31 protein-coding genes, 1 tRNA gene and 1 other RNA gene (1 of these 33 running past the window's edge) are annotated in these 57671 nt (G+C 33.9%); 16 read left to right on the top strand and 17 right to left on the bottom strand.

What is annotated here, in order from left to right; all coding sequences use genetic code 11:
• The 7 genes from gatB to IJ258_RS08070 all read left to right on the top strand — a co-directional run.
• Positions 1-275, top strand: partial view of an Asp-tRNA(Asn)/Glu-tRNA(Gln) amidotransferase subunit GatB gene (gatB, locus tag IJ258_RS08100; RefSeq protein WP_292805584.1) — the end only. The gene continues 1078 nt to the left of window position 1, outside the view; only the last 275 of its 1353 coding nucleotides appear in the window; its start codon lies beyond the left edge, outside the window; its stop codon occupies positions 273-275.
• 11 nt (positions 276-286) lie between these two features.
• Positions 287-1093, top strand: a complete 807-nt coding sequence (locus tag IJ258_RS08095; protein ID WP_292805581.1) for a CBS domain-containing protein — start codon at positions 287-289, stop codon at positions 1091-1093.
• Positions 1093-1383 (top strand): phosphoribosyl-ATP diphosphatase, encoded by a 291-nt coding sequence (gene hisE, locus IJ258_RS08090; protein WP_292805578.1) that lies wholly within the window; start codon positions 1093-1095, stop codon positions 1381-1383. The genes IJ258_RS08095 and hisE overlap by 1 nt, the downstream gene beginning before the upstream one ends.
• Before the next feature lie 62 nt (positions 1384-1445).
• The gene (locus IJ258_RS08085; protein WP_292805575.1) at positions 1446-2213 is read left to right on the top strand and encodes an ABC transporter permease; all 768 of its coding nucleotides are present in this window, start codon (positions 1446-1448) and stop codon (positions 2211-2213) included.
• 12 nt (positions 2214-2225) lie between these two features.
• The gene (locus IJ258_RS08080) at positions 2226-3041 is read left to right on the top strand and encodes an ABC transporter ATP-binding protein (RefSeq protein ID WP_292805572.1); all 816 of its coding nucleotides are present in this window, start codon (positions 2226-2228) and stop codon (positions 3039-3041) included.
• A 9-nt stretch (positions 3042-3050) separates the two neighbouring features.
• Positions 3051-3632, top strand: coding sequence for a hypothetical protein (locus tag IJ258_RS08075; RefSeq protein ID WP_292805569.1), 582 nt, complete (start codon positions 3051-3053; stop codon positions 3630-3632).
• A gap of 8 nt (positions 3633-3640) precedes the next feature.
• Positions 3641-6190 (top strand): CDP-glycerol glycerophosphotransferase family protein, encoded by a 2550-nt coding sequence (locus IJ258_RS08070; protein WP_292805566.1) that lies wholly within the window; start codon positions 3641-3643, stop codon positions 6188-6190.
• Here IJ258_RS08070 and IJ258_RS08065 read toward each other — a convergent pair.
• Positions 6179-6739 (bottom strand): GNAT family N-acetyltransferase, encoded by a 561-nt coding sequence (locus IJ258_RS08065; RefSeq protein ID WP_292805563.1) that lies wholly within the window; start codon positions 6737-6739, stop codon positions 6179-6181. The genes IJ258_RS08070 and IJ258_RS08065 overlap by 12 nt on opposite strands.
• Positions 6740-7501, bottom strand: a complete 762-nt coding sequence (larB, locus tag IJ258_RS08060) for a nickel pincer cofactor biosynthesis protein LarB (protein WP_292805560.1) — start codon at positions 7499-7501, stop codon at positions 6740-6742.
• A 56-nt stretch (positions 7502-7557) separates the two neighbouring features.
• Here larB and hypF point away from each other — a divergent pair, with 56 nt between their 5' ends.
• On the top strand, positions 7558-9810 hold the full coding sequence (gene hypF, locus IJ258_RS08055) for a carbamoyltransferase HypF (RefSeq protein WP_292805557.1): 2253 nt from the start codon (positions 7558-7560) through the stop codon (positions 9808-9810).
• Positions 9811-9828: 18 nt separating this feature from the next.
• Here hypF and IJ258_RS08050 read toward each other — a convergent pair whose 3' ends face one another.
• Complete coding sequence (locus IJ258_RS08050) at positions 9829-10404, bottom strand: ArsR family transcriptional regulator (RefSeq protein ID WP_292805554.1); 576 nt, start codon at positions 10402-10404, stop codon at positions 9829-9831.
• A 246-nt stretch (positions 10405-10650) separates the two neighbouring features.
• Between IJ258_RS08050 and IJ258_RS08045 the strand changes: the two genes are divergently transcribed.
• The 3 genes from IJ258_RS08045 (at position 10651) to dnaJ (ending at position 14388) form a co-directional block, all read left to right on the top strand.
• A complete protein-coding gene (locus IJ258_RS08045) occupies positions 10651-11193 on the top strand; it encodes a nucleotide exchange factor GrpE (RefSeq protein WP_292805551.1) in 543 nt (180 codons plus the stop codon).
• A gap of 43 nt (positions 11194-11236) precedes the next feature.
• A complete protein-coding gene (gene dnaK / locus IJ258_RS08040; RefSeq protein WP_292805548.1) occupies positions 11237-13111 on the top strand; it encodes a molecular chaperone DnaK in 1875 nt (624 codons plus the stop codon).
• A gap of 137 nt (positions 13112-13248) precedes the next feature.
• Positions 13249-14388 (top strand): molecular chaperone DnaJ, encoded by a 1140-nt coding sequence (gene dnaJ, locus IJ258_RS08035; protein WP_292805545.1) that lies wholly within the window; start codon positions 13249-13251, stop codon positions 14386-14388.
• A 387-nt stretch (positions 14389-14775) separates the two neighbouring features.
• On the opposite strand, the gene IJ258_RS08030 is transcribed toward dnaJ, so the two are convergent.
• The 6 genes from IJ258_RS08030 to IJ258_RS08005 all read right to left on the bottom strand — a co-directional run bounded on the left by IJ258_RS08030 (position 14776) and on the right by IJ258_RS08005 (position 50228).
• Positions 14776-24450: an Ig-like domain-containing protein gene (locus IJ258_RS08030; protein WP_292805542.1), complete on the bottom strand. Its 9675-nt coding sequence runs from the start codon at positions 24448-24450 to the stop codon at positions 14776-14778.
• Between the two features lie 196 nt (positions 24451-24646).
• Complete coding sequence (locus IJ258_RS08025) at positions 24647-31249, bottom strand: Ig-like domain repeat protein (RefSeq protein WP_292805539.1); 6603 nt, start codon at positions 31247-31249, stop codon at positions 24647-24649.
• A 133-nt stretch (positions 31250-31382) separates the two neighbouring features.
• Positions 31383-37172, bottom strand: coding sequence for an adhesin (locus tag IJ258_RS08020; protein ID WP_292805536.1), 5790 nt, complete (start codon positions 37170-37172; stop codon positions 31383-31385).
• Positions 37173-37377: 205 nt separating this feature from the next.
• Entirely contained in the window at positions 37378-40749 is a 3372-nt protein-coding gene (locus IJ258_RS08015; RefSeq protein WP_292805533.1) for a hypothetical protein, read from the bottom strand.
• Positions 40750-40952: 203 nt separating this feature from the next.
• Positions 40953-45263: an Ig-like domain-containing protein gene (locus tag IJ258_RS08010; RefSeq protein WP_292805530.1), complete on the bottom strand. Its 4311-nt coding sequence runs from the start codon at positions 45261-45263 to the stop codon at positions 40953-40955.
• A gap of 141 nt (positions 45264-45404) precedes the next feature.
• The gene (locus IJ258_RS08005) at positions 45405-50228 is read right to left on the bottom strand and encodes a cobaltochelatase subunit CobN (RefSeq protein ID WP_394355656.1); all 4824 of its coding nucleotides are present in this window, start codon (positions 50226-50228) and stop codon (positions 45405-45407) included.
• Positions 50229-50471: 243 nt separating this feature from the next.
• On the opposite strand from IJ258_RS08005, the gene IJ258_RS08000 reads away from it, so the two are divergent.
• The 4 genes from IJ258_RS08000 to IJ258_RS07985 all read left to right on the top strand — a co-directional run bounded on the left by IJ258_RS08000 (position 50472) and on the right by IJ258_RS07985 (position 52640).
• Positions 50472-51308 carry a DUF1002 domain-containing protein gene (locus tag IJ258_RS08000; RefSeq protein WP_292805525.1) on the top strand — a complete coding sequence of 279 codons (837 nt, stop codon included), beginning with the start codon at positions 50472-50474 and terminating at the stop codon, positions 51306-51308.
• 77 nt (positions 51309-51385) lie between these two features.
• Positions 51386-51835, top strand: a complete 450-nt coding sequence (locus IJ258_RS07995; protein WP_292805522.1) for a flavodoxin — start codon at positions 51386-51388, stop codon at positions 51833-51835.
• Entirely contained in the window at positions 51822-52028 is a 207-nt protein-coding gene (locus IJ258_RS07990) for a hypothetical protein (protein WP_292805519.1), read from the top strand. Before IJ258_RS07995 ends, IJ258_RS07990 begins: the two co-directional genes overlap by 14 nt.
• On the top strand, positions 52029-52640 hold the full coding sequence (locus IJ258_RS07985; RefSeq protein ID WP_292805516.1) for a hypothetical protein: 612 nt from the start codon (positions 52029-52031) through the stop codon (positions 52638-52640). It begins immediately after the preceding gene.
• Here the strand turns inward: IJ258_RS07985 and IJ258_RS07980 are convergent.
• From IJ258_RS07980 to IJ258_RS07955, 6 genes are all read right to left on the bottom strand, one after another.
• Positions 52600-52926: a hypothetical protein gene (locus IJ258_RS07980; RefSeq protein ID WP_292805513.1), complete on the bottom strand. Its 327-nt coding sequence runs from the start codon at positions 52924-52926 to the stop codon at positions 52600-52602. The two genes, IJ258_RS07985 and IJ258_RS07980, sit on opposite strands and share 41 nt — an antisense overlap.
• Before the next feature lie 15 nt (positions 52927-52941).
• Entirely contained in the window at positions 52942-53505 is a 564-nt protein-coding gene (locus IJ258_RS07975; RefSeq protein ID WP_292805510.1) for a sugar O-acetyltransferase, read from the bottom strand.
• 86 nt (positions 53506-53591) lie between these two features.
• Positions 53592-53871, bottom strand: an RNA gene (gene rnpB, locus IJ258_RS07970) — RNase P RNA component.
• A gap of 21 nt (positions 53872-53892) precedes the next feature.
• A tRNA-Met gene (locus IJ258_RS07965) sits at positions 53893-53967 on the bottom strand.
• Positions 53968-54055: 88 nt separating this feature from the next.
• Positions 54056-54571: a hypothetical protein gene (locus IJ258_RS07960; protein ID WP_292805508.1), complete on the bottom strand. Its 516-nt coding sequence runs from the start codon at positions 54569-54571 to the stop codon at positions 54056-54058.
• Positions 54572-54579: 8 nt separating this feature from the next.
• Positions 54580-54987 (bottom strand): hypothetical protein, encoded by a 408-nt coding sequence (locus tag IJ258_RS07955; protein WP_292805505.1) that lies wholly within the window; start codon positions 54985-54987, stop codon positions 54580-54582.
• Positions 54988-55087: 100 nt separating this feature from the next.
• Between IJ258_RS07955 and map the strand changes: the two genes are divergently transcribed.
• Positions 55088-56005, top strand: a complete 918-nt coding sequence (gene map, locus IJ258_RS07950) for a type II methionyl aminopeptidase (protein ID WP_292805502.1) — start codon at positions 55088-55090, stop codon at positions 56003-56005.
• A 30-nt stretch (positions 56006-56035) separates the two neighbouring features.
• Here the strand turns inward: map and IJ258_RS07945 are convergent, their stop codons facing one another.
• Together IJ258_RS07945 and IJ258_RS07940 are read right to left on the bottom strand one after the other, a co-directional pair.
• Positions 56036-57037: a hypothetical protein gene (locus IJ258_RS07945; RefSeq protein WP_292805499.1), complete on the bottom strand. Its 1002-nt coding sequence runs from the start codon at positions 57035-57037 to the stop codon at positions 56036-56038.
• Positions 57038-57135: 98 nt separating this feature from the next.
• The coding region (locus tag IJ258_RS07940; RefSeq protein WP_292805496.1) for a Coenzyme F420 hydrogenase/dehydrogenase, beta subunit C-terminal domain at positions 57136-57671 on the bottom strand (536 nt) is incomplete at its 5' end.

Below are 57671 nucleotides of genomic sequence, written 5' to 3'. Positions count from 1 at the left end.
CTAAAGCAGCACACAAGATTATTGAACAAATGCCAAATAATGATAAATCTCCTAAAGCTATTGCTGAAGAAATGGGATTATTAGGTGTCGTAAAAGATGATGAAGTATTAGCTGCTGTAAAACAAGCTATTGATGAAAATCCAAAAGCTGTTGATGATTATTTAGCTGGCCAAAAAGCTTCCTTAAACTTCCTTGTTGGACAAGTCATGAGATTAACTCGTGGAAAAGCTGACCCTGCAGAAACTGTTAAACTTTTAAAAGAAAATATTGAATAAGGAGAAACAATATGGCGGCAAAAAAATCTTTTGTAAAAGACTATATGACCAAAGATGTAATTAGTGTTTCTCCAGATACCGCAACAGATAAAATTATAGATTTAATGAAAGAAAGTCACCACAACAGTTATCCAGTTGTTGAAAATGGTAAATTAGTTGGAATGGTTACTGCATTCGATATTGTTGCAAAAGAATGGGCAGATACAGTTTCAGGAATAATGAGTACCAAATTAGTTGTCGCTAATCAAGATTTATCAATTAATGATGCTTCAAGAGTAATGTTTCGAAGAGGTATATCAAGAATGCCAGTTGTAGACACTGCTGGTGCATTAGTGGGCATTATTACCAATACAGATATGGTAAGGTCACATATTGAAAGATCCACTCCAAACAAAGTTGAATACTTTAAAAAGACAATGGAACAATTATATGACATCAAAACCACTTTAAAACACATGCCTGTTGAAACCAACAAGCTAAGGCCTACACAAGACAGAGTATATGCTGATGAACTTGAAGGAAGAGCATATGAATTAGAAAAGGGATTGGCCGAACCAGCTATTGTTGTTAAAACAGGAAATCGATGGATTTTAGTTGATGGACATCACAGAGCAGTAGTTTCAATGCAAAGAGGATATGAAACTGTGGATTCCTATGTTGTAGATTTAGGTGCAGACATCAAATTAGGAATGGAAAAAACTGCAGATAAAGCAGGGATCAATAATCTTAACGATATTGAAATTATTGATGACGACAAACATCCATTAATTGCACTTACTGAAAGTATGCAAGACCAAGAAGGAAAAGGTGACCATTAATGGTTAATGAAAAAATCATTAGAGAGGTTTATGAAGTATTGGAATCTAGAAGAGACAATCCAATCGATTCATACACATCCAATATAATGCAAGACAGCGACAAAAAAGCTGAAGACAAGATACTTGAGAAAGTTGCTGAAGAAGCAGGAGAGGTATTAATTGCTTCTAAAAATGATGAAAATCTTGTTTATGAATCTGTAGATTTAATTTTTCATACATTGTTATTACTAGTCTATAAAGGCATTGAACTAGATGAAATCTTAAACGAATTTGAAAGAAGACGAAAATAAGTAAAAATATATTAATTGAATTAAACAAAAGTTTAGATAATTGAAAAAATATTGGTAATTTTATGTTTGATACATTCTCTGAAAAAAAATTTTTATTAAAACAACTCGTTAAAAGAGACTTAACTTCAAAATATAAAGATTCAGTATTAGGTATACTTTGGAGTTTTTTCAACCCACTTTTAATAATGTTAGTTTTTACAGCTATTTTTTCAATGTTATTCGGCCAAGATATTGAAAATTATCCTGTTTACTTTTTATCAGGTAGAATAATCTATGATTTTTATAATTCTGCCACAAAAGGTGCGATGAATTCTATTAGAAGAAATTCAGTATTATTAAAAAAGATTTATGTTCCAAAATACATGTTTTCTGTTAGTGCAATTTGCTATGAATTCATAAATTTTTTAATTACATTCGTAATTTTATTCGGAGTAATGTTAATCACAGGCGCCCATTTCCACCTAACATCATTATTCGCTATAATACCAATAATATTATTAATCTTATTAATATTTGGAGTCGGATTAATCTTAGCTGTGTGCAACACATACTTTTCAGATATCGGTTATTTATATAATGTATTTATGTTGTTATTGATGTATGCATCCGCATTATTCTATCCGATGGAAATAGTTCCTGCAAAAGTTCAAATCATTTTCTCTTTAAACCCAGTTTATGCAGCAATATCCTGCTTTAGGGAATGTGTTGTATATGGAGTTATTCCAAACATAGGAACATTAGCTTATCTTGCAACATTTGCAGTTTCAACTTTATTGATTGGAATACTCTTATTTGACATTTACGGAAAGAAATTAGCATTAGAATTATAATCAGGTTTTATCATGAGTTTAATAGAAAAAATTAGAAATATTTTCAGAAAAAATGAAAATAAATTGCTTTCTAATGATAGTGAGATTGCTATAAGTGTCGAGCACTTAACAATGGAGTTTAAAGTTAGTAAAGATAAAATTGATACTCTTAAAGAATATGTTATTAGAACTATTAAACAAAATAAAAAAGAAAAAGAAAAAGTAAGAGTTTTAAACGACATCACATTTAATGTTTATAAAGGAGACCGTATTGGAATTCTTGGTTTCAATGGAGCTGGAAAAAGTACACTTTTAAAAATTTTAGCCGGAATCTATGAACCTACATACGGCAATATTCGTATTAACGGTAAAGTTGCACCATTATTGGAATTGGGTGCAGGTTTTGATAAAAATTATACTGGTAAGAATAATATCTATTTGAATGGTGCTTTTTTAAGCATGGATGAAGAATTTATTAACAATAAATATGATGAAATTCTTGAATTCTCAGAACTTGGAGAATACATCAATTATCCAGTTAAGAATTATTCATCAGGTATGAGAGCCAAACTCGGTTTCTCAATAGCTACATTAGTTGAACCAGATATCCTAATTATTGATGAAATTCTATCTGTTGGAGATATTAAATTTAGAAAAAAAAGTTCTGAAAAAATAAGATCCATGATGAAAGACGGTGTTACTGTATTACTTGTTTCACATTCCATAAGTCAGATTAGAGACATTTGTGATAAATGTATATGGATTGAAAATGGACATTTGGTTATGGAAGGAGAAGCTAACGAAGTTTGCGATGCTTATGTAAAAAGTGCGGAATCTGGAAAAAAATAGGGTGGTACTATGGATAAAAGATGGATAGCAATATTAGTTATTATAGTTTTGGCGATTATTTGTGGGTATTATGTTGCCCAAAATTCACCTACTGTTGGTAATGCAATTGCAGATGTTGATAAAAGTAGCATAACATTACCTTATGGTTTTTCAGTTGGATCTTCTGAAGCAACCAGTTTAGAATTGGTTGATAAAAATACTAATGAAAAAATTTATATTGAGGATTTAGGTAAAGGAGATTCTGCAGAATCTAGTTTTAAAAGTGATTTAAAACAAGTAAAAAAAGAAAAGGAATTTATTGATGAGGTCACTCATACAACCAACAATGGAATCACTATTTACATTGCCCATTATATTGATTTAAACAATGAAGATTTAAAAAATCAATCCATTGCTTATTATTTCACAAATGGCAACACATACCATTTAAAATTAAGTGGATTTGAAAATACAGACAGCATTGACGAAAAAATTACTTTCATTGCAGAAAACACACATCCAGATTATAAAAAATCACAAGACAATGAAGAACCACAAGAACAATCTGATCTTGCAGTAAAATATAAAAGAACTGTTAAATCCCAAGATTAGTGATTACATTGATTTTTTCAGTAATAATTCCTGCATACAATTCTGAAAAATGGATTGGTAAAAGTATTGAATCATTAATTAATCAGACATTAGATTTTGATAAAAATATCGAAGTGATAATAGTTAATGATGCTAGTTCAGACAATACTGACAAAATATGTCGGGAATACCTTTCAAAATATCCAAATAATCTAAAGTATATTGAAAATGATGTCAATAAAGGACCTGGGGCTTCAAGAAACATTGGTTTAAAATATGCCACAGGAGAATATATTAATTTTTTAGATAGTGATGACACCCTTTCAAAGAATACATTAAAAGATGTTTTGACTTTTTTTAATAATAACAAATCAACTGACTTGGTGGCCATACCCATTTTTTATTTTGAAAACAACAAAGGACCACATTACTTAAATTATAAATTTAATAAAACTAAAACTGTAAATTTACTTGAATTTCCAGAATATTATCAGTTATCCGGTCCAAGCAGTTTTATTCGAAAGAGTGCAATTAATAATATCAAATTTCCGGATATTGTCACTTCTGAAGATGTTGTTTTTATCAATGAAATACTGATTAATAATCCGAATATCGGATTATGCAAATCTGGAAAATATAACTATAGAAAACGTGAAGACAAATCATCCATCATTGATAATTCACAGTATAAAAAGGAATATTACACAGACAGGTGCAAAAATTATTTTAAATATCTAATTGATAAAAGTTTAGAGAAATTCGGTTTTGTTAGCGAATTTATTCAGAATGTCATATTATATGATATAAGATGGATGCTTGATGTTGATAATATCTCTGACATTTTAGATAAGGATGAAATAATCAATTTTAAGAATTCTCTTAAAAATGTCCTGAAATATATTGATGATGAGAATATCTTTAAACATAATATGATGAATAATGATTCCAAACTAAAAAGTTTTTTAATTAAATATGGGTCATTATCCTCTGAAATTATTGGTAAATTGAATTTTGATACAGTTTTCATTGATGTTTATGAAATTATCAATGACGAATTATATGTTTTGGCAAATATTCCAAATATCCGTGATAGAGACATTGAGGTTTATATCAATAATGAAAAAATTGAAACAAGACATGTCAGATTTCCTCAAAGGGATAAATACTGTATTGATGAATTATATGCCAAAGACTATTCATTTGAGTTTAAAGTGGATTTAGATAAGAATAAAACATATTCAATTGAATTTAAAAATAGCACAGATATTTTTAAAATCGATTTTTCAAGACCATGCAACTTTTCAAAGGTTGTAGGATATGCTAAAACTAAAAGTTATTTAAGTATTTTAAATGACAACAAAATCAATATTGAAAATAAAACTACATTTAAATGGCTAAAACAAGAAATCAAAACATTAACCCGCATGATTAAACAAAAAGACGTTGGATTTCATATTGGAGTCCCATTTAGAATTGCCTATATGTTACTTTATCCTTTCTTAAGAAATAAACACATATGGTTTTATATGGACCGTCCGGAAATATCTGATGACAATGGAATGCATTTATTCAAATATTCAGTTAATAAAGATCCAAATATCAAAAAGTATTTTATATTAAATAAAGATAGTCCTGATTTCAATGAGATGAAACAATATGGAGATGTTCTGGCATACAAATCCATTAAACATCGTATTTTAGGAATGTTTGTTGAAAATATAGTTACTTCCCATCCAGATAATGAAATTATTTATCCATTTTGGGGAAGATACCCATTTTTTGCAGGCCTTTTAAAATCAAATAATATTTTCCTGCAACATGGAATAATCAAAGACGATATTTCATCATGGTTAAATAAAACAAACATGAATTTATCTTTCTTTTTAACTAGTGCACGACTAGAATATGAATCAATTTTCAAATATCCTTACAATTATGATGAAAATGTTGTTAAGTTGTTGGGTCTACCTAGATATGACAACCTTGAAAATAACGAAGATAAAAAACAAATTATTATAATGCCTTCATGGAGGCGTTATTTAACTCGAAAATCAGAAGAGTTTATTAAAGAAAGTGAATATTTCAAAAAGTTCAACTCATTAATTAATAATGAAAAGCTGATAAAAAAAGCACAAGAATACGAATATGAAATAATTTTCAGACCACACCCTAAAGTTTATGATTTTATTGAATTGTTTGACAAAAATGAGTATGTGAAAATTGATTATGATAGAGTTAAATATCAAACCTTATTCAATAACGGATCCATTTTGATTACTGATTATTCATCCGTTGCTTTTGACTTTGCATACCTCTACAAACCTGTATTATATTACCAATACAGTGACGATTATCACTTTGATGTTGAAGAAAGTTTTTTTGACTATGAAAGCATGGGACTTGGAGAAGTCACCAGAAAAGAAGACAAGCTAGTTGATTTAATCATTGAATACATGGAAAATGATTGTAAAATTAAAAAAGAGTATGAAAATAGAATTAGGGAATTCTACTTGTATACTGATAAAAATAATTGTAAAAGAGTATATGATGCAATTAAAGAAATCCCATTAAAGGATTAATTCCATATTGCTCATTCCCCTTAAAAAACTTCCAATCTTAACCTGTTTTTTCTTAAATACCTGAAAACCCATTCGCTCATAAAGGGCTTTGGCACCGGAATTTCTAAAATCAGCATCCAATGTAACGCGATTGTAATCTTTTTTTCTGGCATAATCAATTGCATCAAGTAAAACGCTTTTGCCCAATCCCTGACCTCTAAGCGATTCGTCAATCGCAATTTCTGCAATATAAAAATCATTATCTTCAATATCACATAATACAAAATAATCCAGAACATCCACAATCCATAATCTTAAAGATTTCAAATAGAATTTGTGTGATGTTTTTGAGGTATATATTATCAGAATACCTATGATTTCATTATTTTCATTTAATATTACTTTAAAATAATCATCGATTTGTCTTTTATGGAGATCTTTTTCGATTGTCTTAACTGCTTTATCTGTATTTTTAAAAAGCATGTCAAATGTTCTAAAATCAACGTCATACACTAAACGAGCTACCTTTAATGTATCATGAACATCAGGATTAAAAGTTTCATATTTCATTCAATCACTATTCACTATTGTAAGGGCAAATACTCCTGCACCGAAACCATTGTCAATATTTACAACTGCTATTCCCGGAGCGCATGACTGAAGCATCGCATCAAGAGCAACTCTTCCACCTTCTCCAACACCGTATCCGATAGATGTAGGAACTGCTATAACAGGCACATCAACAAGACCTGCAACAACTGAAGGAAGTGCCCCTTCCATTCCTGCACAGACTATCAGGGCCCTTACACCTTCACTAATCATATGTGCGATTTGAGGAAATAGTCTATGAATTCCGGCCACACCAATGTCATATGAAGTGATTGCTTCACAACCCCCTTCTTCAACTATGACTCTTGCTTCTTCTGCAATGTTGATATCTGAAGTTCCTGCAGTTATAATACCAATTTTAGCAATCGGTTCTTTTTGAATAATTTCTTTTCTGATAACAAGAATTTGAGCTCGTTTGTTATAATCAAAAATCAATTCATCATCGTTTAAATCGTTGGTGATTTTTTCAAATCTTTCTTGTGACAATTTTGTTACTATTAAATCCTTATCGCTGTTTTTCAAGTAATTTTTTATTATTGCAATCAAATCTTCATAATCCTTACTTGGAGAGAATATTGCTTCTGGAAAACCTGTTCTATCTTCACGTTTAATATCAAATTTAGCAATATCATCAAACTCCAGAATATTATCTGCTTTTAGCAGTTTTTCTGCTTCATCAATATTAAGTTCCCCATCAACCAATCTTTCAAGAATATCTTTCATAATAATAATATTTAGGATAAAATTATATAAAATTTAACTTACAATATTATAATTTAATGAATGCTTTAATGATTTTAACCCAAGGTATTGTTCAAGGAGTGGGATTCAGACCATATGTATATAGACTAGCAAGTGATTTAAACTTGAAAGGACATGTTAGAAACCTTGGAAATGTAGTTGAGATAATTATTGAAGGAGAAAATACTGAAGATTTCGTCAAAAGACTTCCTGAAGAGTTACCTCCAATAGCAAAAATTGATTCAATGGAAGTTCGTGAAATCAAAGCAGAAAACCATACTGATTTTAAAATCATTGAAAGTGGAGATACATATTCAGGAGTTAGTGTAATCCCGCCAGACATTGCAATTTGCGAAAAATGCTTAGCTGAAATCAGAAATCCTAATGACAGACGTTATAAATATCCTTTCAATGCATGCACAGATTGCGGACCAAGATTTACAGTGATTGAAAGCGTGCCCTATGACCGTGTCCGCACATCAATGGATGAGTTCCCTTTATGCGATGACTGTTTAATAGAATACCAACAACCATTAGACAGACGTTATCATGGTGAGGCAATATGTTGCAGTGATTGCGGACCTCAAATGAGTTTTTATGATGGAAAAACCCGCGTTGAATGTGAAAATCCCATCAGAAAAGGTGCTGAAGTTTTAAGTAAAGGAAAGATATTGGCAATCAAAGGAATTGGTGGAACACACCTTGTAGTTGATGCATATAATGATGATGCAATAAAAGAGCTGAGAAAAAAATTAAACAGACCTAATCAGGCATTTGCGGTAATGTGCAGAGATCTTGAAAGTCTGGAAAAATATGCTGAGTTAAGCGAAAAAGAAATTAAAACCATTACTTCCAATAAAAGGCCAATTGTCATTTTAAAGAAAAAAACTGGTTACAGATTCCCAGAAAGTTTATCTCCGGGACTGCATAATATTGGAGTAATGCTTCCATACTCACCAATGCATTACTTATTATTCGATGAAAGCGAAATAGACACATTTGTCATGACTTCCGCCAACATTCCCGGCGAACCGATGATGATTGAAAACTCACAAATAATTAATGGAGTTAATGACTATTCACTTGTTCACAATCGTAAAATATTAAACAGATGCGATGATTCAGTTATCCGTTTTAGAAATGATGAGTTATCCTTTATCAGGCGTTCCAGAGGATACACTCCTGAACCTTATACCATCAATTATGATGTTAATGACTTAGATGTTCTTGCGTTAGGTCCTGAATTGGATGTGACATTTTCAATTGCCCGTGGAAATAAAGTTTATCCTTCACAACATATTGGAAACACCAATAAACCTAAAACATTGAAATTTTTACGTGAAGCCATTGAAAACATGCAGAGAATCACAAAAATCAATGAATTTGACGTGATTGCATGTGATATGCATCCTCATTTCTTTACAACCCGTTTAGCATATGAACTTGGTGAAAAATATGATGCGGAAGTCTTACCTGTACAACATCATCATGCACATACTGTAGCACTTGCAAATGACCACGGAATTGAAGAGATGATTTGCATTGCTGCCGATGGAGTGGGTTTCGGAAGCGACGGCACCAGCTGGGGAGGTGAAATTCTTTATACAGACATCAGCAGTTTTGAAAGATTAAGTCACCTGCAACCTCAATTAATGCCCGGAGGAGATGTTGCAACCAAATATCCTGTAAGAATGCTTGCAAGCATCCTAAATGACGATGATCTAATTAGACATTATGCAAATTACTTTAAATACGGAGAAATTGAAATAAAAAATATCAAAAAACAAATTAATTCAGGAATAAATGTCGGAATTACCACAAGTACAGGCAGGGTTCTTGATTCAATGGCTGCGGCATTAGAAATATGTCATGAGAGAACATACGAAGGAGAATGTTCCATGAAACTTGAATCTGCAGCATATTATTCAACAAATGAATTAGAAATTCCGGTAATCATTGAAAATAATCAGCTTAACACCACTGAGATATTGCGGGAAGTGGTAAGATTATATCAAAATGGTGCAAAAAAATCTGATGTTGCAGCTGCAGGCCAGATTGCTATTGCAAGCGGTTTGAGTGAACTGGCAATACAGGCGGCAGACAATAAGAATATCTCAGATATTGGCGCTACAGGCGGCGTATTTTACAACGAAGCCATAACAGACTGTGTTAAAAATTACATTGAAAACAACGGTTATAACTTCATACAACACCTAAATACCTGTGCCGGAGACGGATCTGTATCTTTAGGTCAGAGTATTGTTTGTAAAAAAAGTGAAAAAAATGTTTGAAAAAAGTTTCAAACAATATCATCTATTTTTCATGGTTCTTTCAAGAATATATTCGGCCCTTTCTTTCAAGTTACCATATAATCTAATTTGATTTTTCAACTCATCGATTGCTTCAAGTTGGCCATCATCAATTCTTTTTTCTATGTCCAATAATTTAGACCATTCATCACCTGATGGAAGTTGCAATGTATTGAGCATGTCGTCAGTGAATTGTACATCGAAGTTGTTTCTATTAATAGTAATATGGATGTTAACTTCATTCTGCAAATCATAATATTTACGCGGACGACCTCTTAAAATCTTTTTATAAGAAGAATTCAGTATACCTATGTCTTCCATAGCACGCAAATGAGCAATGATTGCTTTTTGACCTATATCCAACTCATTTGAAATTTCACTTACAAACATAGGTTCTTCTCTTAAAAGATTTATAATGTCTCTTCTAGTTTTACAACCCATTACATCAAGGATGTCTTCCACATCAATGTCATCTGCACAGTCATTGTAGTTGGTTCTTAATTCTATATGACCTTTTGACAAATTAACATTTTTACGTGGTTTTTCATTTTTCTCAATGTTGTTTGTATTAGTCATGTTTATACATTTTGTATCGAAACCTTTATATAACTTTTTGTTACTATAATAATGTAAGAGAAAGATAACTTTTGGTTACTTTAATATTTGGTTCAGAAAAACTTGAAGTAATAACTCTTAAATGATGAACCATTTTCCTATATGTCCATAAATTCCCAAAAAACCAATATTAAAAACTAAAAGTTTAACTTCTCGGTTAAGAGCTATTACTGAGGTTTTTCTAAAAACCTAAGGAAAGGTGTAACTATGACTGATGAAAATAAAAGCGAAACTGAAGTTAAAACAGAGGATATTCAAGAAAATTTTGAGGAAATTCTTGAAGAGAAAAATCAGGAAATAGAACAGCTCAAAAAAGACCTTGAAAAATCCCAAGGTGAAACTCAAGAATATATCTCACTATCACAAAGACTTCAAGCAGATTTTGAAAACTTCAAAAAAATAACTGACAAAAGAAACAAAGATCTCGTAAAATTCGCAAATGAAAATCTTATAAAAGAATTCCTAGACTGCTACGAGGACTTCGGTAGAGCTTTAGAAACAGAGAATGATGAAGATTTAAGAAATGGTATAGAACTCATATACAATAAATTTACAGATGTACTTAAAAAAGAAGGTATTGAAGAAATCCCAGCAAAAGGAGAAAAATTCGACTTAAACAAACATGAAGCATTAATGGTTCAAGAGTCCGATGATGTTGAAAACGGATATATCATTGAAGAATTAATGAAAGGATACATGTACAAAGATAAAGTTCTTAAATATTCAAAAGTTATAGTTTGTAAAAAATAATGTTTATTAAATAATATATTAAAAAAAATTAAGGTGATTAATTATGTCTGATACTAAAAAAGAAAAAATTATTGGAATCGATTTAGGTACTAGTAACTCCGCAGCATCCGTACTTGTAGGGGGAAAACCAACTACAATCCCATCCGCTGAAGGAGCAAGTCAATACGGTAAATCATTCCCAAGTTATGTTGCATTTACAGAAGACGGTCAAATGTTAGTCGGTGAACCAGCAAGAAGACAAGCAGTAACCAACCCTGAAAATACCATCAGTGCAATCAAAAGAAGCATGGGTACTGATCACAAAGTTACTGTAAACGGAAAACAATACTCCCCACAGGAAATTTCCGCATTCATCCTACAAAAAATCAAAAAAGACGCAGAAACCTTCCTCGGCGAACCAATTGAAAAAGCTGTAATTACCGTACCTGCATACTTTGACGACAACCAAAGAACCGCAACAAAAGATGCAGGAACCATTGCTGGTCTTGACGTTGTAAGACTCGTAAACGAACCAACCGCAGCAAGCCTCGCATACGGTCTTGACAAAGCAGAAGAAGATGACATGAACATCATGGTTTACGACCTCGGTGGAGGTACCTTAGACGTAACCATTATGGAGTTCGGTGGAGGAGTATTTGAAGTAAGATCCACCAGCGGAGACACCCAACTCGGTGGTACCGATATGGATAATGTATTAATCAAATACTTAGCTGATGAATTCAAAGCTCAAGAAGGTATTGACTTAATGGATAACGATCAAGCAGTACAAAGATTAAGAGAAGCTGCTGAAAAAGCTAAAATTGAATTATCCACCACTACCACAACTGAAGTTAACTTACCTTTCATTGCTATGGGAACTGATGGAACTCCTAAAAACTTAATCATTACACTTACAAGAGCTAAATTAGAAGAGCTCGTTGATTCAATTGTTGAAAAATCAGGTAAACCAATGCAACAAGCATTAGATGACGCTAAAATGAGCAAATCCGAAATCGATAAAATCATCTTAGTCGGTGGACCTACCAGAATGCCAATCGTACAAAAATATGTTGAAAAATTCATAGGAAAACCAGTTGAACGTGGAATTGACCCAATGGAATGTGTATCCATGGGTGCTGCTATTCAAGGAGGAGTATTGGCTGGTGAAATTAAAGACATCGTTCTTTTAGACGTAACCCCATTATCCTTAGGTATTGAAACCTTAGGTGGAGTATCAACCACTTTAATTGAAAGAAACACTACAATTCCAACTAAGAAAAGCCAAGTATTCTCCACTGCTGCAGATAACCAACCTTCAGTAGACATTAATGTTTTACAAGGGGAAAGAAAAATGGCAGCAGACAATACCTCTTTAGGTCGTTTCCAATTAGTAGGAATCCCACCTGCACCAAGAGGAGTTCCACAAATCGAAGTAACATTCGATATTGACGCAAACGGTATTATCAATGTAACTGCTAAAGACAAAGGAACCGGTAAAGAACAAGCAATTACCATTACTTCCTCAACCAAATTGTCCGATGAAGAAATCGAACAAAAAATCAAAGAAGCAGAAATGAATGCTGAAGCAGATGCAAAAAGACAAGAAGAAATTGAAATCAGAAACAATGCAGACTCATTAATTTACACTTCAGAAAAAACCTTAGATGAACTCAAAGATCAAGTATCTGAAGATGAAAAAACTAAAGTCGAAGGACTTGTAGCTGAATTAAGAGAACTCATAGCTGGCGATGACGTTGATGCCATTAAAGCAAAATCCGATGAATTATCAAATGTAGTTCAAGAGATTGGAGCTAAAATCTACCAACAGGCACAAGCTGAAGCACAAGCTCAACAACAAGCAGGAGCTGACCCTAACGCAGGTGCTAATGATGGTGATGATGACACAATTGATGCAGACTATGAAGTAAAAGACGATTAGAATTAAATAATACAGTTTTATTAAATTGTTTAGGTTAATAAATAAAAATCAGAATCAGAATCAAAAAACAGTTAAACTAACAATTAAAATAAAACTATTATTTTTTTCTATTATTTATTATTTTTTAAGGTGAATAAATGGCAGACAAGCGTGACTATTATGATGTTCTAGGCGTGGATAAAAACGCTGATGAAAAAACAATTAAAAAAGCTTATCGTAAATTAGCTAGAAAATACCATCCAGATGTTTGCGATGAACCTGATGCAGAAGATAAGTTCAAAGAAGTGAGTGAAGCTTATGCTGTCTTGTCTGATGATGAAAAACGTCAAAGATATGATCAATTTGGTCATGCAGGAATGGATGGATTTACTGCAGAAGACTTCTATCAAAATGTGAACTTCGAAGACATATTCCAAGGATTTGATATTGGAAATATTTTCGACATGTTCGGTTTCGGCGGAGGATCACGCTCCAGACAAAGAGCCGGACCACAAAGAGGCTCAGACATATATACAGAAGTACCTATTTCTCTTGAAGAGGCATTCAACGGTTGCGAAAAAGAAATCAAAATCACAAGAAGCGAACTGTGCCCAACATGCCACGGTTCAAAATCAAAACCTGGATCAGACCCTGAAACATGTAAAACATGTGGCGGAACAGGCCAAATCAAGGAAGTCAGCAACACATTCCTCGGTCAAATGGTCAATGTCAGACCATGCAGAGAATGTGGCGGAACCGGTAAAATAATTACCGACCCTTGTGATGACTGTCACGGAAAAGGAAGCAAAAGAAAAACAAAAACAATCAAAATTGAAATTCCCGAAGGAGTCGATGAAGGCAACCACTTAAGAGTTTCAGGCGAAGGAAACTGCGGTGAACAAGCTGGCCTTGAAGGAGATTTAATAGTAACAGTTCATGTAAAAGGACACAGGCAATTCACACGTGAAGGCGACCACATATACATGGAACAGCAAGTAAGTTTCCCACAGGCAGCGTTAGGTGATGTCTTAAGCATTCCTACAATTGAAGGAAAAGAGGTTGAATTTAAAATCACACCGGGAACACAAAGCGGAACAGTATTCAAATTAAGAGGTCAAGGAATGAACTCCGTAAGACACTCAGGTAGAGGAAACATGTACGTTACCGTGAACGTTGTAGTTCCTAAGAAATTAAATTCAAAACAGAAAAAACTGCTTAAGGAATTCGCTGAAATCAGCGGAGACGAAATTAAGCATGTTAAAAAAGGACTCTTCGACAGGGTCAAGGATGCAATGTAAATTAGTTTCCTACTAATTTACTTCCACTATTTTTCTTATTTTCAGACTCGATTAAACGAGTGTTTTAATATTTTACTTTTACATTATTGATGATAACATCCATAATTCAATATGCTCATTGTTAAAAAATATATTACATCCACTGTGATATAGATGAAGTCTCTCCAATATACGGATTATTATTTTTTAATGAATACAAGTAATTACTGGATTGGAAATTACTAGTACAATACATCAATAGAGAGTTAATTAAACATTAAGTAATTGTAAAAACCATATTTAAAATCAACATCAAATGCGATATAAGCAATTAGTTTTTTAAAAAGCAGAATTATGAATTGAGTAATCTATATGAAAAATAAAAAAAGTAATAGAGATTAAAAATCCCTATTTTTTAACAGTCACTTTTTTAGTAATTTTAGTTTTCAAGTAGGAAACATTGAATTTATATTTTTTACCTTTCTTGAGTTTTTTAATTACTTTTTTCTTAATGGTTACTTTAGCTACACCTTTCTTGTTTGTTTTGGCAACGTATTTTTTACCTTTGAACTTAAAGGTGATTTTTTTGCCTTTTACAGCCTTACCATTGATTTTTAAAGTTGCTTTAAGTACAAGTTTTTTAGCGGATTTTTTAACTTTCATGTTTTTAGATTTTAAAACAATCTTATCCACTTTTGGTTTAGGGACAACTTGATTAACAACTTTCAAATTAGCAGCTCCGTTAAATGCATTATATTTAGCATCACCAAGATATTGGTAAGTCAATTGTTTGTCACCTGCAGCCAAACCCGCAACATTAACATTAGCAACACCATTTTCAATGGATGCATAATATTTGTTTCCGTCAACATCAACTAAAACAATACCTGTTGCATCTTTAGGTAAATCAATAGCAATATTAGTTGCTTTACCCGCAACAATGCTGCTTGGAGCATTCACATTTGCAGAAGGAGTTACTTTAGCAACATTACCATTAATATTTTTCTGGAATGAATCGTATTTACCATCTCCTGAATATTCAACAGAGATATCATGATCTCCTGCAGACAAGTTGGAAATAGGTACACTTGCAGTACCATTTATAACAGGAACAGTGATTTCATTACCATCAATATTAACGGTCAAATTACCTTCAGCATCACTAGGCAACGCAATGGATATTTCATTGTCTCCAGTAGTCAATTCATCCGGAACATTGATATTTGGATTAACAGTAACATCACGTGAAACGCTTGATTTTTTATAATCATCATCACCAGAGTATGTTGCAGTAATCTTGTGATCTCCCATTGACAGGTTATCTAATGGGATTCTTGCAGTACCGTTTACAACAGGAACGGTGACATTAGTCTCATCATCTATTGTTACAGTTACATTACCAGTTGCATCGCTTGGCAAGCTAATAGTTATTTCACCATCATTATATGGTACTTCATCAGGAATGTTGATATTAGCATCGACAGTAATTTCACCAGTCACTGTTTTTGCAGGATACTTCTCATCACCGGAATATTTTACAGTGACTTCATGAGTACCATAATCCAATGCTGATGCGTTGACATATGCCACACCATCTTCAACTGTTGCATTGAATGTTTTATCACCGATGATTACAGTCACGTTTCCTTCAGCGCCGTCAGGTAAATTGATTTCAATAATTGAATCCTCACCATATAAAGAGTCCCCATCAATAGTGATGTCATAGATTACGTTAAAGCTTTCTGTTGACTCAGCACCATGATAATTGTCATCACCTGAGTAAACAACTTTAACTGTGTGTGTTCCATTAGTCAAGTCTGAAACTGTAATGTATGCGGAGGAATCTATTAAATCGTAAGTTTCACCTTCATTGTCATCAATATAAACTGTCACAGATCCGGTAGCTCCGTCAGGCAATGTCACTTCAATATAGGCGTCTTCACCTAATTGAATAGATTCAACATTTATTTGAGGAACTGTTTGTAACTTATTGACTATTACAGTGACAGTGGTTTCAGCTTCATTGAATACTTCATCACCGGAATATTTTACAGTGAATGTGTGAGTACCGTTAGCCAAACCGGAAATGGATATGATGGCCTGGCCTTCATTGATTTCGCCATAATATTTACCATCAACAACCACTGAACCTTTAGCGGTTTCATTAAGTGTAACAATGATTTCAACAACATCGCCCACATCTATAGGATCAGCACTAGCTGTTATATCTACATCCAATTTTTCAATTGTGAATTGGGTTACATGACTAACCACTCCATTATAGATTACCACTAGGTTATGGTCCCCATATGATGTGTTTTCAAGAGAGTAGATTGCATTACCGTCAACGAGAGGCAGTGTTTTTACTTCATCATCAACAATGACTATTATCTCTCCTGTTGCTCCAGGAGCTGAAATGGTTATTGTGGAATCCTTGGTGATTTCGCTTCCTACATCCAATTTTACATCCACATTAAGTGGAGTTACATTAAAGTCTGCGGTTGTGCGTGCAGGAGCATATTTATCATCACCGCTGAAAGTGATTGTTGCAGTGTTTTCTCCAACTTTGAGTGCTGGAATTTCTGCCACATATTTTCCATCGGCTAATCTTGCACCATAATTAATTCCGTCGACTGTTACAGTCACAACACCTTTTGCATCATTTGGAATGCCTGAAATGATAATGGATATGTTGTTTCCTGCTGTTGCATTAATGGCATATGCAGTGATGTCCAGTTCATTTTTAGTTACCTCGAATGATTTTGAAACTGATTCCGCAATATAATTCATTCCCTCATAAGTGATTGTGAATGTGTAATTGCCTTCTTTTAAATCAACCAGTTCAAATACGGCTTTGTTGCCAGATATTGTTTGTAGTTTAATGTTTCCATTTAATTCTAATTTTACAGTAGCATTTTCATCACATTCTGTGAATTCAACTTCGACTGTTTGATTATTGCCCACTTTAACAGTTTCATCATATTTAACTATTGGAACTGTTTGTTTTTTAGTCACATTGAATGCAGTTTCATTACGAGCAACATTATAGTTTTCATCACCATTATAAGTAACTATGATAGTGTATTCTCCAGCATTCAAAATACCTAAGTCAAGTTTAGGATCATTGACATATACAGTGTACGGTTTATTATTAACCAATACAGTGAAATTACCAGTTGCCTTATCTGAAGTTAAAGCAAATGTGATTGTTTGTGGTTTGCCGTATTCGACAGATTCTGCAACGGTTGTGATGTTTGTGAATGTCTTATCCACTGTGAAAATAAATTCAGCGATATCGCTTGAATAATAGTTTTCATCACCATTATATTGGAATTTGGAAATGTAGCTTCCAACAGCCAAGTCATCACCGACTCTTAATGTTGCATTACCCTCCACCAAATCAACAGTGTATGGAACATTATTAATCCAGATTGTAATGTTACCTGTAGGAGTTACATCCTCCTTACCTTCAACAGTAATGTTTACTGTACCGTTTTGCCATCTAATAGCATTGGTTACTTCAGAAGACATTCCTTCAATGTCATGTTGGAATACCAATGAGAGGGTTAAGCTTCCAACTGTAGCTGTTACTTTTTCACCAACTCTTAATGTTTTCTCCAAGATTGCCTCTGCAACACCATTGTCGAGTCTGACTGTGGATGGGTTGAGGTTGTCTGAGAAAATAACATCAGCATTCAAATCAGTGTAACTGCTGCCGTCATTCAAAGTGTTCAATGTTGCTTTAAACACGCTGCTTTCATTATCGAAGGTCATCACTATCCAATTGTTCGGTGTAATTTGAATATGACTGAAGTCCGGATTGTTTGAAGACCAGAAGTTGTAATCCAGATTACCCTCTTTAATTTTAATCCAATCCCACCTGATGTTGAAATCCATATTGGATATCACACAATTGTTCATGTTTAATGATTTTGCTTCAATGAAAGTGGAGTATGTGTCCTGAGTTCCTATGATGTTTGTGAAAACGGAATTTGTAATTATGACGTCGGCACCTGCACCAAATGCACTGGAACTGTCAACAAGAAGATCACTGTATGCTTTAATATTGTTGAATGTTGAATTGTCAATGTAAATTTTATTCTTAGCATTGCTTAATCCCTGGTTTACACCATCAGTCGCTATTACTCCTCCACTATGATGAGATACAACATTATCGAAATGGGAGTTAGTAATGTTCAATGAGACGTCCCAATCCTTCAAGTAGATTGCTGCACTTTTACCGTTTTGCTCATAAATATTTGTAAATGTGGAATTGATAATATCCAAACTGTCGGCATCAACAACATTTATAAGAGAACCGTAAGTTGAAGAGGATGCTGCTGAATTGTTGAAAGTTAAGTTGATGAAACGAACATTGACCTTATTAATTGTGAACATTGATGTTCTAGTCATTTCAGCATCAATTACTGCATCATTACCAATTATGTCAACATCAATCATTTTTGATGAGGAATATGTAAGGCCAATATTATCTGATCCTTTGAATATGCCATTAAGAACAATTGTTCCATTTCCTTTCATGAGTGAAAATGCTTTTTTAATAGATTTGAATGGATTTTCACTAGATCCATTTCCATTTTCATCATCACCTTCAGAGGCATTGACATAAATAACATTAATAACAGTGTACATTGATTTAATAGTTGTGTTAACTTTATTGAAGTTTACATCACCAGTATATTCAACATAAACATCATGCACGCCACTCGGCAAATCAGCACCAATATTGTAAGTTGCTTCACCATTATCATCTAATTTTACTCTTTTATTTACATTTTTAGAGATAATTGTTACGTTTCCAATCGGAATTACTCCATTTACCGGATTAACTTTGATTGAGATAATGTCATCATTACCAACGAGAATTGTTGCTCCGCCTGTCACATCTAATGTTGTATTAACAGTTTTAATGATAAATGAAGAGTTTTTAGATGCGAACAAGTAATTTGCATCACCGTCATAGTAAACATTGATAGTGTAGTTTCCTGCAGTTAAATTATATCCTATGTCAAATGTCAATTTACCGTTTTCAGCATAGGCAGTGTAAACGATATCTCCAATTGTTACATTGAATTTACCGGTGATTTGTTCTTCATCCAAGCCGGTTACATTAACGTTAACGGTAATGTTTTTACCTAATTCACAGGTTTCAGGATTTTCAATTTCAATTGTTGGCATTTCCATTCTTTTAACTGTCAGTTGAGAAGATGTAGTAGATGCATTTAAGTAATTGTCATCACCTTCATATTTGATTTCAGCAGTGTAAGTTCCTTTTGTAAGAGTGTCTCCAATATCGAAACTTGCCTTGCCAGCATTCAATTGAACAGTTTTTTCTATATTACCTATTTTAACTGTTATGTTTCCACTTGGAGCAAATGTAGGAGTGTATGTACCTTCAACAGGTTCTTGACCTAATTTGCTAATAATCACATCATCAACAATAGTTGTTGAAGCCTGCTTAGTATAAAATCCAAAGTAAAGGTTATCAGCAGTTACAGAAGCGGTTCCCATGAGATTACCGTTTACATAAAATGCCATTTGCCTATTTTCAATGGTTATTTTAAATATATCCCCTTCTTTTGGTGCTGCAAATCCATTAAATTTAGTGGAACCAGATTTACCCCAAAATGTATAAGTTGATCCAGAATGAGATAAATAACCAATATTGCTTGACCAGGTTTTACCGGTAAATGCATATAATCTGAAGTTGGTTGAACTTACATATTTAAATTCGAATTGACTTCCCGCTTCAGGGAATATGATTGCAGCGTCGCTTCTTAAATATGATTGAGATGAAATTTTAACACCATTGGAGACTATGCTAGTAGTAACCCAATTTGCATAAGTACTTGAGGTGGATACTTTAACCAAACTGGAGGTACTTGTTGAAGTCTTGTCAATGCTGAACAGTGGTTTATCATAATAATAGACTACACCTTCAGGAGTTACTGTTACAGTCATTGTAACGTTGTTTCCTTCATCAATTGTGTCTCTTGCCAATTCAGCACTTACATCCACATCAAATTTTGGGACATTTAGATACAATTTTGTAGTGACATTATTGAATTTGCTGTCACCACTATACTTTATCACGATTTCATTAGGACCCATAGGCAAATCTCCATCAACAGGGAAGTAATTTCTACCGTTGTTTAAAATTTTAGTTACATCATTTCCATTAATAGTTACTGTAACCTCACCAGTTGGAGTTGTAAAATCATTTAAAACATTGATAAATATATAAGTGGATATTCCTTTGTATACGGTATCATTATCAAGAGTTATTGTAGGATTTAATTTTTCAACTTTAAACACTGAATCTAATTTAACTCTTTCTGAATCCGCATAGTTTTCATCACCATTGTATTTAATATAAACATTATACTCTCCACCACCAAGGTCATAACCTAAGTCAATAGTTCCTTCACCATTTTCATCCAAGTTAATAGTATACATTGTACTGTTCAACCATAGAGAAACTGTCATAGTAGGTACGGTTCCTTCAATTCCAGTCAATTTTACACTAATTGTACCGTTTACCCCAACAGTTGCATTAGAAACAACATTTCCTGAAAATTCTTTGATTGTTGGTTTAACTGTAAAGGATATAGTTTGTGAATCGATTGTTGCGGTAGCTGCATAACTGTCGCCAATGCTCAATTCATCATCCAATACTATGGTTGCTACCCCATCTTTAGTGTTTACAATATTTGAAACTTCATTGATTGTAATGATGGCTTGTCTAATTGGGATTGAAACAGACTCTTCCACAGGAGTTTCATCATTTAAAGTGTTGATTGTGGCTGAAACTTTTTTACCATCAATTGAATAGCTTAATACAAGCCAGTTAGTCAAGGTTACACCAACAGAAGTTGGATTATTGGTTCCCCACCAATTAGCTTGGTAATTTGCAGATCCTCCGACGGTTTGAGCGTCTGTTCCCACAAATGCATTATAATTGACGATTGCATCTGCATCAGTTACTCTCATAGTGTTTGGAGCTGAAGTAGCAGTGTTTCCTTCGAAAATGTTTCCTTTTATTATACCAGTTTTGATTAATAAAGCTCCAGCGACTAGTTCCCCACTACCTCCTGTACGGATAGCTGAATTTCTAATGAATCTTGAATTCAGAATGTTTGTAGTAGCGGTTGTGGTATATATTGCTCCACCTCCACCACCGACACTAGAAGAGGAATAAGAATATCCATTATATACATTTCCTTCGAATAATGAATTATCCACATTTAATGAACCGCCATTCAAGTAAATAGCAGCTCCCCCTCCTAAAGCGGAATAGTCTGTTTTGGTTAAAGTGTTGTTGATAAAGCTACTGTTTATAACAGTTACCTGTGCATTATTAGCGGATAATGCTGCACCAGTTAAAGCAGTTACCTTATTGTCAATGAGAGTAACATTGATTAAAGTCAATGAGCCACCATTAATGTAAATGGCCGCACCGCCTGGAGAAGCAACAGACCCGCTTGTTAAAATCATGTTTTTCAATGTCACATCTGCATTTGCAATGTTGAAGATCCTAACTTTATTTCCACTTGCATCAGTTGCATTGATTGTGAATCCATGACCATCGATTGTGATGCTTTTATCGATTACAATACCGTTTTTATAAGTAGTTTCTTCATTAATATTCACTTCATTTAATTTTACTCCATTTTCCAAATCAATGACATCATTTTCATTAGCGTCTTTGATTTTAGAGTCTAATTGAGCGAAATTATCATGATCAGAATCAATTGGTTTTAAAGTGTAATCTGTGCTAACTTCTGAAACTTTTATTGAAACATTATAATTTGAGTCATATGTAACAGCTTTATCAAATTCGACAGTTGCAATGCCGTTTTCAAGAGTTGTTTCTTTTACAACATCATCCCAAGAAACGGTGACCGGCAATGTTGGGAATTTTTCAGGGTTTGGAGCATTTGCACCATTGTTTAAAGTTGTGAATGATACCTTGATTAAAGTATCGTCATTTGTAATGTTCATTACAATCCAGTTATTTAATGTTACTCCAACATTTTCAGGAGCATTGGTTTTCCACCAGTTATAATCGAAGTTACCTGTTCCGGAAACTGTTTGTCCGTTAGAGAATACATTATAATTAGCACTAGCCTCACTTCCAAGAGTCACTGCACCTGCGGAATTGCCTTCAAAAATAGAGCCTTCAATAGTACCTTTTTCAATTTGAACTGCACCGGCAGAGGTTGCAGTATTTTTCACAAATGTAGAATTTACAATATTGACGTTACCATCAGCTGAATAAACTGCTCCACCGTTTGTTGCATTGTTTTCAGTGAAAGTAACTTTATTTAAAGTTAATGTTCCATCATCAACAAGGATAGCTCCACCATTATCGGCAGAAGCACCAGTCAATATTATATCTCTTAATGTTACGGTTGCGCCATTAACTATTTTGAATATTCTTACTTTATTTCCATTAGCATCGGTTGCATTAATTGTTAAACCATGCCCATCTATAGTTATATCTTTGTCTATTGTGATACCCTGTGCGTAGGTAGTTTCTTCACCAGTCACGCCAGTGTTTAGTTGGAAATCACCTTTTACATCATAGGTTTCTCCTGCAGGAGTATTTAGGATATAACTTTCTAGTTCAGCGAAACTTTTGACTTTATCATTTACAACAAAACTTAAAGATTGATTATTAACTGTGGCGACAACAGTATTGCCTGCATAATCTGTAATTGGCCCATCTAATGTTAATGTTCCAATACCTTTAACAATTTTAACCTTTTTAGTTTCACCTAAACCGGTTATTGTAGCTTCCATAGTTGGCAATAATGCTAAATCACCTAATTCGGTGCCATCATTGAGTTTAGTCAATTTTACTACAACATTATTGTCATCATGTTCAATAGTCATGACCATCCAATTGGTCAAATCAAGGCCAACATCGCTTGGTTCATTTGTTCCCCACCAGTTGTAATACCAGTAATAATCCTTATTTTCATTTACATATTGATTCTTGCTAATTTTACCGTCAGTAAATGCATTGTGATGTATTTCCCCACCACTTTCAAACTGAGCAGATACTGAGTCATCAGCCACATTGCCTTCAAATAGACAACCTGTTACGACATAATCAGTTCCTCTGAAGTAGAGTGCAGAAACAGAATGTGCAGAATTATCTCTAAAAGTAGTATTTACAACCATAGAACTGCGAGCGTTCGGAATCGCATAAACTGCACCTGCAATAGCTCTTGCGGCATCACAAGTCAATCTGTTGTTAACGAATTCAGAGTTGGCAATTGATACAATAGAATTTAATGAAGCAATTGCTCCACCCCCTGCCTGATTTGAAATTTTACCGAAAATAGCTTCGTTGTTTTCGAAAAGAGTTCCATCAACATATATGCTGGAACTTCCTTGATTGGCATTTATTGCAGCTCCACCACCTGCAGTATTTGGAGCCTGGTCATGTTTAAGGGTGTTGTTTACAAAGGATCCTCCTGTAACATTAACTGTACCTCCATTATAGACCATCACTGCAGCTGAACCGATTTTATTGTTTGCGGTCATCTGTGCATAATTGTTAATGAAGTTTACATTAATCAATGTTAAGTATCCTCCGTTTACAGTAATTGCACCACCTATTTGATTACCATCACCTATATAGCTTGCGCCAGTGATAGTTAAATCTTTCAAGGTTACGTGAGCCCCTGAAGCAATGGTAAACAAGCGAACTTTGTTTCCATTTGCATCGGTTGCATTAATCGCCTGATTGTAACCGTTGATGGTTAAGTCTTTACTTATTGTCATTCCATTCGCATATGTTGTTTCTTCACCAGAGGTTCCTCCATTTAATGTCACGTTTGTGTTTAAATGAATTGTTCCTCCAGCGTCAACATTTTGTATTGCATTGTCGAGTGCAGCGAAATTTTCATCATCTACATCGACTTCTTCCTCGTTTAAAATATCATTTTCCAGATTATCAGAGCCTAAATCATCTGCAGCTTCATCTGATGCAATTAAATCATCTGAATCTGTTGCGGATACTGATCCGAGTATCAGGAAAACTAATAATATCATTCCAAGGAACGATAGTGATTTCTTAATAATCTCACCCCTCATTTATTTTTGATATCATACTGTGTTTAAGTTGATTAAATATAATTGAAAAAAAATAAAGTATGATAAATATATGTTGGAATTTATAATATATAAATTTTTAAAATATTTCAAATGAAATTGAAAAAAAGGAATAAATAAAATGAATTTAATCATTTTATTTTCTAATTTTGATTTTATTTTTAATGGTGGATTTACCATAACTTGTTTTTATAGTGTATTTGCCCACCTTAAGTTTTAATTTAAGCTTTAATGTTGCAACACCTTTTTTATTGGTTTTTACCTTATATTTTTTACCCTTAAATTTAAAAGTGATTTTTTTACCCTTAAGGGGCTTGCCCTTTCCGTTGACCAGTTTAGCTTTGAACTTAATTACTTTGCCTTTCTTCTTGGAAATGTTTTTAGCTGTCAAAACAGGCTTGACTGTAATTTTATTTGAAACCTTGTAATTGGCATAATGAACAGTTACAACATATTTGTTCGGCTTTAAACTAATTTTAAGTGAAGCATATCCATTCCTATCAGTTTTAACATTATAGTTTTTACCTGCAATGCTGAATTTGACTGGAACTCCACTTCCCACAGCCTTGCCGTCATGGCCTATTATCTTAACAGTATAATAATTTCCACCAGTATAATACATTACCAAATCCCTATTCTCAATAATCGGAGCATAAACATTAATGATGCTTTCAATATATTCCCCTGAATCCGGATTGATAACAGTTACAAGGTAACTTTTAGGCGCTAACTCCATATCCACATTTATTTCACCGAATTCATTTGTCCTGTAATCATATTTTATGCCGTCGATTATCACATCAACATTGGTGTTGATTAATGGGGTTCCATTCCTATCAATGAAAAATACTGAATAAGAACTGCCGTCACCCAATAGCTTGGTGAATCTGTCTGCAAAGATTGTCGGTAAAATCTCCAGGTTGAATCTTTCGGTCAAACCGTCATATGGATTAGTTACGGTAATGATGTGACTGCCTGATGCTATATTGAGGTTGAAGTCGAATATTCCGCTGCTTGGAATTGTTGCAATGTAATTGGTTCCATCTATGCCTATTAGGAATTGCTCATTTCTGATTAGTTTCCCACTACCTTCAAGGAATTTCACTGTCAGGTATGGTGTTTCACCATAATACTTAATTGCATTCTCCCCTTCAATGGTTTTTAAAACTGTTATTGTGGTTCTGTTAAATGAATTTTCATATGGTATTCTTCCGTAATAGTAGCATTCAACATCATAACGACCTGGTTTTAAATCTATTTTCAAGGTTATCCAACCGTTTTCATCAGTTGTGCAATTATAAGTCACGTTATTTAAGAGAACTGAGATTGTTTTGTTGGCCAGTCCCCTGCCGCTGTCATCAACCACTTGAGCATGGAATTGTGTTCCGTTACGATAATATTTGACTAGCTTTAAAGCGAACAGCTGTGTGGAATCACCGGAAACCATGAGCTTAATGGAGGATGAAGCCTTTTTATATTGCTTATCACCATTGAATACTGCCTTGACAGTGTAAACATCCGGATATAAGTCAACATTCAGATAGGCCCTGCCTTCACTGTCTGTCAATGTAGGGTAATTATTATTTCCAATGGAGAATGTGACTGATTTATTGGCGAGCAATGTTCCGTTAACGTCTGACAAGACAATATAATATTTTGCGTTTTTGATTGTTGTCTCTCCCTTATAGATTATTGTCTTTATTTTATTGTCTGATGATTCTATGCTGATAGTGTTGATTGAATTGCTTGCAAGGTATCTTTCATTTCCTTTAAATGTGGCTTTTGCAATATAGTTGCCATATTCCAATTCCAAATCAAATGTCACTATGCCGTTCCTGTTTGTTGTTTTGGTAAGGTTAACGACTGAATCGCCGTCAACTGTGAATATTTCAAGGGTGATTTCACAGCTACCGATTGCGTTTCCCAACGGGTCAGTCAATATGATTTTAAACTGGCTTGTCTCATTATCCAATGCGTTCATGTCACTGGCTGATAATGTAGAAGATAACTTATCAGAATCGACTACAAGTATTGTTGAAGATCCTTTAGATGGAACATAATTCGGATTGTCCATACTGTAAGTGATATTATAAGCTCCTTCCTCAAGATTGAGAAGGAGTTTAGCGATTCCATTATCATTAGTGGTTAGATTATACTTTGTTCCGTTAAGGTCAACCTGAACCTGCATGTTTTTAATCGGCACATTATTAACGTTCTTGAGGGTTATTTCATATTGCCTTGCCTCACCATAGTTCACTATAATGTCTTTTCCCAATATTGTTGTCGGCATTTTATAGACAGTTATTTTATTTGACCCTGAACCGAAAATGTTATAATAGTCATTGGAGTATTTATAAGTAATATTATACTCTCCAGGGTTTAAATTGATTTTCAAACGTCCCAATCCGAATGCATCAGTGATTACTTCATAGGCCTGTGACCATTCTCCGGAAGTCAAGGACACTTGGATTTTCTTTCCATATTGGCTGTATGCGTTGGGATCATTGAATTCTATGATGAAGAATTTGTCTTCACCATAATACTGGACGAGGTCTGTGGAGTTTATTTGGATCTTCTGCAATACTGCTTCCTTGCTGACAATAATTGTTGCAGCATTGGTTGCATCAGCATACCATTCATTGCCACCATAATCGAATGTTGCCAAGTAGCTTCCCTCATCCAAATCAATTATAAAGGATGCTTCACCATTGGAGTCTGTGTTCATCTCATATGTTTTTATTAGTTTGCCCTTATAGCAATTCAAGATTATTGTCTCATTGCTAACTCTCCTGCCATACATGTCGCTTAAAACAATAGTGTAGATGCCTTTTAACGGTATTGTTGCATGATGGAATCCTGAAACTATTGTCAGTACCTTTTCCACATGAATCACATTGCTTGCAGCACTTGGACCGTAAATGTCATCTCCTACAAATTCCGCTTTAACATTATATGTTCCCGGAAGATAGTTAATTGCAAGGTTTGCCCTACCGTTATCGTCCGTTTTAATAACGAATCTGTCATACAGGTCCCCTTGTGACAATGTTACAACAATGTTTTCCCCTCGTATCAAGGTCCCATATACATCCTTTAAGGTAATGTTGTAAATTCCACCCTGACCGTATAAAGTAACTTCTGGCACGATTAAAGTTGAATTGGCAGGTTTAATCTCGATTTGTTTCACTATGGAACATGGAGCATACCATGAATCGCCTTTATATTCTGATTTTATAGTGTATTTTCCAACGTCAAGACTGAACACTATCTCCGCTTGGCCGTAGTGGTCGGTGATGCCTTCAACCTGGCTTGAGATTCCCTTCTCGTTGGTGACTGTGAATGTGATAGGCATGCCTATCAGTTTTCTTCCGTTTTCACCGTATAAAATGGCATAATACCTATTGTTTTTACCGTAATATGTTTCGTCATAAGCGTTTATGCTTGTTATGGATGCCAATACCTCGATTTTAGCTGTAGCATTGCACTTGTCAAAGTAGCCGTTGCCAAGATAGTTAACGTTTACTGTATACTCCCCTATAGGATAGTCCACATTGAACTCCACATAACCCTTCTCATCAGTTACCACTTCAAAAATCTGATTAACCCCATTGGAATCTATTATTTCAACTTTCAATGTTTGATTAAACAATTGGCGACCGTTTACATTAATCAAGGTAATGTTATACTTATTGTCCTTGCCTTTAAAGGTCACATTGTCCATGACCAGTTGAGTGTGGGAGTTTAGAACATCCAACTCCAATACCTGATTGTCTATCCTTGCATATACCTTCAAATCCTCTGCGTTGAAGTCATATGATATTGTTGCATTTGCACGGCCCTCTTTGAGATAAGTGAATTCAGGAGTGATGTTTCCTCCATTAATCATGAAGTAAACCGGCCTTACAGGCATTGGATGACCAATCACTCTGATGTTTCCGTCATCATCAACCACCCTGTTCAATGCAGCCTCAATGACATTGCCGGAAACGCTCTCAAGGGACATTATAACCCAATCATTAAGTTTTAGATTACCAAGGAAGATGAAAATGTTATCGGTAGTCGGCTTTTGATTATTTCCCCACCAATTGCTTGAGTAGTCCACATCCCCTGAAGATGAGTAAATATCGTTTCCGGAGTATTTTGCAGTATTGTTTATGAATACACAGTAATGCACGTGTTTGGAGGATGAGACTGCTCCTCCGTATGATGCCCTATTGTTCATGAATATTGAGGTTAAGATAGTGTCTGCTGAAGCTATCCCCTCTCCAACATATGCATTATCATGATTAATGTACTGGTTTAAGTTTCCTTCAAAGTAGGAGTCTTCTATCAGTGCTGCTGTCACTAATGCCTCTCCTCCGTATGCGTCTCCCCGATTATTGTAAAAGTAACATGAATCAATATTGGTTGCAAAAGCGATTTTACCAGTGTTTCCAGTGAATGTGCAGTTTTTAATGAATCCATCAAATGAGCCGTAATCATCATGAGTGTTTAATCCTATTCCACTACTTGAATAGCTTGTACTTTTGAATATGTTGTTTTCAAATATTGTATTTTCAACATATGCATATCTTTGGTAATTATCATGGTATTCAGAGTATGTTGCACCTAAAAGAGATGATGATGAATATGAAAACGGGTGCAAGTTGACAATTCCCACTGCATTCTGCCTGAATATTGAATCGTATATTTCTATAGAGGAAGTGATTGGGAATATTGCATTATAATTTTCCATACCCTGATATCTATAATAATTTGAAACCTGCTCGAATGTTGAATTTTTAACATAAACCCGTGCAGTTCCCCTTGAAACCGCTCCTACAATATCTTTAAAACTTGAATCCTCCATGAAAACCAAACCGTCATTTTTATTGCCGGAAGTGGTGAATATTACAGACGGAGATGTGATGCCTGTGAATGAGCAGTTGACCACACTAACGTTTCCGCCAGTACAGTAGACTATTGAATCGTCATATTCCCTTATATCAACTGTGAACTTAATGTTTTTAAGTGTGAGACTACCCCATTCTTTAACTATAAATACATTGAAGTTGTTGGCTCTTTTTAATGTTACATCGCCGAATCCTACGATTGTCACATTCTTATCCACCACCACATTGGAATCTGCATTGTGCTTATGCAATCCTTCAAGCAGACAGATGGTATTGCCATTTCCAACCTTTTGTATTGCATATTGCAGTGACCAGAACGGTTTTTCAAGGGTTCCATCCTCAGGACCGTCATGGCCATCTGGAGATACGAAATATTGGTATGCTGACATTCCCTTGCCTATTGTGAGCATTAATCTTTCATTGTCAATCACGGCATACACCAGGCAATCCAGGATATTGTTGTTCAGATAGTTGGTGAAATTATTATTGATTGTTCCTGAAGAATGCATGAAATTGCCGTTTTGCGCTTCGAATGAAACCAGCCTACCAGGCAGATACTCATTTTCTGAGAAATCATAAATGTTGTTGCCGTCACTCCATTTATTGAGAGAGACTATGAACTTTGAATTTGTTCCAACTGATAAGTTTCCGTCTTCTGATTCGAAAGTTGCCACTGCCCAGTATTTAACATAATTGGTTCTGAAATAATCGAATGAAGGTCCTTTGTTTGATCCCCACCAGTTAAATGGCGCAAACAGATACCCGCTTTTACCGCCACCATAGATTGAACCTAGAATAGTTGAATATGTTATGTTTAAGGCAGTGTAAGAGCATGAAATACTGTAATCAAAAATGGAATGTGTTGCAGTGAAATTTGAATCTATAATTGACAATACGCTTATTGATGAAGATTGAACAAATCGAGTGTTGTCCATAAACACGTCAGCACCCTTAAAAGCAGGCATTCCATTAACTTTTGAGTTGTAAATCCTTGCAGTGACATTTTCTATTTCAAAATTTGTGAATAATGAATTGTTAATGAAGACAAACCCCGGTACGTAATTATATTCATCATACACAATGTTTGACTGCAAATAGCCTATATTTGAATTCAAGACCCTTAAAGTATTATAGTTATACACTGTCACTCCAACTTCACTAGAGTAGGCTTGGGTTGCAGTGAATTTGGAATTGTCTACAGTGCAATCCCCAACATTAGTGATTATCTGAGCCATATTCGAGGAGTGGGCATTGCCCACATTAGTATTATTCATCAGCAATGTTCCCTCATTGTATACAACACCCATTAGAGTTCTGATTGTATTGAATGAACTATTGTTTATTACTAAATTGCCTTGATTGTTTATAGCTCCCAATTGTGAATATGAGTCGGTTTTACCATTAATGAATTTGATGTTGTTTAAGATTAATGATGAGCCCCCATTAATTTTGAAGAAGGCATATTTATTTTCACCATTGATTGTTGGTTGGGATTGGCCTTCAATTGTCAAATACTTGTTAATGGTAATTCCAGTATTGGATGAGCCTTTATATGTTCCATCCTTAACTATAATTTTTGAATTGTTATTAGCTACACTGACAGCAAAGCCTATTGAAGCAAATGGAGATTCTGAGGTCCCATTTCCTATTAAATCATCACCATCAGCACTAACATAATATTCATGGGTTTCTTGGATTGGATCATCAATGTCATCAGATATAACCATTTCCTGATTATTTGATGATTCAATGACTGTTGAATTATCGTCATTTGCACTAACTACTAGTAATGAAGACATCAATACCAATGACAATAATATTATTAACATGAATTTTTTATATAAAATCATCAACACCTCTTTTTAATCATACTTTATAAAAAAGTCAAACATATTATATTTTTTATAAAAAGAGATATAAAAAAGTTTTTATCAAATATCAAATTTGATTGAAAAAATAAAAAAATAGGAAAAAATGAAGAAATTAATAATTTTCTTCATTTTCTTTTTCTTTACGCCTATAACCTATAATCAATAGAGACAATACAATAATCTCCAAAACGATAAATGCCATCATGGCAGTGTCGTTGTCGATTAATTCATCTAATTTCTCAGTGATTTCATATGATTTGGCAACGCTTGTTGCACCTCCAGATGAAGAACTGGAACTGGCATCGCCCGCACCTTCAGAACCGCCTTGGGAACTTGAAGGAGATGCTGCGGCATTTGCAGTCATTCCAACACTTGCAAGATTAGGATTATAGTTTGAACTGTTTGATTGACTTAAACTATCAGAATTAACAGTTCCATCAACTTTCGAATCCGAATTAGATGAAGAGTTTGAATTAGATGTTCCCCTTATATTCTGACCATTATAAGCATTGGATCCAGGCAAGTTGGAGAAAGAACCGCCATAACCGGTTCCGCTGCTTCCAGGACCCAAATTAGTTCCATCTCCATTTCCATTATACCCATTACCATTACCATTGCCGTTTCCCTGTCCATTACCGTTTCCATGACCTCCAATAGAAGATCCTGTTGAGGTACTTGAACCGGTGGATGTAGGATTCGGATTTTTCGAATCACCAGAACCCTTATTAGGATTATCTGGATTGCCAGGTTTTGGATTTGAAGGTTCATCCGGAGTTGGATCGGTAGGGTCCACTTTAACCTCTTGAGGTTCCCATTTTACCCATTGCCTGTACCATGGCTTGAATTGATTGTTATTAACATTCCATACAGAATCATCGGGACCATCATATCCTGTTGGAGAAATGCCCCAATAATTATATCTCATGTCAATTGCATAATTTCCGCCTTTAGAATGGATTGTATTATATGCCGGTGCGAAATTGTTCACAATATTGGAATCATGAACCACTATATTTCCGGAACCCACATTGAATGCTCCACCCATATTCAATGCCTTATTATTGGATATTGTTGAGTTATAAATATTGAAATTATCCTGAATATGGCCATAATAACGATAGGAATCATATTCTATAGCTCCACCATACCTGGCAGTGTTATTTGATATGACCGTTCTCATCATGATGAAATTTTTAGCCAAATTCAAGGCCCCACCACTTGTTCCAGCAATATTCTCACTAAATTTTGAATCCAAAATTTTTCCATCATTTGCTTTGGCATATAATGCTCCACCATCATTTGTTGCTTGATTGTAGTAGAACTGTGAAGATTGAATATAGCATTTATTATATGTTCCATATACAACCCCACCGTTACATCCACTATAATAGTCATAATAATCCAGATCAACTGAACCTAAAGACCGTCTAGTGTCATTAGCCCTGTTATTGAAGAAATAACAGTTATCGATGTCCAAATCAACCTTTGGTTCAAAGTCGGATTTAGATGTGAAGCTGTCTATTTGAGTGGCAATCACACCACCTTTTTGAGCGGAATTGTCGCTGAAACTGGAATCATGAATTGATACTGGTGTGTTTTTAGTGTATATTACTCCACCAGAACCAACTGGAGACTCACATTCAGAGTAATATTTATAATGATTTCCATCAACAATGGACCACATAACTGTTGAAAGCCTTATAGCACAGTAGTCAAGGGATGTCAATGCAGTGTTGGCATTGAATATGGAATTTTCAATTGCCAAATTGCTTTTTGAATCCGTATAAATTACGCCACCGTGAACTCCCTCATTATCATAGAATAATGATGAGTTGATATGGGTTTTTCCATAATCCGCTATTACTCCACCCCAATGACCTAAATTATTGTAGAATACTGTGGAATTTATTGAAAGTTCACCATTGTTCAAAATGGCCCCTCCCCTTCCAGTATTACTACAATCTAGAGTATGACCGGTTTCCATATCTCCGTCACGGTTATATGTGACATTATGGTCAAATACGGGATTAGAATTATCATAATAGGATGAAGAATTGCATATGACGGAATCATTGATGTTTAATTTTCCGTTGTTTATGAATACTGATCCGCCGTCAACGTTATGTGCATTTTCTATAAGAACACCTGAAATTGTAAGAATACCTGTTTTATCAATATTGAATAGTTGTTTTGAGTTTGCATCAATCATCACCTTTCCAGGATTCATTACCTTAATTGTCAGATTCTTATCGATTTTGATATTTGAATCGACATAGCTGCCGTCCATTAAATAGATTATGCAATGATTCAGCGCATTCTGTACCGCTTTTGATATTGTGGCATATGGTGCATAGATTGTTCCACCGCCGGTCACGTCACTTCCATTTTCAGACACGTATATGTCCATTGGAGTGTTTGTGTGAACAATATCATATTTTCCGTTTACTGCATAATCCGAACGTTTTGAACCATTGCCGCTTATTAAAAAGTTTTTAACAATGGTGTTGAATGAATCTGGAGTTGAAATTGAGATTACAGCATAATCATCTGCATTTTTTGAGAATGAAACTATATAATTCTCTGATGCCAGATTATCGCTGGAGCCGTCACAGTAATAGATTGCAGCCTGGTTTGTGACGTTTCCTGTTCCATTAATTGATATAGTGTTTAATGTCACTTCTCCTGATTTAACATTTGATGCGTAATACCCATATATTGACTCCGCTACACCGGTCAGATTGTTATTTATGATATTGTCATGATTTGAGTTTTCAGAATATATGAAAATTAAATCATCGGCTTTTGCATTCATAACATTTTTGTCTATCAATGAGTTTGCTGATGCTTCATTGATTATTATTTTAACCGCTGATGCGTTTACTTCAAAATCATTACCTTTTACAGTACTTGACAATGTATTATTCAATATTATTCCAGAAACGCTTGTTGCGTTGATGTAAACTTCATTGTTGATGAATGAATTGCATTCTCCACCAACCATGTTTAAGATTGTGGAGTTTGAGGAATTGAATAAATTGCCTGTTATGAGTACATTTGAAGTGTTGTTTAGGGTTATTGTTGAATTAACAAGGAATGCATCATATATTTTTATGTTTGATGCGTTTTCATTAATTATCAATGAAACCTTTGATGGGATGTTCTTGTCGAGTGAGGAAATATTAACTTGACTGTTAATTTTCATTGTTTGCCCCTTAGTCAGATTGTTTAATAGCAGTATGCTGTTTGGAGCTATGATTCCTGAATTCAGGTTTCCATCCTCATCAAAGTAAACACCGTAATTATTGTCATCAATGATATATGAGTTTGAAGCAAATTCCATTTCGCTTTCATCTGTTAAATTTACCAGGATTATTGGATTTGTCACATTGGTATAAATCTTGTTTCCGGTTATGGATGTGTCGTTGGTATGCTTTATTACAGCTATTGCTGATGTTCCTATTCCCAACACATCTGATACTCCCTTAATGTCTGATAAGTTTCCGGCAAGAATTGTAATTTCATTGTCTTCAATGGAAATATTATTGGACATGTATATGGAGATACCATAAATACCATTACTTTCACTATATAGTTTATTTGATGAAACTGTTGAATTATCAACCATATGGAATTCGATTAAGTATGCCATTTCCTTACTGTGAATTATGATTTCGTTGCCTGTGACATTTAATCCGGAAAGTTTGCCGATTAAGTTTGCAAATGCAATACCATATCCGTAACCGTCGCAGATAATGTTGACCTTATTAGAAAGGAATTCACTTTCAGACAATGAATCAGTATAGATTGCCTCGGCAACACCATCTGAAACCATGATTATGTTATTCTCCAATACCCTGAAACCTGTTGAAAACCTCTTGTTCATCTGTCGAGTGGTTGGATTTAACGCAGGCGCCGTTATGCCGTAAGCATACTTGATTTTTGAATTCACATATATGTTATTATAGGAAATGATGGAATTCTCGCAGACATCCTGTATGAGAATGGCTGAATTGGACAATGAGCCTTTCCTGAACACGTCAGTAATGTTATTGCGTGTGACGCTCACATCATTAACATTGTTTAAAACTATTGCCTCCCTATCATAATTAACAAAATTGAAATCCCTAATCAGGGATCCTTCAGCATCCGCTTCAAATGTAATGGTTACATTGAACAGCAGATTGTTCATCTTATTGCTGATTACATTAATCTTTTCAGTGAAGAAGAGGTTTTTATTAGTTAAGAATGTTAAAAATATTACCTTGGTCTTATTTTCCTCGAATTCATATGTCAAATGACCGTTCCTATCGAAATACTCATAGAAATTATCATCATTAACAATGATTGCAGTTGAATTCAATATGACCCCATTGACCATATTGTCCAATTGTGTATTGGACTTGGCATCTGTGACATCAATGTAAATACCCTCAGTATTGTTTGTTTCAATAATATTATCAGTAATGACAGTATTATATACCAAACCCTCTACAGATATACCATAATTTTCACTTGTGATTCTGTTATTGGTAATAGTATTGTTATAATACCTTGAACCAGTTGAAGCGGCAGGTATATTGATACCTATATTATTGGTAGTTACTATATTATTATCAATTAGAGCATAACTGCATAGTGCAGATATTCCATCATCATGATTTACTTTTACACTATTATAGCATACACGAGCATTATTACCATTTATATTAATACCCTTACCATATCCCTTAACATTGATTCTATTGTCATGAGCATAAACACACTTGCCCACATTCAATGCAGAGGTAACATCAGTGAAGGTGATGTTATTGTTATATACTTCACACAGACCTGCATCATTACCGCTTGCCTGAATACCAATGTTGTGAGATTCGCCGCTGACATCATTGTCATGAACAGTGAAACCACTGCCCCCAACAGAAATGCCGTTTGCACTACCCTTAACAACATTGCCGTAAACGGAAACATTATCACCAGCTAGGTTAACACCGAATGATCCCTTAATAATAGTATTATTTGCAATTACAGTACCATCATGACTAGCATATTGAGCTTGAATAATTATGGACATTGGCATTGTGCAATATCCCTTAAGATAGTTATAGGAAATTATGTTGCCTTTACATAATGGAGACCCAGAATAATCGGCATGACCAAATGGATTAAAATAAATCAAATTAGTAACAGACAGCTCTGAATAAGACAGTACCTCCAAACTATTATGAGAAATCAAGTTATCATGACATTGACCCATAATAATGTTACAAGTAACATAAGTCTTCATATCATTATAAATAATCCTATTATTACTAGACCAACCCATAGGCATAGCATAAACTCCACCCGTATTTGCAACTCTTATCGTATTGTATGCTATAAGGTTATTATTGGAATTGGATAACCAAATACCATGTAATTGACCTACAGTTACTCCCCTAAGCGTTAAAGTACCTTTTGTATTGTTAACAGTAAGATTTGTAATAGTGGAACCATCACTTCCCTTAACCAAATGAATGAAACCATTTGAAATTTCATCATTGGAAGAAATAGGCATTAATGTAAGTTGACGGTCAATAACAAATGCCCTTCCAGAAATATTACCTATCTTTAAAGTGTCTCCAGCAGAAATGCCTGAATCATCCTTGATTTTACCAGTCCTTATATCGAAATAGGATTCATAATTCTTTTGAGTAATCTCAAAAGTCCTGTTGGAACTAGCAATGACATCATTAGAATCATCCTCATCAAGGCCAATTGAGTCATCCACTTCATGATTAATAATTTCTGGAACATCTACCGCTTCACCAGACAATAATCCCTCATCATCAAAATCCGTTTCGTTAGCTGCAAAAGCAATGTTTAATGACAGTAAAACAAAACAAACGAATATTAATGAAATCAAAATATTCTCCTTTCTGATCTTTTTCACCTCCCTTTATATTGATTCAACAAAACAAGTCAAATTATATTGAGAATATATAATAAAAAATTGACTATACTATAACTATTATCAAATATAATATATATAGATTATGAAAAAATCAACTGAAGTTGAAAAAAGGAGATTGATTAAAAAAAATAAAAAAAGTAATAGAGATTAAAAATCCCTATTTTTTAACAGTAATTTTAACAGTTTTGGCAACTTTTTTGTAAAGGTTGTTTCCAGCGAAAGTAACTTTAGCTTTGTAGGTACCTTTTTTCTTCAAGTTTTTGATTTTGAAGACAGCTTTACCTTTAGCGTTGGTTTTTGCTTTGTAGGTTTTACCTTTAACTTTAATGGTTACTTTAACCTTTTTAATTGCTTTACCTTTACTGTCTTTTAAAGTTACAGTGTATTTTTTGGTTTTAACTTTAGCTTTGAAAGTTTTCTTTTTAGCAGTTAATTTAGTAGCTTCCTTGTTGATTTTAACAGTAGCTGTTAAAGTGGAAGCAACATAATTATCATTACTGTTAAATTTAACAGTTAATTTTTGGGTTCCAGCCTTGGTTGCAACTAATTTATATTTGATTACGCCTAAATCGTCGGTTGTAAGAGTTTGAGTCTTACCGTTGAATGTGATAGTAACGGTTTCTTTAGCTAAACCATTTCCACGATCATCTTTTAAGGTTAAAGTGTAAGTGTAACCGTTTTTAGTAGCAGTGACTAAAGCATAAACAGTGGTAGGAGCAACAATTTGAGAGTTTCTTTTCTCAATTTGTATAAATCCTTTAATGGATTTTGGACCATATGTAGCATTACCTTTATATGAAACATCAACAATGTAATCTCCAGCAGCCCATTCATCTACTAAGAATGTTGCCACACCATCGTCATCAGTGGTTTCATTGATAATTTCACTATCTACAGTCAAGAAAATAGTTGCATTCTTAATAGGATCACCATTTTCATCTTTAAGTGAAACATAATATATGCCGTCACCGTAGGTAGTGTATAAGTCTACAGCTGAAATAATGGTTTTTAATTCAGGCCCACTGCCAGAAATAGTAGCATTTTCTCCATTAACAATTGAATTAGGACCTACAGTTTTTTTAGCAGCAAGGTAATTGTCAGCTACAGTTGCATTGGAACCGCATAAGTTAATTGCATAATCACCAGCAGTCCTTACATTGTTGTCAGATATAGTGACATTACCTGAAGCAATTTTAATACCTGTTGTTTCGATTCCAACAGCATCATAATATTTAGAATCAGAAGCGTTACCTATGCTTACACCATTTGAAGCAATATCATTGCCTTTAATTGTAGAGTCAATAGTATCTTGACCATACTTGTATAATGCAACACCAATTGTATAGTTACCTTCAAGAGTGATATTATTAGCTACTGCATTTTCTTTAGCTCCACCAAGTTCAATACCACATGCGAAGAATCCGTTACCTGAAATAACATTGTTAGTATAATTAACAGTTACCGGAGACATACCTTTCCACATTCCAGAGTAGATACCATATACAGTTCCTAAACCAGAAACACTTATATCGTTTTTGTTTACAATACCTGAAGCTCCAGCGTCAGGATTGATACCACATGCGTAGTTCACATCTGATTCTACAACTACATTATTATTTTCAATAGTGAAATTTTGAGCATATGTTGTAATACCATAAACATAAGTAGAACCAACTGCATTAATCTCATTATTTATGATTTTAACATTGTCACAACCATTTTGTACAAATACAACATTATTACTTCCCCAGTTAGCATAACCTTCATATCCAAAGTCGATAGTGTTTTCAGATATGGTTGAATCAGGACAGTTTGCCATGTTAATAGCACTGCCTTGACCAGCAGTTAAAGTTGCATCGATTGTGTTATTAGATATAACTACATCATCAACACCAATGATGGAAATTGCATTTGAATCAGTAGTTCCGTTGGATTTTCCTTTAAATGTTATATTGTTATTAGTAACATTTAATGTATCCATATAATTAGAATAAATAGCATAATTAGCTACAGTATCATTATTAGCGGTTACAGTTATTTTATTACCATCAACAACAATGCTTCCAGAGTCACCATAATCAACTAAATTAATACCAATGGATGTGGAAGTGAGATCGTTTCCACTGATTAAAGTGTCTCCGTTAACACTAATTGCAGTACTTTCAATATGAATCATAGGATCTGCTGGTTTGTGTCCAATATTTGTACCTAAACTTGAAATAGTATTACCAGATATAACACCATAATCCCCCATATTTGCAACTATACCCACTGTATGATTACCGGTTACGATGATAATATTATCCAATATGACAGGATTATTCTCAACAAGTTCCATACCACAACTTTCATATGCACTAACAGTAAATTTGTTTTTAGAATAAGTCATATTATCAACTGGGAATCCATATGGATATGCATACACACCATATGCTGCAGAAGGAGTGGTGACATTTACAGTATTTTCAGAAATATTTCCCTTATTTGAAAATCCACAAATTTCAAACCCAGCACCATAATTTACTGAAGAAACAGATAAATCATTTCCAGTAATATTAAAGTTATCTGCTGCGATAGAAATTCCATATACATATGCATGACCATTAAGAACTATGTTATTGTCTGCAACTATAACATTGCTACAGAGATTAGGATAAATAATTTCATCATCCTCATCGAAATCATAATTTGAATTTCCTATGAGAATTGCTTTAATTGTATCTGAATATCCGCTGAAATCATTATAATTAATGGTCATGGTATTTTTATTAATTGTGATATTTTCACAACCTAATAATACCACTCCATCAGAAAACTCTAATGAATTAGGATAATCACTATAATCTATAGTTCTTGATGGAATTGTTATATCAAAAGTGTTTCCTTCAATTTGAATGTTAGTGGATTTTTTTTCATCTCCAAAAATACGAATAGCATTGTTGATATAAGTACTTTCATTATTACCTACAAAAGTGATAGCATTATTAATAAGTTTTAGATTATCAATATCTAATGCAAAAATTGCAAAACCATTTTCATAATTTAATCCTTTATAATCAATTATATTGTTTGAAATAGTTACATTAGTTGAATCTCCAATACTTATTAATGAAGTATCCTTATTATCCATGTATAACTTAAATCCATCAATAACAACATTATTTGCACTGATTACAAAAGAAACATTATTAAAGATTGCATTGTTACCAGTTAATTTTACAGATTTTTCAATAGTGATATAATTTACATCGATACCAGTGAAATCCCCTTCAAAAATCAGTTCATCAGCATCGGAGGTTAAGTCTCCATATTCATCAAAGTAATTATGGAATGTAGTGTTTGTAACTGTTGCACTTGCACCGACAACCTCAGTTGCATCATCGGTTTCAAGGACTTGTTCATTTTCAGCTTCAAGTGCATCAGTTTCATCTTCAACACTTAAGACATCATCTTCGACTGTTATTTCATCATCTATTGTGGTTAATGTTGTATCTTCATCGGCTGCGAATGCTGAACCAACGGACAACATCACTACACAAATCAAGAGCAATGAAATAATCAAACTCTTTGTTTTAATATTTACACCTCTTTTGAATAGTTAAATAAGATTATAGTCTGAAATATATGACAGTTAGTTAATTATTTGACTATAATTAAGAATATATAGATTAAATATATTTAAAAGTTATTAAAGAAAAATTGAAAAAAAAGTAAAATAAAGATTAAAAATCTTTATTTTTTAATTTTAATAGTATTTTTAATTGTGCAACCACCATAGCTTGAGGTTATGGTAAACTTACCAATCTTCAAATTCTTGATTGATACAGTAGCTACACCTTTTTTGTTGGTTTTAGCAGTGTATTTTTTACCTTTAATCTTAAAGGTTACTTTTTTCTTTTTAACAGCTTTGCCATTTTTGTTGACTACTTTGACTGAGAATTTAATTTTTTTAGCTTTTTTCTTAACTATGTTTTTAGCAGTTAATGTTGGTTTAAATGTAATTTTATTTGAAGCTTTATCCCCATTAAACTCTGCAGTGATTGTATAAGATCCAGATTTTAGTTTTAAAGCCTGTGTTGCATAACCGTTCTTATCTGTCTTGACATTATAGGTTTTGCCGTTAACTTTAATAGTTACCTGATTTCCTGCACTGTATTTACCATCAGATCCTTTAACACGAACCTTGTATTTAATAGTGTTTCCATAATAGACAGAATAGTCTTTATTCTCAAATATGGATGGTAAAACAGTTATTTTTGCACTGTTTTTAGAATCATAGTAATCATCATCCCCCGCAAATGAAACAGACACAACATAGTTTCCTCTTGAAATTGAAGGCATTGTGATAATTCCATTTGAATCAGTAGAAACTTGATAACTTCCAGATCCTATTAAAATAGTTACTTGTTTATTAGCTAAAACTTTTCCGTTACTATCTTTCAATATAGCTAAATTGCCTTTTGGATAAATATTGCTGTTAATTACAATTTTAGTATCAACCAACCAAATTGCACTTACATTAGCAGTTGCAGATGTTGGATTGAAATGATATGGGTTATCGATTTTTGCTAAAACTGTAGGATTTTCACCATAAACCTTAGGAAGTTCAGTTGTGAGGGATGCAATACCATCCTTATCGGTAGTGGCCTTACCGACATAAACTGGATATCCATCATCATCCACATAGAATTCGACGACAATATCTGCTATTCCTTCACCCAAAATATTTTTAACGACAGCAAAATAATTTGTATTACGCCCAAAGGTTCCGGTTATATTTTTAACGGATACAATCAAATCACCATCACTTATTTCAACTAGGCATTCCAAAGTGGTGACCTTATAATTTTCTTTATATATTTTTACATAATATGGATATAAAGCTGGTTCCAATCTATCAAAATCATATGTAAATGAGGCAATACCCTCAGAAATCTCAGTCACATTAATTATTTTTCCATCTAAATCAATGAATTCGACTTTTGCACCGTTTAGATTCTCATCATCTGTTTTGAATATTAAAGTACCATTTTCAAAGTATTTGATATTGACATCTTCAAAATTTCCGATGACCAAATGCACATAATTGTCTTCAATAGTATTATTTTCTGTACAGTTTATAGCATTGTTTCCAGTGCCTAATGTAGAGTTCAAATAATTATTTGAGATTAAATTATTAATTGCATCCTCATCCATATTGATTACATAGCCTTTTGAAATTGTTATATTATTATCAATCATAGTGTTATTTAATGAAACAGATTGAAGACAAATTCCCGCAATTCCAGGTTTTATTTGATCTGAATGTTTAACAGAAACATTCTGTACAGTAGAATCATCTTCAAGTTCGATTAATATGATATTTGAATTTATCTCATTATAATTCCCCTTAGACATTACAATACCATAAGCTTGTTTTGCATTGATTTTTAAATCATTATTATTTAGTACGTTGTTACTTGAGTCAAACGCCTCAATTCCATATATAACCTCAGAATTTAATGTGATATGATTATTGTTAACAGTAGATTTTTGAGACACTTCCAAAGTGATACCATAAACCACTAATGCGGAGCTCACATCTATGACATTTCCAGCAACTACAGTATTCTCTGATGAGGAACCTATAATAATTCCTTCAGCACAATAATATCCTTTAACATTAACATTATTATTTAAAAATTCGTTGTTTTCCGCACCTTGACCTAAAGGAGCAGTCATTGTTGTATAATAACCTAAAACTCCCATTCCATAAAGATAATTATCATTACCCCAAACGGTCACCTCATTTTCAGAGAAAACATTATTATGACTATTATAATATAAATCTATACCCACAATAGAGTTTGTTGAATTAGCGGGTGCGTAAGTTTTATTTAATTTTGAAGTGACTCTAACATTATTTTTAGAAACAGTATTATCAGATGAGAAAACCATCAGGATACCGTAAGTTCTATACACCTCTTTTAAAACATGGCTACCGCCAATTGAATTACCTGCAGTACAGACAGTAGACCCATCAGTACAAACAGTTGAACCATCAGTACAAACGGAATTACCTTCCAGACAATGTTCACCTTCAAATTTATAAACTTCCCCTGTTCCATTAGTAAAAATAGTATTACCTATTATTTTACAATCATAAACCGTATGTGCTAATATAGTGTAAGTTAAATACTTTCCTTCTGAAGACAAAGTGTTATTAATTATATCTATTTCATTTGATTCCAAAACGTAAATAGTATATGCCGCATTTGGATCATAAACATCTATTGTACAATTAAGAACGGTTACAGATGTTACATTATAAATAAGTAGTCCCCATGCATTAATTCTTTCACAACGATTATTGACAATATTTAGATTTTCAATCCAGACCCCACCAGAAGATACTCTGAATGTAGTATTAAAGAATGTAGGATTATTTCCTGTGATTTTCACTGCATTATTCACATAAATGAATTTATTTGAAAATTCCCCTGAGAATGATAATATATCACCATCGGAAATTTTTGAACCCTTCATTATCCCATTATTGTCTATATAATCCTCATAATTTTCAGGAGTGATGTTATGAATAGTTCCTTTATAATTGTAATAATATTTAGATGGGTCATACTCCCCCTCAGGAGTTGAAACAATTGCTTTCTTATTTATAATATTATTATAATCTATATCCCAAAGGGAGGATGGATCAATATCTTTACCATCGATTGAAATAGAATTGTTAGTGTTTATTGTGTTGGATCTGATGATTATATTTTTAGGCCTGTTTTTAGAACTTGTCTTTTTAATTGAAATACCAACACCATATTTGCTGACAATATTGTTTTGGATAATAGTTATGTTATTAACAGAAGATATACCTCCATTATAATTGCTTATACCTGCCCCTCCTTCAACAGTTAAGGTATTGTTTTTAATAAGTATGCCAGTGCCTGTTGGCGCTATTCCAACCCCATTCAATTTTACTTCAATGTTATTATTTTCTACTGTACACCCATCAGAAACTGTAATTCCTGCACCAGTAGTCATTACTTTTGCATTGATTATAGTGTTATTTCGAACGATAGATCCTCTAGAGACTGAAATAGCTCCATCTCCACCAATTTCAACACCCACATGATTATAATCAGCTCCAGTAATATTAATTATAGTATTATCAACTACAATACTGTTTTGAGAACCTGATATACCTAAATATGCACCAATAACCTTATTGGCTTTTGCAGTATTATTCCACCCCATCATCTGAATACCCCAAGACCATGAAGTAGGTAAAACATTATAATGCACAGTATTATTATAAATCATGTTAAAATTAGAATCACCACCTTTCAATGGACCTCCTGAATAACTGGACAAGTAAATACCATTTGCATCCTGACATTCAATCCTATTATTAGCAATATAATTATAATGAGCCCCACTAACAACTAAAGGGAATAAAGACCAAGTAGCATATCCTTCTCTTATACCATATGCTTTTAAATAATTATCTGTAACATTATTGTAATTAGCATTATTGGCAACACAAATCGGATAGGAGGATAATCCCTTGTTTACTATATTACATCCTGTGATTAAACATTTACTAGCACCGTTCAAAAATATACCATAATGATAATTAATTGTATTGGCAATGTTTAAACTTGAAATATTACTTCCAGATGACCCCTCATAAAATGTAAAAATACAATTTTGCAAATTATTATCCGTTTTCCCAACAATGTTTACAGGAGTTCTGAATGTAAAATTCTTATTGGAAAAATCACCATCAATATAGAGAGTATCTCCACTTTTAACGGAAGATGTTGATTCGCCATTATTATTAAAGTAAGTATTATAATTGCTTTGATTTACCGTATACATATTTTCTGAAACTTCCAAGGCATTAACTTCATCTGAGGAAATTTCATCCAAATCAGAAATAACTTCATTACTAGATTGAACAGTATCATTTAAGTCATCAGCTGCACTCACAGCACCGATAGATACTATTACCAGCAATAAAAATAGTAAAATATTAATTTTTTTAACCATATTATACCTCATTCACATTAAATTCAATTATTGATTATTTAACTTAAATTGAAAAATAATCTAATATATTATTATTTATGAAAATAAAGCATATTTAAAAATTTCTAAAAAAATAAAAAAAGTAAAAAATAGATGATTAATTTAATAATCATCATATTCATCTTCATCGTTTCTTACATATCCCACAAGGAATATTGCAATTAAGATGAGCACTGCAATAATAACAAATATTGGCATGCTTGATTCAGTTGCACTAGCTGATTTAGCCGCTGACTGCTCAGACAATTCATAAGCTTTACTGCCGGATTCACCAGCACTGCTTGCTGAAGCAGATGAAGCGTCACTTGCAGATTCACTTGCAGATTTTGCATCACCACTTGGAGAAGCATCTGCACCGAATCCTGTATTTCCTCCATCACTACTACTTGATTTGTCTTGGGATGTACCGTTTGCCAATTGCTGTGCATTTGAACTGTCCTGACCATTGTTATTAGAGGATCCACTATTGGAACCACTATTGTCACCGGAAGTTCCTTCTTCGTCAGGCATTTGATATAATGGGTCAGTGTTTGTTGCTTGAGCCAGGATTTCTGCAAACTTAGCCTTTTGAGCAGGAGTTAGAGAACTCATTTGAATAATTTTAGCATTGAAAGCCAGGTTTTTACATGTGTGGTGACAACATGCAACACCATATTCAATAACTTGTCTCATGTACTCGTCAATAAGCTTTTGAACTGTGCTTGCATCACCGTCCCAAGTTCCCTGATCAGCCAAGTAAACCATCCACAATAGGGAAGTCTGATAACCGAATGAAGAGGTTGCTCCATCAATGTATCCGCTCATGCCTAATAATTCATTAGACATTTGTTCACCCAATTGTTTACCCAATTGTTCATTGGATACGGTCAAACCACCGAACATGTTCTGGTATCTTGCAGCATATGCATTCATACCAGATCCGCCACCGGTAATGAGCGGCATGTAATATTTAGGGTTTAGAAGCATTGTTCTACTTTCATACTCGATTTCTTCCTGATAGGTTCTTGCAACATATTTGTTTTTGTTCCTGATATCTACAAATGCAGTATCCGGACGAGACAAACCGTTTCTTTCTCTTAATATGTTTGCAGCATTGTATAATCCACCGAACCAGTCATAGTAATCGTCTGAATCGAAGAGTCTCCAAGTACTGTCAAAGTTTTGAGTAATCAAATCAGTTTTACCAAGCAGATACTTGAAGTTTTCCTTTTGATTTTTAATGTCAATATTGCCGTCATCATCAATTGTCCATGAGAATGAAACTCTTGAAAGGTATATGTCCATCAATACTTCATTTACTGTGGATTTTTCCCAGTCCGCAGTGTTTGGTATAAGTGTTGACATACCTGTTCCTTCAAGCACATTACCCGGAAGACCAAATAAACGGTCAAGCATTGGATTTTCATTGTAATGCTTAATTACATAGTTGTTTGTTTCATTTTCACCTTCTGCAAATGCTGCAAGTTTTACAGCAGTCAACATCCAGTTAAGCCAATCCTTGTTGCTTGTAACGATGCTTGCAAACACATCAATTCTAGGCCTGTTTAGAACTGTGCCATTTGACAATTTAACGGTCAATTTTTCCAATGGAAGTTTTTGAACACCTATTACCTTACCGTTGTCAGCCCACACCGGTTTGCATCCGAGGAAGTATAAGAATTCGGCAACACCGATTCCTTCAGTCCTTGAAATTTCAGTACCCCATAAAATCAATGAAGTTAATTCCGGCCATTTGCCGTGTTTTTCATAGTATTGGCTAAGCAATAAATCCACGATTTTGACAGCGGACTCATAAGCTGACTCTGAAGGCATCCTTGTAGGGTCAGACGCATAACCGTCATAACCGGTTGGAATTGAATCCCCATATGAAGGGTCTGCAAACAATCCTGCAGGAACATACCCTCCCTGCAATGCAGTGAAAATCGCATTCCATTCATTGTTGTTTTGAATATTGACTATCACTTGTGCAGCATATGCAGTTGCATTGTATAATGATGAGCCTTTAGCTATATTATATTTGCCTGTGAGCTCATCTACAGATGAACCGTTAACCAATTGAGAAATATAGTTCAATAGGAATTGCTTAATGGCACTGGCCTGAGCCAAATATTCAATATTTCCCTGAACATCATCATTGAAATTCTTGCCCTTTAATTCAGGATATAAATACTCCATTACATAATTGTAGATTTTTGTTTGAGATGATGTAATGGTCATTACTTCCTCTGCAAGTTCATCTCCTGTCAGTATTTTACCGAGAGTGTGCAAACCGTAGGTGATGAAATCATCTTCCATTGCTTCAAGATACAAGTGCAAGTCATCTATCCATTCCTGGAATGTCTCATTTTCTCCTGTGAAGTTTCTAAAGCCTAAAGTTGGAGCCAATTTTAAAATCTTGGCCTTATACTCTTCGGCATTAGATGTTACATTAAGTTTTACCTGATCCTTATAGTAGTTGATGTAGTTATTCAATACAGTATAATTACCATACAGACCGGAAGTAACCATTGCAGGAGTCATGTGAGTTATAAGTAATGCTGCAATTCTATCCCGTGCAACCATAGCTTCCCCAGGGTTTGATACAATATATGGATATAATGTTGGGTTTAATGTTAACTCAAAGGTCCAGTCACCTTCATTGGCACCAAGGTTTGTACCCGGCAGCCATTCGAGTGTTCCGTGAGTTCCCATATTCACTATAGCATTTACTTTAGCGGTCTTATCCAACCATTTATAATAGGATACATAGTACTGTGTCGGAGGCAGGGTCAAGTCGTGGTAATTCTCAATTGTTTTAAGCTCTTCCCATCCTCTACTTGGCTGGAAAGTGACAAATACCTTACCGAACCATATTCCCGGAACGACCATGTACTGCTCATCGGTTCCATTATATACCATTGAAGGACCTAAACCTGCTCCCCAGTAATCAATCATTTCTTTAATTAGATGTTGAGGAATGTCCTTTACAAGATTACGGAAGTCCCTTGTTGAGATCAATTGATGATGCTTTACCAACTCATCATAATTATCCTCGACATACTGCCTTAACAGACCGTATGCCCATGAACCCTTGTTACCCATCTTAAAGATAATGTCTTCAAGCTCTCTTGCGGTCATTTTTTGTCTGATGTCTCCACCAGTATCATAACCCGCCTCATATAACTTAACAATCAAATCATATGTGGATTGAGTTACATTCAGATAAGATGCACCAATCTCTGCCTTTCCAGGCGGATAGTTATACAATACAATTGCGATTGTCTTATCGGAATTATCTAAATCCTTTAAATCTGCCCATCCGCAGCTTAACTTGACCATCTTATCCACACCAGATTGAATTACATGAGTCTTACCCTCACCATCAACGTAGGATAAGATAACCGGACCATACACGCCCTCGAAACTTGGGAAGGTTACAGCATATGTCCATTCGACCTGCGGACCTAAATCTGAATTGTAACTGTATTCTGAGATTTCATTTACCCCTTTAAGAACTGCCAAATCTATTTCAGATAAATCAGGTTCTGCTGAACCATTAGCATAACTTAAAGACCAACTATATAGAGAAGTAATTGTTGAAATGCCTATTTTTGAGGCATTTGTGATTCTATTCAATATAGAAGACATGGAAGGAGTGGTACTTGTTTTAAACACGTTAAAAGCGGTTCTACCACTTGCAGCATAGCTTCTTATTAATGAATCAACAACGTCTCCGCCACAATAGTAAGTAGCAATAGCTATGAGTTTTTTGTCCGGATTCAATTTGGTTTTTAATTGTTCTTCGAATTTATTGAATAATTCCTTAGGATTCAATGTATGCTCTACCCAGTATTCATATTCAAACTTCATCCAGTTTAAACTGCCGTCTTGGGTTTTAGTGTAACCTGGGTCATTGGTAATCCAGTCATGAATCAAATCAGAACTTGGAAGAAGAGTGAGCATTCCAATGTCCGGGTGGTAAAAACCACATTCAGGACTCATAAGAGGAATTCCATCTGCAGTCAATGTCGGATTGGAGTATTTAGTCGGTTCAATCAGGTAACGAACATAATCAAAGTAATTTTTCATGTTTGTTTGTAAAACATCAGAATCTTTAATATCTTCCGCTTGGAAATAAGAACCGATGTAGGTATTTTCAATGGTATCATAAGTATTATTGCTTTCACTAGCACCTATGATATGTAAACCAGTTGCATTCAATATCTCTTGAGTGTAAGTACCAAAAGTATATGCTACTTTATAGTTCTTGTTTGCCGGAGAATTTGACAATAATTGTTTTAGATATGATGCTGTGAATTTATTGTAAGCTGAATTTTCAGCAAACATATCAATGTGGATATATTTAGCCCATTCCGCCAGCCATGCTCTTGACTCATCAAAATTGGTTGTACTGATGAATCCAATACGCCTTGACATATTCATTAACACGTCCACTTTTTCGTTGTGAGATGAATAATCCACTAATAATAAAATATCCGGAACAAACATCACGTTATCAATAGTTAAAGTCTTACCGTCCTGATTAGTGCAATCAACATCTAATTTGATAGGATCATATGTAGAATATGTAAATTCCAAATTATATTTTTGAGAGCCGACTCCAGTGAATGTTGCAATACCTTTGTTGTTTGTTGTTTGAGTTGAAATCAAATTATTATGGGAGCCGTATAACTTTACGGTTGCCCCTTTTAACTCAATTCCATCCTCAGTCCATGTTTTGCCTGTTTCGTTAAAAGAATCATATACGTGAACATTAATTACATTATTATTTGCCTCAAGCATTCCCTCATCTGATTGAGAAGATTGAACTTCAGTAACATCATGTTCTTGCGTTATTTCTTCTAACTCACTTGGAGCACTCACCACATCAGATATTGTTTCATTATCTCCTGCAAATACACTACCTACAGAAAATATAAGCAATATTGAAATAATTAATGCGAATAACAATCTATTATCAATTTTCGTCTTTTCACCTCCTTCATGCCCGATTTAAGAAACATAGCAAAATCAATTTTTTCACTATAAGTTTAAATTTGATTTGAGAACATATAAAATTAACTAAACTACACCATAATTAGGGTTTAATAAAATAAAGTATACACAAATAAGATACATTTAAATACTTAATAGACCAAATAAAATTTACCAAAGATTAGAGGTGATAATATGCGTAAGGTAATGATTGTTTTAACAATAATCCTTATCGGAATGTTAATTCCAGTGGGATTTTCAGCTAACGATAATAGTCAGGCTGTCATAACTTATGGTGAGACAACTCACACAAATGCAGATTATAAAAATACTGTTGACAATTTCTTTAAAAATCAAGCAGGCGTTGATTTAAAAAACGTTGATTCAAAAATAATTACCGCTTCTGAAGTAAACAAGATTTCAAGTACAATTACCGGTAAAACCTACTCTTCAAGTCAAATCTATTCCTCAGCATTAGTTGATTTGAATGAAAATGACAATCTTGAAGTGAGCGTTGACAAATCAAAAATCACAACAATAACCGGAGACATGTACCTTTCCGCTTTAAAATCAGCAGGAATTACAGCAGGACACGTTTATGTAACAAGTCCAGTATCCGCTACCGGTGAATCCGCACTTGCAGGAATCATGAATTCCTATGAAGTAGTGACCGATGTGGAAATTCCAGACACAGTCAAAGAAGCAGCGAACAATGAGATTTACACCCAAGCGGAAATCGTTAAAAACTCAGATGTTGATGCTGATGAATTGTCAAAGCTTGTTGATGATGTAAAAGAAGAAGTTCAAGTCAATAATGTTACAGATCACACTACCATAGTGAACATTATCAATAACTACACTATCAACAACAATATCAACATTACAAACAGCGATATTGAAAACCTTGCAGACAGTATTGAGCAAATACAGAACGTGCAAGGCGACATAAACAGTTACCAAACCGAAGTATCAGGAGTATTCAACAATACCACTGATCAGGCTCAAGGATTTTTAGGCGGACTATTCAACTAGAATAGTCCCACTTATTCTATTTTTTAAAGAAAACTTATATATTGTTGTAACTATCAACATATATTTAAGTGAATACAATGAAAACAAAATTAATCTTTTTTACAATAATTCTAATCGTTTTGGGATTGGGAATATCTGAAGTTACAGCAATCAGCGATGCTGAAACCGCTGCAAACGATATATTGAACAACAACAATAGTGATAGCGATATATTGGTCGTCTACTTTTCAAGAACCGGCGAAAACTATAATGTGGGCAATGTCGAGGTCGGGAACACCGCAATGGTTGCATCATACATCAAGGAATATTTGAAATGTGACTCTTTTGAGATAGTTCCTATAGATAAGTACCCTGACAATTATGATGAATGCACAAAGGTTGCATCTAAAGAACAGGAGGACAACGCAAGACCAAAGATTACTGATAAAATTGATAATTTTGATAGCTACAATACAATATTTGTAGGTTATCCGATATGGTGGGGAGACCTTCCTATGATAATGTACACATTCCTTGAGGAAATATGACTTTGACGGAAAAACCGTGATTCCATTCAACACACATGAGGAATCAGGAGATGCCGGAACATACACAACAATCCAGGAAAAACTATCGAAAGCAACAGTCAAAACAAACGGCCTTGCATTAGACGGTAAAACCGCAAGAAGCGATGATGGAAAACTGCAAACTATTGAATGGTTAAAAGAATTAGGTTACTAAATGAAAAAAATTATTGTGGATATTCTATTGCTGTTATTAATGCTTTTGGAATATTCAAAAGTGCATTTGCCTGGTGAAATCCACGAAATAATAGGGATATTGCTGATAATTCTTGTGATAATCCATTTAATTTTAAACAGGAATTATCTAAAGGCAATCCCAAAAGGAAAATACGGTTCCAAACGAAAAGCATTGCTGATAGTTAATATAAGTTTTTTTATTGTTTTTGGCCTAACCACAATATTTGGAATACTGTCCAACCAATATCTGCTCTCTTCACTTAACATAGGCAATTTAAGCATAATCTCCTATCACAAGATTTTGGCATATGTCTGCCTGATAATATTGGGAATACATCTAGGATTTAATTTAGAAAAAGTCTTTAAAAAAATAGATTCGAAATTAATTTATTTAATTGATGCGGCAATTATACTATTTGGAGCATATTCCATGATTCAAGTTGACTTTTTCAATCACATAACCGGTAATCCAGGATTCAGCCAGGTTAGCGGAAACCTGCTGATAACCACACTTGAATACCTGAGCATAATACTGGCCATAACAATAATAACTAAATTAATTCTTTTAGCTCAGAGAGATTGGACTGAATGAAGCTCTTATACTTAGGATTGGCCAAAATCTGATATTGTCTTTTGCCGGTTTTTCGATAGGCTTCATCCATGACTGATTGAAGTTCATCTATATCACTGTTTAAGATAATATCCAGCTTATTTTTTTGAACATCATCCAAATTGTCCATATAAGATTGTATTGTGGATTTGAATTTCAAAACCAGATTTGAGTTTTTGCGGGCCATCATTTCAAGAACAAATGAAGGATCTATTGTGAAAAGATGATTATATTCCTTTACATCTTCATATGTAATTTTATCTTGCATAAATCCCCCAATTCATCATTCATCTATTCTTTTAATGAATTTTGCAGGATTTCCAGCAACAATAGAATTGTCCGGAACATCCTTGGTAACAACACTGCCGGCACCTACAATGGAATTTTCCCCAACAGTTACACCCGGAAGAATTGTTGCAGCAATTCCTATCCATGCATTCTTTTTGATATGTATAGGCTTTGCATAGGTTCCGCTTCTATTTTCAGGATTGAAGTCATGGTTTAATGTGGTCAAATTAACTTTCGGAGCAATGAAAACTCCATCCTCAAGGGTTATTCCGCCACGGTCCATGAATGTGCACAGCTGCTGAATGACAACGCCTTTTCCGATAGTTATGTTTTTGCCGTAATCAACATAAAAAGGAGGCATGAAAAACACAGATTCGTCAACTTCCTTTCCAATGATTTTGCTTAAAAATTCAAGATTTTCCTCTTCTGTGTGAACTCCACTGTTAAGTTCACGGCAGGTATTCATTGTTTCCTTGATTATTGTTAAAATCTTATCATATTCCGGGTCATCTGTTGAAATCAACTCTCCGGCCAGTTCTCTTTCAAAAATACTTTTCATAGAAATCACTAGTAATGGATATTTAACTTTAAATATATAATTGTTGACAATCACATCAAAAAAAGAAATCAATAATTAATATTATGGCATGTTAAGAGTAACCCACATTCTGTTTATACAGCATTCATCTTAGCGAACTACCTTGCCTACAACAAATGATTATCGGCATCTTTGCTCTTGCATCCTATGGAATGGCCGTTTCACCGTTTCTTTTAATGTCCTCAATTAAATATCATCGTCTACCATTAAAAGCCGTGTCGTTTCTGCTCCAGAGTCATACTTCTCAGTATACGTTTTTCAACGCCATAGTTTTGTTTGATGTGCGGAGTTTCCTTAGTATAAAACCAGCAGCTGTCTTTAACTTGCCATAAAAATATTAATTAAAATTAGCAGGGCCTAGATTTGAACTAGGGATCTCAGGGTTATGAGCCCTGCGGGTTCACCAGACTACCCCACCCTGCTATACAAAAATAGTATATAACTATAATTAATTATGATTAAAATAATATATAAATGTTTCGCAAAAATAGAAAAATAAAAGAAAATAAAATTAATTATTTTCTAATGATTCTATTCTTTTATCCAAATCATTTAATTTTTCTTCAGTAGATTTTTGGAATTCTTCTGATGACTTTTTAAATTCATTGAAATCTTTTTCTAAGGTATCTACATTTGCAGTAGTTTCAGAGAATTTATTTTGAAGGTCATCTAAATCTTGGGTAGTTGCTAAAGACCAATCCTTAATTAATTCATCACTTTTAGCATCCAAAAATGCATCTATTTTATTTGAAAAAGCATCAGTGTTTAAAGCGGACATGTCAATGTCACTTAATTTGACTTTAATTCTTTTGCTCATAGATTCTCCTTTATCATCAGCGATTTCTTCTTTAGATAAATCATTGTAAGAATTTTGATTTAAAACCTCATCCATGTGTGCATCGGCACTTGTTGGAACATAAGTTTTTAATTTATCCATAGTTGCAGGACTGTTAAGCAAATAGTAATAGACCAAAACTGCAATAGCAACAATTAAAATTATCACCGCAACAACTTCTGTAGCATCCATAATTACACCTACTTATTCATTTTTTGAAGTTTTGCTTCTTTTTCTTCAATTTCTTTAAGCATTTTTTCTAATTTCTTTTGTTCAGTTTCTGCTTCAAGTCTTGCTAATCTTTCATTGATTTCAGAGTGAAGGAAACCAACACGACTTCTAGCTTCAGTAGTGGATTGCCTAATTTCAGATAAACGGTCTTGTTGATCCTGTGGCAATGGAATAGGATTATCCATTAATCTTTTGGATTCAATGTCTTTTTCAACCATGGACATTTTTTTAAGCTCAATTTCTTTTTCTAAAATTGCAATTGAATTTTTAGAGTTAGAAATGCTTTTCCATTGGAAAACAATGATAATCAATACAATAGCAATAATTAATAAGACTACCAATAGAAACATCTGGTCAGGTATTGTAGGAATATCCATTTTTTTACCTCCATTTAAATATAGTATATACTAATATAAAATATTATATAAAGTTTATCAATTAAATATTTAATTGTATTAATAGAGAAGGTAAAAATTTATGATAGAATCTTATATTGAATCCGGAAAAATTGCTTCAAAAATACGCAGCGAAGCTTCCAAGATGATTAAGGAAGGAACATTGATTATTGATTTGGTGGAATATGTAGAAAGTGAAATTTTAAAATCAGGAGCCCAAATAGCATTTCCTTGCAACGTATCATTAAACGAAGTTGCTGCACACTACACCTCTCCAGCAGGGGATGAAAGCGTAATTCATGCAGGGGACATGGTGAAACTGGATTTAGGCGCAATGATTGACGGACACATTGCAGACACCGCAGTTACTGTAATAGCTGATGGAAATATTGATGAAAACTACACTCAGGATGAAATTAATTTGCATGAGGAGATAGTTGAGGCTTCAGCTGCTGGGCTTGAAGCGGCAATCGCCACAGCAAGGGCAGGAATCGAAGTGTCAAAAATCGGCGAAGCAGTTCATGAAGCAATCGCAGAATACAAATTAAATCCAATATTCAACCTAACAGGACACAGTTTAGAGCAAAATAACCTTCATGCGGGTATCTCAATACCTAACTATGACAATCACGACCATTACGTTTTGGAAGAAGGTCAAGCAATAGCTATTGAACCATTTGCAACCAACGGTGAAGGCATTGTAAACGATGCGCCTGGCCATTATATCTTTTCATATATGGCAAACAAGCCGTTCAGGATGAAATCAACACAAAGGGTTTTGAAGTACATTCAGCACAACCATGCTTATGTTCCATTTTCAGGCAGATGGATAACAGACGAGTTTGGTGAGAGAAAAGGATCAATTGCCCTAAAACAGCTATCCGATGCAATGGCGGTTTACCCGTATGCACCATTGCGTGAAAAAGAGGGTTGCTTTGTAAGTCAAAAAGAGCATACCGTGATAATTGAAAAAGAGGGCTGTACTGTTACAACCATTTAAAAATTAAAAAATGAAGAGATTTTCTCTTCATTATGCATAATATTTTGAATATATTTGAGTTATTTTTGTCTTTTTATAAGAAGTGACAACCTTATATGTACCATATTTTTTAGGTGTTTTTAAAACAAAAGTGGCCACTCCTTTCTTATTGGTTTTGGCCTTGTATGTTTTCTTGTTGAATTTTACAGTAATCTTTTTGTTTTTCTTATTTTTTCCTAAAAATTTAACCTTAAATTTGATTGTCTTTTTAACTTTCTTGCCGCTGAAGGATGTTAATGGCTTTAAGACAGGTTTAACCAAAAGGGTATTTGTTACAACATAATCATTATACCTGGCACCGATAGCATATGAGCCAGGTTTTGAAGGTATTTTCAGTTTTGCATAACCATTCTTATCAGTTTTTTTGTAGTATACCTTTTTTCCAATGGCAAAAGTAACCTTTTGTCCTGCTTTTACTGGATTTCCATTATCATCAAAAACACGAACTTTATAAGTGGATCCATCATCATAATACATCTTGATATTCTTATTGCCGGTTAAAACATTGAAGAGTTTAATGTTATCCACAACAGGATTATCAACATTGAATTCACTGCATAAATATAATTTATGGACTCCGTTACTTAATGGAAGTGGAATTTTAACAATACCGTTTGAATCAGTATTTAAATTTTGTCCCCATTCAGGATTATCAACACCGCAAAAGATTGGTGCATCCTTTAAAATGTTTCCTTTATCATCATAAAAAGTTACAGTATAAATAACCCCTTCCTTATATCGGTTAGTTACTTTACCTGTGACATAAACTGGTGAATCCCCTAGAATTTCAGCATCATTTGAAGCGCTCAACTCATCAGCATTTTCATCAGAAGTTAATGTATCTTGAGATTGAATATCATTATTGATTTCCTCTACAATATTAGTTTCGCCATCAACTGTTAAATTTTCATTCAAATCATCAATAGCAAAAACAGAATTGACAGAAAAAATCAATGCAAATGCAATAAGCAAAATAATTATCCTGTTTTTCATCAATATCACCTCAAAATTGTAATATTGATAATATATTGATTTAAATTATATTTAAGTTTTAATTAAAAAAAATAGAAAAAAGAAAAAAAGAAAAGGAATTAGTATTCCACAGGAAGTGGTAATCCTAATTTAGCTCTTCTTTCACGTTCTTTACCGTTTTTGTCCTTTTTACCTTTAGCTAATTTTTCAAGTAAAGGAAGACCTGGTTTTACGTCATCCATTGGTTTGGTTTCAATTAAACCTGCGTCAACAGCAGCTTTAAATATGGATTCACCATCGTCAGTTCTGGTTAAAACAGTGGACCATCCGTCAGGGGATCCTACAGAACCGGTTGATACGTCAGCCCATTCAGCAACGTAATCCATACAGATGTTACATCCAGCTTGTTCGTATCCGTGTGTTTCTTTGATAGCTAATCCAGAGTCTTCTCCATCTTTGGTTAACCAGAATTTACCTTTTCCGATATCCATTTTGGTAGCATCAGTTAAGGAGTCAAATCCTAATTTTGCGGTTGCAAAGGTGTCGAGAGAAGCCATAGGGAAGTTTTCCATACAGTAGATACCGATGATTAATTTGATTTTGTCAACGACAAATCTAGTGAATGGATAAGCTTGTGCTTTTCTTAAACCTTGGG

This window comes from Methanobrevibacter sp., assembly GCF_017468685.1.
Lineage (GTDB): Archaea > Methanobacteriota > Methanobacteria > Methanobacteriales > Methanobacteriaceae > Methanocatella.
Note: the sequence above shows the minus strand (reverse complement) of the source record. Positions and strands in the feature narration are given on the sequence as shown.

Bases quoted from the DNA above. Each gene is read 5' to 3' on its own strand.
- IJ258_RS08095 (WP_292805581.1), top strand. From the start codon at position 287: ATGGCGGCAAAAAAATCTTTTGTAAAAGACTATATGACCAAAGATGTA.
- hisE (WP_292805578.1), top strand. From the start codon at position 1,093: ATGGTTAATGAAAAAATCATTAGAGAGGTTTATGAAGTATTGGAATCT.
- IJ258_RS08085 (WP_292805575.1), top strand. From the start codon at position 1,446: ATGTTTGATACATTCTCTGAAAAAAAATTTTTATTAAAACAACTCGTT.
- IJ258_RS08080 (WP_292805572.1), top strand. From the start codon at position 2,226: ATGAGTTTAATAGAAAAAATTAGAAATATTTTCAGAAAAAATGAAAAT.
- IJ258_RS08075 (WP_292805569.1), top strand. From the start codon at position 3,051: ATGGATAAAAGATGGATAGCAATATTAGTTATTATAGTTTTGGCGATT.
- IJ258_RS08065 (WP_292805563.1), bottom strand. From the start codon at position 6,739: ATGAAATATGAAACTTTTAATCCTGATGTTCATGATACATTAAAGGTA.
- larB (WP_292805560.1), bottom strand. From the start codon at position 7,501: ATGAAAGATATTCTTGAAAGATTGGTTGATGGGGAACTTAATATTGAT.
- hypF (WP_292805557.1), top strand. From the start codon at position 7,558: ATGAATGCTTTAATGATTTTAACCCAAGGTATTGTTCAAGGAGTGGGA.
- IJ258_RS08050 (WP_292805554.1), bottom strand. From the start codon at position 10,404: ATGACTAATACAAACAACATTGAGAAAAATGAAAAACCACGTAAAAAT.
- IJ258_RS08045 (WP_292805551.1), top strand. From the start codon at position 10,651: ATGACTGATGAAAATAAAAGCGAAACTGAAGTTAAAACAGAGGATATT.
- dnaK (WP_292805548.1), top strand. From the start codon at position 11,237: ATGTCTGATACTAAAAAAGAAAAAATTATTGGAATCGATTTAGGTACT.
- dnaJ (WP_292805545.1), top strand. From the start codon at position 13,249: ATGGCAGACAAGCGTGACTATTATGATGTTCTAGGCGTGGATAAAAAC.
- IJ258_RS08030 (WP_292805542.1), bottom strand. From the start codon at position 24,450: ATGATATTATTAGTTTTCCTGATACTCGGATCAGTATCCGCAACAGAT.
- IJ258_RS08025 (WP_292805539.1), bottom strand. From the start codon at position 31,249: ATGATTTTATATAAAAAATTCATGTTAATAATATTATTGTCATTGGTA.
- IJ258_RS08015 (WP_292805533.1), bottom strand. From the start codon at position 40,749: ATGTTGTCCGTTGGTTCAGCATTCGCAGCCGATGAAGATACAACATTA.
- IJ258_RS08010 (WP_292805530.1), bottom strand. From the start codon at position 45,263: ATGGTTAAAAAAATTAATATTTTACTATTTTTATTGCTGGTAATAGTA.
- IJ258_RS08000 (WP_292805525.1), top strand. From the start codon at position 50,472: ATGCGTAAGGTAATGATTGTTTTAACAATAATCCTTATCGGAATGTTA.
- IJ258_RS07995 (WP_292805522.1), top strand. From the start codon at position 51,386: ATGAAAACAAAATTAATCTTTTTTACAATAATTCTAATCGTTTTGGGA.
- IJ258_RS07985 (WP_292805516.1), top strand. From the start codon at position 52,029: ATGAAAAAAATTATTGTGGATATTCTATTGCTGTTATTAATGCTTTTG.
- IJ258_RS07980 (WP_292805513.1), bottom strand. From the start codon at position 52,926: ATGCAAGATAAAATTACATATGAAGATGTAAAGGAATATAATCATCTT.
- IJ258_RS07975 (WP_292805510.1), bottom strand. From the start codon at position 53,505: ATGAAAAGTATTTTTGAAAGAGAACTGGCCGGAGAGTTGATTTCAACA.
- IJ258_RS07960 (WP_292805508.1), bottom strand. From the start codon at position 54,571: ATGGATGCTACAGAAGTTGTTGCGGTGATAATTTTAATTGTTGCTATT.
- IJ258_RS07955 (WP_292805505.1), bottom strand. From the start codon at position 54,987: ATGGATATTCCTACAATACCTGACCAGATGTTTCTATTGGTAGTCTTA.
- map (WP_292805502.1), top strand. From the start codon at position 55,088: ATGATAGAATCTTATATTGAATCCGGAAAAATTGCTTCAAAAATACGC.
- IJ258_RS07945 (WP_292805499.1), bottom strand. From the start codon at position 57,037: ATGAAAAACAGGATAATTATTTTGCTTATTGCATTTGCATTGATTTTT.